58 protein-coding genes (2 of these 58 only partly in view) are annotated in these 57,671 nt (G+C 47.1%); 10 read left to right on the forward strand and 48 right to left on the reverse strand.

The window, feature by feature from the left end:
* From AXG56_RS06590 to AXG56_RS06625, 9 genes are all read right to left on the reverse strand, one after another.
* A protein-coding gene (locus tag AXG56_RS06590) for a UV damage repair protein UvrX (protein ID WP_062513707.1) crosses the window boundary here: on the reverse strand, window positions 1–316 show its beginning. Its footprint begins 959 nt before the window's first position; 316 of the gene's 1,275 nt are visible here — the first part of the coding sequence; the start codon lies at window positions 314–316; its stop codon lies off the left edge, out of view.
* A gap of 144 nt (window positions 317–460) precedes the next feature.
* The gene (locus AXG56_RS06595) at window positions 461–646 is read right to left on the reverse strand and encodes a hypothetical protein (protein ID WP_062513710.1); all 186 of its coding nucleotides are present in this window, start codon (window positions 644–646) and stop codon (window positions 461–463) included.
* The gene (locus AXG56_RS06600) at window positions 639–845 is read right to left on the reverse strand and encodes a hypothetical protein (protein ID WP_008639283.1); all 207 of its coding nucleotides are present in this window, start codon (window positions 843–845) and stop codon (window positions 639–641) included. Before AXG56_RS06600 ends, AXG56_RS06595 begins: the two co-directional genes overlap by 8 nt.
* A 58-nt stretch (window positions 846–903) precedes the next feature.
* Entirely contained in the window at window positions 904–1,056 is a 153-nt protein-coding gene (locus AXG56_RS19635; RefSeq protein ID WP_008639281.1) for a hypothetical protein, read from the reverse strand.
* A 27-nt stretch (window positions 1,057–1,083) separates the two neighbouring features.
* A complete protein-coding gene (locus AXG56_RS06605; RefSeq protein WP_026577239.1) occupies window positions 1,084–2,151 on the reverse strand; it encodes a hypothetical protein in 1,068 nt (355 codons plus the stop codon).
* 2 nt (window positions 2,152–2,153) lie between these two features.
* Window positions 2,154–3,623, reverse strand: coding sequence for a cell wall metabolism sensor histidine kinase WalK (locus AXG56_RS06610; protein ID WP_008639278.1), 1,470 nt, complete (start codon window positions 3,621–3,623; stop codon window positions 2,154–2,156).
* Window positions 3,620–4,324 carry a response regulator transcription factor gene (locus tag AXG56_RS06615; protein WP_008639276.1) on the reverse strand — a complete coding sequence of 235 codons (705 nt, stop codon included), beginning with the start codon at window positions 4,322–4,324 and terminating at the stop codon, window positions 3,620–3,622. The genes AXG56_RS06610 and AXG56_RS06615 overlap by 4 nt, the downstream gene beginning before the upstream one ends.
* A 162-nt stretch (window positions 4,325–4,486) precedes the next feature.
* Window positions 4,487–5,281 (reverse strand): SDR family oxidoreductase, encoded by a 795-nt coding sequence (locus tag AXG56_RS06620; protein ID WP_062513713.1) that lies wholly within the window; start codon window positions 5,279–5,281, stop codon window positions 4,487–4,489.
* A 4-nt stretch (window positions 5,282–5,285) separates the two neighbouring features.
* On the reverse strand, window positions 5,286–6,251 hold the full coding sequence (locus AXG56_RS06625) for an MBL fold metallo-hydrolase (protein WP_062513716.1): 966 nt from the start codon (window positions 6,249–6,251) through the stop codon (window positions 5,286–5,288).
* Between the two features lie 215 nt (window positions 6,252–6,466).
* Between AXG56_RS06625 and AXG56_RS06630 the strand changes: the two genes are divergently transcribed.
* Window positions 6,467–7,996, forward strand: a complete 1,530-nt coding sequence (locus tag AXG56_RS06630; protein ID WP_008639270.1) for an AbgT family transporter — start codon at window positions 6,467–6,469, stop codon at window positions 7,994–7,996.
* Window positions 7,997–8,054: 58 nt separating this feature from the next.
* Here AXG56_RS06630 and AXG56_RS06635 read toward each other — a convergent pair whose 3' ends face one another.
* On the reverse strand, window positions 8,055–9,677 hold the full coding sequence (locus tag AXG56_RS06635) for a M20/M25/M40 family metallo-hydrolase (RefSeq protein WP_008639268.1): 1,623 nt from the start codon (window positions 9,675–9,677) through the stop codon (window positions 8,055–8,057).
* A gap of 79 nt (window positions 9,678–9,756) precedes the next feature.
* Between AXG56_RS06635 and AXG56_RS06640 the strand changes: the two genes are divergently transcribed.
* From AXG56_RS06640 to AXG56_RS06655, 4 genes are all read left to right on the forward strand, one after another.
* Entirely contained in the window at window positions 9,757–10,503 is a 747-nt protein-coding gene (locus AXG56_RS06640) for a glycerophosphodiester phosphodiesterase (protein ID WP_008639260.1), read from the forward strand.
* A gap of 156 nt (window positions 10,504–10,659) precedes the next feature.
* Window positions 10,660–11,676 (forward strand): NADPH dehydrogenase NamA, encoded by a 1,017-nt coding sequence (gene namA, locus AXG56_RS06645; protein ID WP_026577237.1) that lies wholly within the window; start codon window positions 10,660–10,662, stop codon window positions 11,674–11,676.
* A 121-nt stretch (window positions 11,677–11,797) separates the two neighbouring features.
* Window positions 11,798–12,724 carry a ribonuclease Z gene (gene rnz, locus AXG56_RS06650; protein ID WP_026577236.1) on the forward strand — a complete coding sequence of 309 codons (927 nt, stop codon included), beginning with the start codon at window positions 11,798–11,800 and terminating at the stop codon, window positions 12,722–12,724.
* A 12-nt stretch (window positions 12,725–12,736) separates the two neighbouring features.
* Window positions 12,737–14,098: an aldehyde dehydrogenase gene (locus AXG56_RS06655; RefSeq protein WP_008639253.1), complete on the forward strand. Its 1,362-nt coding sequence runs from the start codon at window positions 12,737–12,739 to the stop codon at window positions 14,096–14,098.
* 97 nt (window positions 14,099–14,195) lie between these two features.
* Here AXG56_RS06655 and AXG56_RS06660 read toward each other — a convergent pair whose 3' ends face one another.
* The 10 genes from AXG56_RS06660 to AXG56_RS06700 form a co-directional block, all read right to left on the reverse strand.
* The gene (locus tag AXG56_RS06660; RefSeq protein WP_062513720.1) at window positions 14,196–16,430 is read right to left on the reverse strand and encodes an ABC transporter permease; all 2,235 of its coding nucleotides are present in this window, start codon (window positions 16,428–16,430) and stop codon (window positions 14,196–14,198) included.
* Window positions 16,427–17,128 (reverse strand): ABC transporter ATP-binding protein, encoded by a 702-nt coding sequence (locus AXG56_RS06665; protein WP_062513723.1) that lies wholly within the window; start codon window positions 17,126–17,128, stop codon window positions 16,427–16,429. Before AXG56_RS06665 ends, AXG56_RS06660 begins: the two co-directional genes overlap by 4 nt.
* 194 nt (window positions 17,129–17,322) lie before the next feature.
* Window positions 17,323–17,547, reverse strand: coding sequence for a DUF3892 domain-containing protein (locus AXG56_RS06670; protein ID WP_008639055.1), 225 nt, complete (start codon window positions 17,545–17,547; stop codon window positions 17,323–17,325).
* 74 nt (window positions 17,548–17,621) lie between these two features.
* A complete protein-coding gene (locus tag AXG56_RS06675; RefSeq protein WP_026577233.1) occupies window positions 17,622–17,774 on the reverse strand; it encodes a small acid-soluble spore protein P in 153 nt (50 codons plus the stop codon).
* 17 nt (window positions 17,775–17,791) lie between these two features.
* A complete protein-coding gene (locus AXG56_RS19865; RefSeq protein WP_008639053.1) occupies window positions 17,792–17,920 on the reverse strand; it encodes a YpzI family protein in 129 nt (42 codons plus the stop codon).
* A gap of 59 nt (window positions 17,921–17,979) precedes the next feature.
* On the reverse strand, window positions 17,980–19,227 hold the full coding sequence (locus AXG56_RS06680) for a DNA polymerase IV (RefSeq protein ID WP_008639052.1): 1,248 nt from the start codon (window positions 19,225–19,227) through the stop codon (window positions 17,980–17,982).
* A gap of 159 nt (window positions 19,228–19,386) precedes the next feature.
* Window positions 19,387–20,511 carry a M20/M25/M40 family metallo-hydrolase gene (locus tag AXG56_RS06685; protein WP_008639051.1) on the reverse strand — a complete coding sequence of 375 codons (1,125 nt, stop codon included), beginning with the start codon at window positions 20,509–20,511 and terminating at the stop codon, window positions 19,387–19,389.
* Between the two features lie 68 nt (window positions 20,512–20,579).
* Window positions 20,580–22,127, reverse strand: a complete 1,548-nt coding sequence (locus AXG56_RS06690) for an acyl-CoA carboxylase subunit beta (RefSeq protein WP_062514126.1) — start codon at window positions 22,125–22,127, stop codon at window positions 20,580–20,582.
* Window positions 22,128–22,130: 3 nt separating this feature from the next.
* Complete coding sequence (gene mce / locus AXG56_RS06695) at window positions 22,131–22,943, reverse strand: methylmalonyl-CoA epimerase (RefSeq protein WP_062513726.1); 813 nt, start codon at window positions 22,941–22,943, stop codon at window positions 22,131–22,133.
* A gap of 15 nt (window positions 22,944–22,958) precedes the next feature.
* A complete protein-coding gene (locus AXG56_RS06700) occupies window positions 22,959–24,608 on the reverse strand; it encodes a methylmalonyl-CoA mutase (RefSeq protein WP_062513728.1) in 1,650 nt (549 codons plus the stop codon).
* Between the two features lie 174 nt (window positions 24,609–24,782).
* Between AXG56_RS06700 and prli42 the strand changes: the two genes are divergently transcribed.
* Window positions 24,783–24,896 (forward strand): stressosome-associated protein Prli42, encoded by a 114-nt coding sequence (gene prli42, locus AXG56_RS19295; RefSeq protein WP_235601469.1) that lies wholly within the window; start codon window positions 24,783–24,785, stop codon window positions 24,894–24,896.
* 47 nt (window positions 24,897–24,943) lie between these two features.
* Here prli42 and AXG56_RS06705 read toward each other — a convergent pair whose 3' ends face one another.
* The 11 genes from AXG56_RS06705 to AXG56_RS06755 all read right to left on the reverse strand — a co-directional run bounded on the left by AXG56_RS06705 (window position 24,944) and on the right by AXG56_RS06755 (window position 37,190).
* Window positions 24,944–25,456 carry a L,D-transpeptidase gene (locus AXG56_RS06705; RefSeq protein WP_008639046.1) on the reverse strand — a complete coding sequence of 171 codons (513 nt, stop codon included), beginning with the start codon at window positions 25,454–25,456 and terminating at the stop codon, window positions 24,944–24,946.
* A gap of 46 nt (window positions 25,457–25,502) precedes the next feature.
* A complete protein-coding gene (locus AXG56_RS06710; protein WP_062513730.1) occupies window positions 25,503–26,453 on the reverse strand; it encodes an aromatic acid exporter family protein in 951 nt (316 codons plus the stop codon).
* A 95-nt stretch (window positions 26,454–26,548) separates the two neighbouring features.
* Entirely contained in the window at window positions 26,549–27,016 is a 468-nt protein-coding gene (locus tag AXG56_RS06715; RefSeq protein ID WP_193743892.1) for a BrxA/BrxB family bacilliredoxin, read from the reverse strand.
* Between the two features lie 109 nt (window positions 27,017–27,125).
* Window positions 27,126–28,430 carry a dihydrolipoamide acetyltransferase family protein gene (locus tag AXG56_RS06720; protein WP_062513732.1) on the reverse strand — a complete coding sequence of 435 codons (1,305 nt, stop codon included), beginning with the start codon at window positions 28,428–28,430 and terminating at the stop codon, window positions 27,126–27,128.
* Window positions 28,431–28,448: 18 nt separating this feature from the next.
* Window positions 28,449–29,432 (reverse strand): alpha-ketoacid dehydrogenase subunit beta, encoded by a 984-nt coding sequence (locus AXG56_RS06725; protein WP_026577229.1) that lies wholly within the window; start codon window positions 29,430–29,432, stop codon window positions 28,449–28,451.
* Between the two features lie 15 nt (window positions 29,433–29,447).
* The gene (locus AXG56_RS06730) at window positions 29,448–30,440 is read right to left on the reverse strand and encodes a thiamine pyrophosphate-dependent dehydrogenase E1 component subunit alpha (RefSeq protein ID WP_008639033.1); all 993 of its coding nucleotides are present in this window, start codon (window positions 30,438–30,440) and stop codon (window positions 29,448–29,450) included.
* A 21-nt stretch (window positions 30,441–30,461) separates the two neighbouring features.
* Complete coding sequence (gene lpdA / locus AXG56_RS06735) at window positions 30,462–31,883, reverse strand: dihydrolipoyl dehydrogenase (RefSeq protein WP_062513734.1); 1,422 nt, start codon at window positions 31,881–31,883, stop codon at window positions 30,462–30,464.
* 14 nt (window positions 31,884–31,897) lie between these two features.
* The gene (gene buk, locus AXG56_RS06740) at window positions 31,898–33,034 is read right to left on the reverse strand and encodes a butyrate kinase (RefSeq protein ID WP_062514128.1); all 1,137 of its coding nucleotides are present in this window, start codon (window positions 33,032–33,034) and stop codon (window positions 31,898–31,900) included.
* On the reverse strand, window positions 32,997–34,100 hold the full coding sequence (gene bcd / locus AXG56_RS06745; protein ID WP_008639024.1) for a branched-chain amino acid dehydrogenase: 1,104 nt from the start codon (window positions 34,098–34,100) through the stop codon (window positions 32,997–32,999). Before bcd ends, buk begins: the two co-directional genes overlap by 38 nt.
* Before the next feature lie 15 nt (window positions 34,101–34,115).
* Window positions 34,116–35,018 carry a phosphate butyryltransferase gene (gene yqiS / locus AXG56_RS06750; protein ID WP_035387976.1) on the reverse strand — a complete coding sequence of 301 codons (903 nt, stop codon included), beginning with the start codon at window positions 35,016–35,018 and terminating at the stop codon, window positions 34,116–34,118.
* Window positions 35,019–35,114: 96 nt separating this feature from the next.
* Window positions 35,115–37,190 carry a sigma-54-dependent Fis family transcriptional regulator gene (locus AXG56_RS06755; protein ID WP_008639020.1) on the reverse strand — a complete coding sequence of 692 codons (2,076 nt, stop codon included), beginning with the start codon at window positions 37,188–37,190 and terminating at the stop codon, window positions 35,115–35,117.
* Between the two features lie 134 nt (window positions 37,191–37,324).
* On the opposite strand from AXG56_RS06755, the gene AXG56_RS06760 reads away from it, so the two are divergent.
* The 3 genes from AXG56_RS06760 to AXG56_RS06770 are packed head-to-tail and all read left to right on the forward strand — an operon-like array spanning window position 37,325 to window position 40,240.
* A complete protein-coding gene (locus AXG56_RS06760) occupies window positions 37,325–37,561 on the forward strand; it encodes a DUF2627 family protein (RefSeq protein ID WP_008639018.1) in 237 nt (78 codons plus the stop codon).
* A 24-nt stretch (window positions 37,562–37,585) separates the two neighbouring features.
* Window positions 37,586–39,493 (forward strand): DUF294 nucleotidyltransferase-like domain-containing protein, encoded by a 1,908-nt coding sequence (locus AXG56_RS06765; protein WP_008639016.1) that lies wholly within the window; start codon window positions 37,586–37,588, stop codon window positions 39,491–39,493.
* On the forward strand, window positions 39,494–40,240 hold the full coding sequence (locus AXG56_RS06770) for a PolC-type DNA polymerase III (protein WP_062513736.1): 747 nt from the start codon (window positions 39,494–39,496) through the stop codon (window positions 40,238–40,240).
* A 51-nt stretch (window positions 40,241–40,291) separates the two neighbouring features.
* Here the strand turns inward: AXG56_RS06770 and AXG56_RS06775 are convergent, their stop codons facing one another.
* Complete coding sequence (locus AXG56_RS06775) at window positions 40,292–41,641, reverse strand: aspartate kinase (RefSeq protein ID WP_062513738.1); 1,350 nt, start codon at window positions 41,639–41,641, stop codon at window positions 40,292–40,294.
* A 208-nt stretch (window positions 41,642–41,849) separates the two neighbouring features.
* On the opposite strand from AXG56_RS06775, the gene AXG56_RS06780 reads away from it, so the two are divergent.
* Window positions 41,850–42,122 carry a hypothetical protein gene (locus AXG56_RS06780; protein ID WP_008639223.1) on the forward strand — a complete coding sequence of 91 codons (273 nt, stop codon included), beginning with the start codon at window positions 41,850–41,852 and terminating at the stop codon, window positions 42,120–42,122.
* A 36-nt stretch (window positions 42,123–42,158) separates the two neighbouring features.
* Here the strand turns inward: AXG56_RS06780 and spo0A are convergent, their stop codons facing one another.
* From spo0A to AXG56_RS06860, 16 genes are all read right to left on the reverse strand, one after another.
* The gene (gene spo0A, locus AXG56_RS06785) at window positions 42,159–42,938 is read right to left on the reverse strand and encodes a sporulation transcription factor Spo0A (RefSeq protein WP_008639226.1); all 780 of its coding nucleotides are present in this window, start codon (window positions 42,936–42,938) and stop codon (window positions 42,159–42,161) included.
* Window positions 42,939–43,180: 242 nt separating this feature from the next.
* Window positions 43,181–44,422, reverse strand: coding sequence for a SpoIVB peptidase (spoIVB, locus tag AXG56_RS06790; protein WP_008639228.1), 1,242 nt, complete (start codon window positions 44,420–44,422; stop codon window positions 43,181–43,183).
* Window positions 44,423–44,611: 189 nt separating this feature from the next.
* Window positions 44,612–46,339 carry a DNA repair protein RecN gene (gene recN / locus AXG56_RS06795; RefSeq protein WP_062513740.1) on the reverse strand — a complete coding sequence of 576 codons (1,728 nt, stop codon included), beginning with the start codon at window positions 46,337–46,339 and terminating at the stop codon, window positions 44,612–44,614.
* A 15-nt stretch (window positions 46,340–46,354) separates the two neighbouring features.
* Complete coding sequence (ahrC, locus tag AXG56_RS06800) at window positions 46,355–46,804, reverse strand: transcriptional regulator AhrC/ArgR (RefSeq protein ID WP_008639233.1); 450 nt, start codon at window positions 46,802–46,804, stop codon at window positions 46,355–46,357.
* A gap of 62 nt (window positions 46,805–46,866) precedes the next feature.
* A complete protein-coding gene (locus tag AXG56_RS06805) occupies window positions 46,867–47,691 on the reverse strand; it encodes a TlyA family RNA methyltransferase (protein WP_008639235.1) in 825 nt (274 codons plus the stop codon).
* A gap of 7 nt (window positions 47,692–47,698) precedes the next feature.
* Complete coding sequence (gene dxs / locus AXG56_RS06810) at window positions 47,699–49,591, reverse strand: 1-deoxy-D-xylulose-5-phosphate synthase (RefSeq protein ID WP_062513742.1); 1,893 nt, start codon at window positions 49,589–49,591, stop codon at window positions 47,699–47,701.
* An 18-nt stretch (window positions 49,592–49,609) separates the two neighbouring features.
* On the reverse strand, window positions 49,610–50,209 hold the full coding sequence (locus AXG56_RS06815) for a hypothetical protein (RefSeq protein ID WP_008639239.1): 600 nt from the start codon (window positions 50,207–50,209) through the stop codon (window positions 49,610–49,612).
* Window positions 50,210–50,916: 707 nt separating this feature from the next.
* The gene (locus AXG56_RS06820; RefSeq protein WP_026577223.1) at window positions 50,917–51,786 is read right to left on the reverse strand and encodes a polyprenyl synthetase family protein; all 870 of its coding nucleotides are present in this window, start codon (window positions 51,784–51,786) and stop codon (window positions 50,917–50,919) included.
* A 12-nt stretch (window positions 51,787–51,798) separates the two neighbouring features.
* Window positions 51,799–52,035, reverse strand: coding sequence for an exodeoxyribonuclease VII small subunit (locus tag AXG56_RS06825; RefSeq protein WP_008637088.1), 237 nt, complete (start codon window positions 52,033–52,035; stop codon window positions 51,799–51,801).
* On the reverse strand, window positions 52,032–53,378 hold the full coding sequence (gene xseA, locus AXG56_RS06830; RefSeq protein WP_062513743.1) for an exodeoxyribonuclease VII large subunit: 1,347 nt from the start codon (window positions 53,376–53,378) through the stop codon (window positions 52,032–52,034). The genes AXG56_RS06825 and xseA overlap by 4 nt, the downstream gene beginning before the upstream one ends.
* A 12-nt stretch (window positions 53,379–53,390) precedes the next feature.
* A complete protein-coding gene (gene folD, locus AXG56_RS06835) occupies window positions 53,391–54,248 on the reverse strand; it encodes a bifunctional methylenetetrahydrofolate dehydrogenase/methenyltetrahydrofolate cyclohydrolase FolD (RefSeq protein WP_008637076.1) in 858 nt (285 codons plus the stop codon).
* A gap of 23 nt (window positions 54,249–54,271) precedes the next feature.
* Window positions 54,272–54,649 (reverse strand): transcription antitermination factor NusB, encoded by a 378-nt coding sequence (nusB, locus tag AXG56_RS06840; RefSeq protein ID WP_008637074.1) that lies wholly within the window; start codon window positions 54,647–54,649, stop codon window positions 54,272–54,274.
* 159 nt (window positions 54,650–54,808) lie between these two features.
* On the reverse strand, window positions 54,809–55,210 hold the full coding sequence (locus AXG56_RS06845) for an Asp23/Gls24 family envelope stress response protein (protein WP_008637072.1): 402 nt from the start codon (window positions 55,208–55,210) through the stop codon (window positions 54,809–54,811).
* Between the two features lie 14 nt (window positions 55,211–55,224).
* Complete coding sequence (accC, locus tag AXG56_RS06850; RefSeq protein ID WP_008637070.1) at window positions 55,225–56,583, reverse strand: acetyl-CoA carboxylase biotin carboxylase subunit; 1,359 nt, start codon at window positions 56,581–56,583, stop codon at window positions 55,225–55,227.
* A gap of 16 nt (window positions 56,584–56,599) precedes the next feature.
* Entirely contained in the window at window positions 56,600–57,097 is a 498-nt protein-coding gene (gene accB, locus AXG56_RS06855; RefSeq protein ID WP_026577221.1) for an acetyl-CoA carboxylase biotin carboxyl carrier protein, read from the reverse strand.
* A 143-nt stretch (window positions 57,098–57,240) separates the two neighbouring features.
* A protein-coding gene (locus AXG56_RS06860) for a SpoIIIAH-like family protein (protein WP_235601470.1) crosses the window boundary here: on the reverse strand, window positions 57,241–57,671 show its 3' portion. The gene runs 115 nt beyond the window's last position; the window shows 431 of its 546 coding nt (coding positions 116–546); the start codon falls outside the window, past its right edge; the stop codon is at window positions 57,241–57,243.

A 57,671-nucleotide genomic window follows, 5' to 3' on the forward strand; every position in this document is an offset into this window, starting at 1 on the left:
TATGGAACAAATCCGTCACTTGCGTGGAAATCTCTAAATAGGTTTTCATTTGAGCGGAGACGATGACGATTTCCGGAACGGAGGGAATTTCGAACAGGCGGCTGCCTGTTCGGATGCCGTACTTCTCCTTCATAGCGGGCGTCGCCGCCAGAACGACACTTCCCCTGCGCTCCATATCTGCAACGACCGCGAGCGGACATATCAGCGGGTCGAGTCCCCGCGCGACAGCCGCGCAGCTGGCATAGAAACTCTTCATATCGACACAGAGGACCCCCCGGTCTGGATAACTACCGTAATCGATGTTCGGATTTTTCATACCTGCTCCTCCTTTTCCTCTACATACTATTATGCGAATATATGTTCGCATTCGCAAGTGGCAATTACTGTTAGAGGAAAACTGACAAAAAAGAAAAAGTCCCCTTTCCTGCAGAAGGATAAGGGGGAGCTTTATGAGAAACCATTACTTTTCCCGGCTTCTATGTACCTTTTCTGCCCGGTCCACGCTCAAAAACGCTGCGATTTGAGCAAGCACAAGGTAAAAGACAAAATACTCACTGGAAAGGACGGCAGATAAAACAGAAAGAAGACTGAAAAGGGACGCCGCACAAAATCCCGTTATCGTCTTCTTATCTATCCCTTCAGCCATAGTGACCGATCCACTTAAGCAAAAGCACCCCGACGCATGTGACGACCGCCCCCACTGAAAATACGAGCAGCATCACCCGCTTGCTCCTCGTTTCCCACCAGGCTAACCCGGCGGTGGCGGCGGTGAAGAGCATGCCGAAAAGAAACGAAGCAAATGGACTTGTCGGAATAATCCAATCGTACCAATGAACAACTCCCATCGATTCAACCTCCTGCCATCAATCGTACCGATACTGCTCCTTACAATCATATACCTGCTTAGAGAAGCGAAACCGTGAGGACCGCAGCAGATAAAGTACCTACAGCTGTAAGAATGATGATTTTACGGTGACCCTGCCTGTCCGAAGGTTTGAGCAGCTCTTTTATTGCTGCTGCCCATATCCAGATAGATGCGATAGCAATCATCCCCATATTTACTCTCCATCCTTTCCTCGACCGTCATTCCAACGCCTCGGCAATGGCAAATATTTCTTCCTTTGTCAGCTCCGGGTCTTCCACAAGGAGCGAATACCGAAGTCCACCTTCTTCCCAAAGGAGGTTTGTAATGACATCTTCCGTAAAGACGCCCTTCGTCCCTCGGACTTCCACTATTTCTTCCCCGCTGAAACCGGCAGAAAGGTTGTCTTCCGGAGCTTCAAAAGAAGTCAGTGTGAACTGCCCGTATCCATCTTTGCTATAGGATTGATTCACCTCGGTACGCTTTAGCTCTTTGCTGGAGAAACGATCAACAGCTGTTAATTCATAGGCCTCATCCTTGACCTTCAAAACAGGCTGACCGTAGATTTCCTCTGCCTCTTCAAGAGACGTCTCCTCCGTTAAACCGAGATCATCCATCTCTTTCACCTCGACACCCTGAGGAAGGTCCATCGTAAAGGTACGGTCGTCGAAGGAAGGGTCCACATCCAATTCCGTCACCGTATATTCCGTCTTAAGATCCTCACTATGGGCGACCATTTTGATAATGATCCAATGCTTATCGGAAATCCAATACTCCTCGTTCCCGCGGAATCCCCCGTCCTCTTTCGGCACGGCTTTGATATGGTACGTTCCAAATCCGTTCACTTCTTCCTCCCCAATGAGCTCGACGTCATGGGTTTTCCTTGTCTCTTGAAGCATTTGCTGCAGCTGCTCCCGTTGAGACTCCCCGGAAAGCATTTGTTCTGTCCCGGGACTGTCTATGGTGAATGCTTCTCCCTGCTCTTCCGAATAAAACATAGTTGTCTTCCCATCATTCAACGACTGGACAGCACCACCCTCCGTATCTGCGATGACCTTGATCCGATTATTAGCAACATCCGACCACTGTTCCATTGTAGAGCGGTCAATGGTATCGTCTCCTTTTTGGACATCCATCTCCATTTTCATATAATAGCGATCCAACTGATCTTCTTTTTCGACCGCATTTGCTACAATCTGATCCGGCGAGTACGCTCCGCCCGACTCAGCGGAGCAAGCCGATACGAGACACACACCTGCTGTAATGACTCCAATTAACCACTTCCTCACGTTTAACCCTCTCCTTCATGTACTTGATTGAACAACATAGCAATGATCATCCCGCGCCCGGGCACGGACCAAAGCTTCATCTCTCCTTCATGGCTTTCCGCAATCATATGGGCGATGCTTAATCCAAGCCCCGATTGTTTGCCGTCATCCGACGTCCGGGAAGCTTCTCCTTGATAAAATGGCTTGAGTACCGATTCCAGCTGCTGTTCCGCAATCGCCGGCCCTTCATTCTGTACAAGCAAGAGCGCTCGGCCCTTTCTTTCCTGGAACATCTCTTCTGCTGCCTCCGGGAAAACCCACCCGGGCAGCGGCTCCTTTTCGCCAAGGACGGCGGCAAAAATGGTTTTTCCCTCCGGCGTATAGCGCAGGGCATTGCTCATAAGATTATCGAGGTAACGAATCATTTCCCTGGCGCTCATCCGCACCGTTCCTTCGATTCTCTCTTCTTTTAGAAACAGGACTCCTCGGGCACGGGCCATCTCATCGTAGCCCTCAAACAACATATCAAAGAATTCTTCTGCATCCACTTCAGGCCGCTCCATCTCATAGCTGCTGGACTGAAACTTGGCGAATGTCGTCAAATCCTCAATCAGACCTTTCAAGTGATTGGATTTACCTGCGAGGATCTGCAGGTATTCTTTCCTTTCCTGTTCCGTCAACCCTTCTCCCTGCAGAGCCTCCGCATAGGTCTGTAAAGATGTCAGGGGCGTCTTAATATCGTGGGAGAAAGAAGCCATCATGAGCTGCTTTTCTTCCTGCTCCCGGACGGTTTCTCTGTTGGCCGCTTCCACCTGCTCCTGCATGCTTTCGAAATGAGTCATTAACTGGCCGAGCTCATCCTTCTTCTTATCCGGGAAACGCACCGTCGTCTGGTAATCTGCAAAGCGGTCCATACCAGAAATTAAACGCTTTAAGGGAAGGTTCCACTTGCGGTGCAGCATCCAAAGCACCCCGGAGTAAATGAGTAGAAATAAAACCCCGGATAATGCAAGAATACCGATGCGCCTGTTCTTCACACCTTCCACCCATTCCGAACGGTCGATCCGGATGTCATAGATCCCTTTTATCTCCCCGTCAACGAATACCGGCTTTTTTACGGAAAGGGACTGAAAAGATAAGTCATAGTGATAAAGACCCTGCAGCAGCGATTGACGGGGCTCGATCCGTAAATCATTGGATTCAGAATTATAGACCATCAACCCATCCGATCGAAACAGCTTAACGGCTACGTCGGAATCATTCGTCACCGCTTCCCATTCTCGATTAAATTCTTCGCGTGGTCTGCGCTCATACCAGTCCACGGACTGTAATGATGCTTCCAGTTCATGGATACGCTCTGTTAACTCAAACGTATCCGCCACCCTTTTCTCATGGTTCCATTCCTGCACCCAGAGAAAAAAGCCATACGCGCCGGCGAGCGGGAGGATCATGACGAGCAGATAGGTAATCATCAGCCATGTCCTTATTTTCATGAGAGGACTTCCCCGATAAAACGATAGCCGGTTCCCCAGACGGTCTCGATCCATATCGGTTCTTTGACATTTTCCCCGAGCTTATTTCGAAGACTCTTGATATGGACATTGATCGTGTTATTACCATTAAGCTCCACCTCTCCCCAGATGTGTTCGTACAGTTCCGCTTTGGTGAAGGTACGAAGCGGATGTTGAATGAACAACCGGAGCATCGCGAACTCCTTAGCCGTCAGCATAACTTCCTTCCCTGCCACTTTCACCGTCCTCTTCTCCACATCCACTGCAAGCTCACCGGAGTACAAACACTCCCGTGACAGTTCCTGTTCCGGGTTTCTGTAGCGGTCATACCTGCGCAAATGGGACTGGACTCTGGCTGTAAGTTCCATCAGACTGAAGGGTTTGGTAACATAATCATCCGCACCGAGGTCGAGGCCTTTGATTTTCGATTCTTCTTCCTGCCTGGCACTGATGATTACAATCGGCAGATCGCTTTTCAGACGGATGTTTCTGCAAAGGCTGTATCCGTCCATTTCCGGAAGCATCAAATCGACCAGTATCAAATCATACGCCTTATCGTGAAAATCCTCCCATCCCTCCTGTCCAGTCGAAGCCCATGTCACCTCCATCCCCTGCCGTGTGAAATGGTCCTTTACGATTCTCGCAATTTCTTTGTCATCTTCTACCAGTAAAATAGCAGCCATTCTGTTCCCCTTCCTGACACTTTCATTGTAGACACGAATCCGGTACACGCACCCGATTTAATAAATCCTTTATTTTATCCTTCTTCAGCTTCTGAAACGAACGAATGGAATAACAAGAAAAAAGCTCCCGCCCCTCCGCTGCAAACGGAAGAGAGGAAGCCATTATTTCTTCTCAAACTGCTTTTTCATCACTTTCTCGATCGTTCCCGGTGACAGTGCATAGAGTTTGCTTCCTGCATTCATCCAGGCAGGCATATTAATTTCCCGGCATTTGGTAAACAAGTGGTCGACGACGGTTCTAGCGACATGGTTGGGGTCAAGCATCATTTGTTCGACCGCCTTCTGGTAGGTACCCGCCGGATCCGCCTGTTCGAAGAAGTTGGTCTGGACAGGTCCAAGATTGACGGAAGTGACGAACACTCCCTTCTGTTCCACCTCCATGCGCAGCGCATTCGTAAAGCCAAGCACAGCATGCTTTGTCGCTGCGTAGACCGACGATTTCGGTGTCGCCATTTTCCCAGCCTGGGAAGCGATGTTGACGATATGCCCCTCCCCTTTTTGAAGGAAATGAGGCAGCAGCTGATGGGTAGAACGGAACAAGGAAGTCACATTTACCGCAACCATCCGTTCAATATCCTTCCACTTCGCCTGTTCCACCAGATCGAAAACGGCCATCCCTGCATTGTTTACCAGTGCATCGATCGATCCATGGTCATAGCAGATCTGGTCGATGACATCTTTCCACTCGGCATCCATCGATAAATCTGCCGTATACCACGGGCATTCGATAGAGAAAGATTCCTCAATCTTCTCAGCAATGATCCGAAGTTTGTCGGTTGACCGGGCGACAAGAATTGGTACGCCCCCCTGCATGGCCGTATGGATCGCTATGTATTGGCCGATGCCGCTGGAAGCTCCGGTTATCAGCACTTTCTTTCCTTTTACAAGTTCATTCACAAGATCATTCCTCCACTACATATCGTTTTCGTCCTTCTGTTACCTGTGTCTTGACGTCTCCATGATGCTCCAAATAATCGAGCTGGCCAATACTCTCCGACATCGTAAGCCCGAGCTGGGATTCCACATGTTTCGGAAACAGCCGTTCACACACTTCATATGCCGTAAGCGGAACTTCCCTTACCATTTCTTTCACCTTTCGTGCTCGTTTCTCCTGCTTTTCCAGCCTCTCTTTGATCAAAGGGACGTGACCGTCAAAGATCTTCCCATGCCCCGGGTAAATGGAAGTAATAGGAAGATCAAGCAGTCGCTCCAACGATTCCCTGTACTGCAGAAGTGGACGAGGACGTGGATCCCCGTCACAGAAACCCGGCTCAAGCAGAGGGTTGGAGGAAATGTGAGACAAAAGAAGATCGCCGCCGATGAACGCCCCGTCTGCTTCCCGTAAGAAAGAAAGATGACTCTGGGCATGCCCCGGTGTCTCTAATGCCTTCCAATTGTCATGACCAGGAAGCGTATCCCCCTCCTGCAGAGTGCCGGTTAACGTGCCGCGGGCGGACCATTTCAAGGATTTACGCAGCCCTTTAAGCATCGGTAAAAACCTCTCCGGAACGCCGGATTCTATATACATAGCTTTGAAAAACCTCTCATAACGCTGCAAGTAGTCTTCCTCACGCTCCAGCCAAGGCTTAAGTTTAGGGTGTGCTATAATGGAGTCGAGTTTCGGAAAGCGCTCGATGAGCCCCATATGGTCCGGGTGGTGATGGGTGAGGATGACCTGCTCGATATCCTCCGGTGCATATCCCAACTCTTTGAGCCGCTCTTTCAAAACCGTCCAGGCCTCTTCCGTTTTCACACCCGCATCTACGAGTGACAAGCGGTCTCCTTTCAATAAATATATGTGTACATCACCGACCGCATAAGGCGTAGGTAAAGTGATTTGTGAAATGGTATCTTTTAACGTACGCATATCAAACCCCTCCTAACTGAATCATCATTCATTTCTATTGTAGCATGTTTATGTATATTTTTCCCTTGTGTAACAATTCGTAATACTTCTTGAACTCAAAATGTTTTTTCTAGTGGCACTTTTTCCAAATGCCTTCAAATACAAATAATTATTTTATATACTTTAACGCGTTATCGTAAATAAATAATACCACAGTAAAAAGTAGGAGGAAAAAAATGGACCAAACAGAAAAGAAAGGGCTTACGATGCGGATGCTTGACGGAATCGAGCGGATCGGCAACAAACTCCCTCACCCTGTCACATTGTTCGCAATTTTTGCATTGTTAGTCATCATCGCTTCGTGGATCTTCTCTTCCATGAACGTGGAAGTGGAAGATCCGGCAACAGGAGAAACGCTTCAAGTCGTCAACCTGCTGTCAGGCGATGGGATTCAATATATATTTGACAGCATGGTGGAGAACTTTGTAGGTTTCGCTCCGCTCGGAACCGTCCTTGTCACGATGCTTGGAATCGGTATCGCGGAACGGTCCGGACTTATAAGTGCCATGCTTCGTGGTCTCGTCACATCGGTACCGCGGTCTTTGATGACGGCTGCTCTCGTTTTTGGAGGAATCATGTCGAGCATGGCAGCGGACGCCGGGTATGTCGTTTTGACACCGCTTGGAGCCGTATTGTTCGCAGGTCTTGGACGCCATCCCCTTGCAGGACTGGCAGCTGCGTTCGCCGGTGTATCTGCCGGGTTCAGCGCCAACCTGCTCTTGACATCCCTTGATCCACTGCTCGGTGACCTTACTATTCAGGCGGCAGCTACGATCGATCCTGAATACGCAGACACCATTCTTTATACGATGAACTACTACTTCATGATCGCTTCCGTATTCGTCCTGACAATAATCGGAACAATCGTAACGGACAAGATCGTCGAACCGAGGTTAGGAACGTATAAAGGAGACATAGGCGAGGACGAGGCTCAATATGTCACTCCTATCGAGAAAAAAGGAATGCTCGGTGCCCTCATCGCTTTCATCGTAACGATCGGACTTTTGTCCCTGCTCGTCTTACCATCATGGGGGCCGCTTCGTGATCCTGATGACTTTCTTGCCTCTCCGTTCTTCCAAAGCCTTGTACCTGTCATTTTGATCATGTTCATCGTACCTGGTTATGTTTATGGACGGATTACGAAAGAAATCAAGAACGACAAAGACGTTGCCAACCAGATGTCCGATACGATGGCTTCGATGGGGATGTATATCGTACTCGCTTTCACAGCCGGTCAGTTCGTCGCATATTTCAACCACACCAATCTTGGGAAAGTCATCGCCGTAAGCGGTGCAGAATTCCTGGATTCTATCGGATTCACAGGAATCGGTTTAATCATTGCCTTCATTTTCGTAGCAGGGTTCATCAACTTGTTTATCGGAAGTTCTTCTGCCAAATGGGCGATCATGGCTCCCGTCTTCGTTCCGTTAATGATGAACCTCGGATATTCCCCTGAGCTCACGACATTGGCATACCGAATTGCTGATTCAACGACAAACATCATCTCTCCGTTGATGCCGTATTTTGCAATCGTCATCGCTTTTGCACAGAAATACGATAAGAAGGTGGGAATCGGAACATTGATATCCACCATGCTTCCTTATTCGATTGCTTTCTCCATCATTTGGATCGTCATGCTGCTGATCTGGATGTTCATTCCAGGCGCGGAAATCGGCCCGGGTGCCGGCATCTATTATAATGGATAAACCACAGGAAGAAAGCGCCGGAGAATAATCTCCGGCGCTTTTTTATTACCTCTATCTACTATTCCTGCGTTCGAAAAAGTTCATGGATCGTATGAGTCAGAATCACCGGAAGTTTTTCAAAGCTGTAGCTCAATTCCAGCCGCTCCGTCCATTGGTGCGGATCCCTGCCGAGCGGACCAACATTAAGGATCGGCATCGTGATCATTTCCATCGCCTCTGCCGGCCATTCAAATCCATTGCCGTGAATCGGCATCTGTTTCGTAAGGTCCTGAAGCGAACTTGCCGTCGAAGCTGGTCCTATGAAACTTAAATCCGATAACCCCGTGAAATATTCGACCATCTCCAACTCTTCTCCATAATGCTCCCTGGCATAATCCATCGCTGTCTTCGCCGCATGTTGAATGTAAGGATCGTCATGAGACGATACAGACGGATAGAACGGCGGACTGTAGAAAAGGACGATCATCGGACTGATATCTTTACATATGGATGCAAGGCTCTGCACGAGTGTTGTGGAAAAGTCCCTGTCTCCCTGATCCCTTAAGTTCACTAACCGGTTCTGGCGACGGTCGACTTCCGCTTTTCCAAAACGTTTGACGGCTTCCTTATACAGCTGATCATAAGTCAGAATCGTAATATCAGGCTGGAAGGAAGAGGTTTGCGTTCCTTTTAAATAAAAGGAGGCTTGATGATGATAGTGATGGATAATTTTCGCCCGGGCCCGCTGGGCGGCCTGAAGCAGCTTCTCATTCAGCTCCTGAATCGTCTGCTTCATATAGAGCACGTTGTACATCGTAACGGCTGCCTGTGGTGTTTGCACGGAATATTCATGCTTTAAGTCCCGCTGCATCAAACTGATAGGAGGCGGCGTGCGCTCTCCACCGACATTCTCGATGAATGCTTCATTCAACTCCAGCTCCTGGGCGAGATAACTCATCATCAAGTTTGCGTTCAAACCGCCGAAGGGCTCACCGACGTGCGTTTCTTTCCCGTAGCATAGAAAGCCCGGGAGCGTCTTGCCGATCGATCCTGTATAAAGATAATAGGCAGGGTCCCCTGGGTACTTGCTGAACATAGGCTCGCCGTTCAAAGCGGCTTTAAAGTTCAAGTTCTCTTTTTCTTTTATCTCGGCAAGCGCCGGGAGAGCGGCAAGCATCCCTTCGGAGTTCACCTCTTCATCCGGCACAGCAACAAGCAGCAGATTACCGTCAAATTCACCCGCCATCGCTTTTTCCAACAGGGACAGGTGAACCGTAAGTCCCGCTTTCATATCCATGGCTCCCCGGCCGAAGAGCCAGTTTCCGGTCTTTAAATCCCGCGCTGCTTCCTTCGGCAGGTCGTCGATGTTCTTAAGGAACTCCTGCGTCAATTCTCTCGGATAAAAAGCCAGGTTCTGATACGATCCGTAATCCTCGATCCCAACGACATCGACGTGGGCGATCAACACGATCGTATCTGCGGCCTCGTCCTTTTTCACAAGTGCAGTCAACAGTTGACGTCCGTCATCCAAGGGATGCAGTTTCAGGTGATCGGGCTTGTTTTGATAATAATTCCGATCCTCTAAAATATAATATAAGTATTCAATGATGGCGATTTCTTCGTTGCTGTTGGTTATGCTCGGGTATTCTACCAGAGAGCATAGCAATTCGGTCAATTGTTCCCTTGTCTGCCACAGGGTCATGGTCAACACTCCTTATTGACTTTTACTAGTTTTTCCCACACAATCAAACACAAAGTCTATCTGGAAGAGGTGCATCTTTATGAAAACATTGATCTTTGCGCATAGAGGAGCAAGCAAATTAGCGCCGGAAAATACGATGCCCGCCTTCGAGATCGCTGCGGAGTCAGGCGCAGACGGAATCGAAACAGACGTGCAGCTGACCAAAGATCAAGTTCCCGTGTTAATACACGATGAAAACCTCCGCCGGACGACAAATGGGACAGGATTTGTTCAGGACTACACGTATGCCCAGCTGCGTCTGCTTGACGCCGGAAGCTGGTTTTCCCCTGAATATTCTGACACCTATATTGTATCATTAGAAGAGTTCCTGCGGTGGTTCCATGATAAACCTATGTTTTTGAATATAGAATTAAAGACAAATGTCATTCCTTATAAGAATATAGAACAGATCGTCTACGATACTCTGAAGCGGCATCAGGTGCTCGAAAGGACGGTCTTCTCCTCTTTCAACCCGGACTCCCTTGTGAGACTGAAAGAGATCAACCCTTCTGTTCCAACTGCCTTTCTCACCTCTACGAAAATGCGGGATTTGTGCCAGTATGCGAAATCCATAGGAGCCGATGCTCTTCACGTTAAGCACCGGCTATTGGACAAGAAGCTCGCTAAGAAATGCCGGAAGGAAGGATTGGACCTGCGGATCTATACGGTAAACAGGCCGGCGTTGATGAAAAAATGCTACCAGCTCGGTGTGAACGGTATCTTTACGGACGTCCCGCACCAGGCTTTGGAATACAGGGACCTGGCAAAAGAAAAAGTTCGAAAATAACCTCCCGTCTGAAGCGTCTTGGAGAAGACAGCCTCCTCCCTGCCTTCTTCACCGAGCCTAATTATTCGCACGATCGATCGTCCTTTGATATTTTATACTTATGGTGCCTCCCGTTCTATACGAGGGTACACCTCATCATCCATAGGAGGATCGTTCATGAAGCACAAACTATTTCACCCTTATACAGTAAAAGATGTTACATTGAAGAATCGAATCGTCATGTCACCTATGTGCATGTATTCAGCTCACGACCAGGACGGAAAGGTCCAACCTTTTCACTTGGCTCATTATGAGAGCCGTTCGGCAGGACAGGTAGGACTGGTCATCATTGAAGCAACTTCCGTCCTCCCGGAAGGGCGTATCTCCCATGAAGATCTCGGAATATGGGAAGACGAACAAATCGAAGGATTGAAGCAGATAAATGAAGGCATCCATCGTCACGGTGCAAAAGCAGGCATCCAACTGGCCCATGCCGGCAGGAAAGCCAATTTACGCGATGAGATTTTCGCACCGACGCAAGAAGCATTCAGCTCTTCCATGAAAGTACCTACGGAAATGTCGAAAGCGGATATCGACAGGACGATCGATGCCTTCAGAGAAGCCGCTTCCCGTTCCAAGCGCGCAGGATTCGATATTATCGAACTTCATGCGGCTCACGGATATTTGATCAACCAGTTCCTTTCTCCACTTACAAACAAAAGGACTGATGAATATGGTGGAAGCCGTGCCAACCGATACCGCTTCCTTAAAGAAATTATCAAGGGCGTTAAAGAGGTATGGGATGGACCATTGTTCACACGCATCTCCGGTGAAGAGTACCGGGAAGGTGGAAATCAGATGGAAGACTTCATCTATTTCTCCGAGGAAATGAAAAAACAGGGCGTGGACCTGATCGATGTCAGTTCAGGAGGAGTCGTTCCGGCAAGCATCGAACCGTACCCTGGATACCAGGTGAAATTCGCTGAACAAGTGAAAGAAGGTGCCTCTATCGATACAGGGGCTGTCGGGCTGATTACGACTGGAAACCAGGCCGAAGAAATTCTCCAGAACGACCGGGCGGATTTGATTTTTCTTGCGAGGCCTCTTCTGCGCAACCCATACTGGGCCAAGCAGGCTGCCGATGAGCTTGGATATCCCCTCGAAGGACCGATTCAGTACACAAGAGCATGGTGATCCGCTCTTTAAGGAATGAACCTGCCGCGCTTTCAGCCGGCAGGTTTTTTCTATATTAGAAGTGTGTTCCCCGCCCCCAGGTGGTATGATGGGGGTAGATGGTAGTAGGAGTGAATGTATGATGGAATTATTTTTTCTCGGAACGGGATCAGGAGTCCCCTCAAAAGAACGCAACGTCTCTTCTCTGGCACTCCGCATGCTGGAAGAGCGCGGTACGACATGGATCTTTGACTGCGGTGAAGGAACGCAGCATCAAATCTTGAACACGAACCTCCGCCCTCGGCGCATTGAGGTCATTTTTATCACCCACCTGCACGGAGATCACATCTACGGTCTTCCCGGTCTGCTGAGCAGCCGGTCTTTCCAGGGTGGCGAATCGCCTGTAACCGTTTACGGCCCGGCAGGATTGAAAGAGTATATCGACTGGAGTCTTCGGCTCAGCGGCACCCACCTCCGCTATCCGCTCCGCGTAGTGGAAATAAAGGAAGGGATGCTTTTCGAAGACGATCAGTTCATTGTAGAAGCGGTCAAATTACAACACGGCCTCGAAAGCTACGGGTATCTTTTGAAAGAGAAAGACAGATTAGGAGAACTGCAGCCGCACAGATTAAAGGAACTCGGCATACAGCCCGGGCCGATTTACCAGACGATCAAAGAGCAGGAAACGACCCGATTGGAAGACGGCCGGGTTATCCATCGTTCCGACGTGCTCGGCCCTGCGGAGAAGGGCAGAAAGCTGGCCATTCTCGGGGATACCAGATACCTCCCCTCCCTTGCAGATAAACTTCAGCTTGTAGATGTCCTCGTTCACGAGGCGACGTTTGCCGGTGATGAAGAACAGATGGCATATGACTATTATCATTCCACAGTCAAGCAGGCTGCGTCACTGGCAGATGCAGCGGGAGCCGGCGAACTTATTCTCAACCATGTATCCTCAAGGTATCAAGGGAAAGCCGTGGAACAGTTGGCGGAAGAGGCACGTTCTATCTTTCCGAACACGACGATCGCCCATGATTTCTATCGTCATACTATAAGCAGAAACCGTTAAGGGGGATAATTTATGCAAACCATCGTGCAGCAGCAGAAAGCATGGTTCAAAGAGGGACATACAAAAAGCTATTCCTTCCGTAAAGAACAGCTTTTAACAATGAAGAAGATGCTGTCAACCTTTGAGAAGCCGATTCTGGAAGCGTTAAAATTCGACCTGAGCAAATCCGAATACGAAGCTTACGCATCTGAAATCGCCTTCTTAAAAAGCGAAATAGATCATCATCTCAAACAGTTGAAATCATGGATGGAACCGCAGAAAGTAAAAGCGCCGTTAACTCACACCGGCTCCAAAAACTTTATTATGAAAGAACCATATGGTACGGTGCTCATCATCGCGCCTTGGAATTATCCGGTTCAATTAGCGCTTGCCCCTGTTATCGGAGCGGTCGCAGCCGGAAACACAGTAATCATAAAACCATCGGAATTGACGCCTACGGTTTCCTGGGTATTAAAAAAAATGATCGAACAATACTTCCCCCCTGCATTCATAGCCGTCGTCGAAGGGGACAAAGAGGTTACCCAGGAGCTTCTCGATCAGCCGCTGGATTACATCTTCTTTACCGGCAGCGTGCCTGTAGGAAGGATCATTATGGAGAAGGCAGCGAAACGTCTCATCCCAGTCACACTTGAATTAGGCGGGAAAAGCCCTGCCATCGTCCATAAGGATGCATCGATCGACCTGGCAGCGAAACGAATTGTCTGGGGTAAGTTCACCAATGCAGGGCAAACGTGCATTGCACCGGACTATCTGTACGTCCATCATGAAGTTAAGGCGGAGCTTATGAAATCTCTGCAGGCGTATATTCAAGAATTCTACAGCTCCAATCCTTTAAATAATGAAGAGTATACAAAGATTGTAAACAAGGCACACTTCGATCGTGTCGCTGCCTACCTGGATTCCGGAACCATCGTATCAGGTGGCGCCGTTAATGAAAGGAATCAAAAAATTGAGCCTACGATCCTTGACCAAGTCTCCTGGCAGGACCCTGTCATGCAGGAAGAGATATTCGGGCCGATTCTTCCTATCCTGACGTATGATTCCCTGGAAGAAGTCACAGGACAGATCACAGAAAAACCAAAGCCGCTTGCCTTATATTACTTCGGAGAGTCGGAAGAAGATCAGCAGGAGATCCTGTCTTCCATTTCATTCGGTGGCGGATGCATTAATGACACCCTTTATCACATTATCAACCCCCACCTCCCATTCGGAGGGGTTGGAGAAAGTGGAATCGGCAGTTATCATGGACAAGCAAGTTTTGATACGTTCTCTCATTCGAAGAGTATTACGAAACAAACTACGAAATTCGACCAAAGTTTCCGCTACCCCGGCTCTAGTTTGGGACTATCCATCATGAAACGGATATTCGGCTGATCATACAATACAAAAAAGTCAAGGGATACTTCCCTTGACTTTTTCTTGCTTCTTTTATTCCAGAAGCATTTCCTTATGTTACAAACAGGCCTCCTCCCTACTCTGCTTGTTTACTGAGTGCTTCCTGAAGCGATACTTTCCTTAATTTCCGTTTGGATAAAAACAGGGAGAACCAATAGGTAAAACCGATGGCCGCCAGCCCGATGGCCCCCATCCACACGTTCACATCCGTCGGGAGAAGGAATCCCGTTTCTTCCACCAATGAATTCATCGTCTGTTCCAGGGACCAGCCGGCAAGTGGAATGGAAACAAAATAGGCGAGAAAAACGACAGGCGTGTAAACACGCAGCAGCAACTTGGAAATTTCTTCATCACGATATCCCATGACTTTAAGCAAGGAAATGGAGGAGCTGTTTTCCTCGACGATTAAATGGATCAGCAATGTCAATATAAGTACACCGATAAAAAATGCGAAAGCTGCCATAACTAGTACAGAACTGCGAGTAGCTCCTGAAGTGGCTTCAAAGCTGTCCATCAGCCTTTGTTTGTCCTCAACCATATAGATATCATCGGCGGTTTCCGGTTTCCGGTCCTGCCATACCCCCGTATATCCGTTCTCAGGAAGACCGAGCTTTTCATTCATCTGTGTCCTCTCGAGAAACACGTTGTTTCCGATGTACATATCGGCAATACCGGTGACCTTTGCACGCAGTTCGCCGCCTTCTCCATGAAAGGTAACCGTATCCCCTTCCTTCACCTTCAGTACGGCAGCCAAAGGTGCGCTGAGAATTGCTCCCTTTTTCAAACGCTCGTTCATATTCTCTCCTCCGGCCTGAAGCCGCATGTGATCTGTTTCGGGATCTATGCCGAAACCGTTGATCGTTACGTCTGTTCCCTTGACGGATAGATTTGTCATTGTGAAAGGACTGGCCTCTTCTTCCGGATCCGCAGTCTTGATTCCTGAATAGTGGACAGCATAATTATAAGCCTGTATTTCTTCGTATGTTTGCTCTACCAGTCGATCCATGCTTTGAAAGGTGATGAGACCGATAAGCAGCAGGACCGACGAGAAAATAACCCCGGCGAACACGTACAACGCCCTCGCTTTACTGCGAATGATCAGCCGCAGCCTGAAACGCCGCAGGAAACTTCCATTCCTCGCAAAGGGCAGCTTTTCCAACCAGGATTTCTTCCCTCTGCTCATCTCCTTTGGACGAAGCAGCGTCAAAGGGTCACTTTGAAGCGCACGCCAAATGAGTGTCGCTGTAGATAATAAAAGGAGCACCACCGGTACAAGAAGGCCGATGATAAGAACAGAGAGATTCCAGGTAAAGGTTTCGAAAGCCGGCAAGTTGAAATAAACTGCGTACAAATCAGATAATGGCAGGGATAACAAGGAACCTGCAGCCACTCCTAAAAGGGTACCGGATAAACCAATGACCCAGGCATAGGTCAAGTAATGCTTCATCAACTCTCCCCTCCTGTACCCCATCGCCATCAGCGTACCTAACTCCCGCCGTTGCATATCGATCCTGCGCTTCATCAAAAGCAGCACCATGAATACGGAGAGAGCAAGGATGACCAGCGGGAGCGTCGTTACCATACGTTCCGCCCCTTCGATCTCTGTCTCGACGTACTGAATTCTTGCATTCTCATCAGCCGGAACGTACTGCAGGACGGAAATCTCCTGACGAATGGCTTCCATGAATCGATCCTGGTTTTCTACGGACATCCCGAGAACCTCTGTCCTTGCGTTTCCCGGAAAATGATTGATGGTTTCTTCGGTGGCAACACCGATACCAAATGCCTCTGCATGGCTCAGCACGTCCGTCTGCTCCTTGACCATGTAGATATAATCAGGCAAATATACAAAACCAGTGACTTCTAAAACGCCTGCCTCCGTTTCCAACTCATCTCCGATGGAAATCCCATTGGCCTCTGCAAAAACCGGTGCGATGGCAACTTCACCGGCATTATTCGGCATCTTTCCTTCTGAAAGGTAGGGCTTATTTATCTTTTCCGTAGGAGTAAGGAGGCGAAGCGTAGACGATTCGGATACCTGCAGATCTTTAAATTTCCGCTTTTCAAGCGTTGCTTCATATTTATCAGTCCAACTGGTAAGCAGGCGGGCCGACGGCTCTTCGCTCGTAACTATATGAAAAGACTCCTGCCTGTAATCCTCTATAAATGTTTCATTTCTTTTATCCAAGGCAGCGATTGCCATAGATAAACTGACGTAAAGCATGACCGCAAGCATAAGCAGGAGCATGACCCCGCCGTATTGAAACTTCCTCTCTTTCAGGGTACGAAGCACAGACTTCCGAAGAATCATGACCACTTCACCTTCTCCGGATCAACAGGTTGTTCGTTCTTATACGTCTCTACGATTGCTCCGCTTTTCATTCGGACGACTTTATGCGCCATTTCTCCGATTCCCTGATTATGGGTGATAATCAGCACCATCGTTCCGTATGTTTCTTGAACGAAGCGGAGCAGTGCCAGGACTTTCTTTCCGGTTTCTTCATCCAAGGCACCAGTTGGCTCATCACATAAAAGAACTTCCGGGTTTTTGATCAAGGCACGCGCAATGGCGACACGCTGCTGTTCTCCTCCACTCAGCTGATAAGGGAATTTATCCCTCTTATCATACATCCCGACCTTGCCAAGCATTTCTTCCATATCAAGCGGTCGGCTGCTCAGTTCTCTTCCGACTTCAATATTTTCTTTCACTGTTAAAGTCGGAATCAAGTTGTATTGCTGAAATATGAACCCCGCATGTTTTCTTCGATATTCTGTAAGTTCTTTATCTTTGCAGGTGCTAAGGTCCAATCCGTTCATGATAACCGTCCCTGAATCACAGCGGTCTATGCCTCCGATCACATTTAATAAAGTCGATTTCCCGGACCCTGAAGGCCCTAAAATGGCTACGATCTCGTTATCATCAATATCTAATGTCACATGCTTTAACGCTTCTATTTTCACTTCTCCGCTTTGATACGTTTTCTCTACGTTCTGGACTGAAATAGCCATCCGCGCACCCCTCTAATTAAAATATGAAATATAATATTCACAATGTTTCATTTCAAGTGTACCTCATGCAGGAGAGAAGTCAACATAATTATGTAATATATATACGTTTATATTTCATAATTATATCACATAAGTGCTGTTCTCTTTTCGTCAACAACCAAAAAACAGGAAGAGCATATGCTCTTCCTGTAACATTAAAAGGTTGGAAGGTTATCCAGATTGTTGGAGGTAATGCCATCCGGTTCACTGCGCAGATGATCTTCTCCATCCTTCCCTCTGATGAGGTTCACATGTTCCAGTTCCCCGTTGCGCGCCATTTCGTGTGCCTGTTTATAATCGACAACATCTCCAGACGACAACTGCATTTCTATAATGCTGCCTTGTCCGTTTTTTCTGACTGCCACAATTCGTTCCGGCATTTTAATCATCCTCCTCTATCCTATCTTGACCTTCCTTCCTGTAACTATCCTTGTCAAGTTATGCCAGAATCGACTCACATGTCATGGGATGACTTTTGTTTCTGGCGGGAATGATTGGCCGTCTTCACTTTATGAGAACCTTGTGCCGGTTCCCCGTAACCCTGATCCGGTCCTAAAGGTAAATTCGGCTGCTTCTGTTGTTTCGGACCCATTCGTTTACCACCCATAGAAAACACTCCTTCTTTTATCGGCGCTTCCGGGCTTCTTCCGGCCCTTCCATCATCGTTGCACCATTGTAACTCAACTTTTGATCGCGATCCGACTGAACCTTTCCAGAACGCTTCAATTTCTTCTCCTGACGATCTCTACCCATAAGAAAAAACCTCCCTTCCTGTTTAGTATGAAACAGAAAAGAAGGCTCATTCCTGGGAATCACTTTTTAAAATCATCAAGGAAATCCTTTTGAAAACTGGTCGTCACTGGACTCTCCTCTTTGTCCGTCAATCTCCGGAACGGGTTCTTCCCATATTTATCCGTAAGCTCATCGATCGCTTTGTAAAGCCTTTCTTTCCCCGCATACTGCTCATAATTGAAAAGGTCCAGCTGCTGGGTAACTTCGGACTTCTCTGCGAGATCACTTGCGGTCACTCCAAGCAGACGGACGGGCTGCTGATTCCAATGCTCATCGAAAAGCCGGATGGCGATTTGGAATAAGTCGTCTGTCGTCGCAATGAAATCGCGCAGTTGTCTGCTTCTTGTAACGGTCTTCCTGTCATGATAACGAATCATCAGCTGCACATTCCGGGCCAGTACATTTTTGCTCTTCATCCTTGCCTCTACTTTACCTGATAAGCGGCGGAGAACGGAACGGATCTCATGATCATCCACCGTGTCTGCCGGCAGCGTGGTTGAAGTTCCAATACTTTTGAACTCATGAACAGCATCAGGGTCAACGGGGCGGTCATCTAATCCGTTGGCACGATTTTTAAGCCGCTCTCCATTAATACCGAGGACCCTCTTCAGCTCTAAAGCAGAATGGGAAGCAAGATGTCCAATGTTCTCTATCCCAAGCCGTCTGAGCTTCTCTGCTGTTTTCTGACCTACACCGTACATTTCTTCAATTGGAAGCGGCCAAAGCTGTTCATCAAGCTTTCGTTTCCTTAAAATAGTAATTCCCATCGGTTTTTTCATATCCGATGCCATCTTGGCAAGGAATTTGTTCGGCGCAATTCCTATACTGCAGGGGAGATCCAGCTCATTCGCTATGCGCTGCTGGATTTTTTCTGCAATTTCAGGAGGGGAGCCTTGATCCTCACAGTCCGTTATATCCATATACCCTTCATCGATGGAAACGGGCTGGACAGTCGGCGTCACATCGGAAAGGATTTTGAACATTTCTTTTGATGCAGCCCGATACCTTTCGAAATTGGGGCGCATGACGATTAAATCCGGACATAAACGTTTGGCCTCACCGACAAGCATGGTCGTTTTCACCCCGTATTTACGGGCTTCGTAGCTGCTCGTTACGACAATCCCCTTCCGTTCTTCAGGGTTTCCTGCAATCGCTAGTGGTTTCCCTTTCAAAGCCGGATCATAGGCAGCTTCGACGGATGCATAAAAGCTGTTCATATCCACATGAAAAATGACCCGGCCGTTCTTTGGGTACCATTTCGATGACATACAACTTCCCTTCTTCCTCCATTAGAACATCTGTTCTTCCATTATATCAAAAACGAGCCGGTTAATCATGAAAAGGACCTCGGAATAATATTCCCACGCAATGTCCGGGGGAAGATAAAAAAGAACCTTCCCTTTAAAAACGGGAAGGTTCTTGTAAACTTATTTTGCTACTTCTTCTACGATTGCTGTTACATATTCGGCGATTTTCTCCAACTCACCGACCGGCATGCGTTCGTTCGTAGTATGGATCTCCTCGTAGCCGACGCTTAAATTGACGGTAGGAATGCCGTGCCCCGCGATGACGTTCGCATCACTTCCTCCACCACTCGTCAACAGTTCACTCTCACGGCCGATCCGCTTGGCTGCAGCCCTTGCGACTTCGACCACTTCGTCCCCGGCTGCCTGCTTATAGCCCGGGTACATCACTTGGACATCAAGTTCAACATCTCCATCCATTTCTTCTGCCGTTTCCAAGAACGCCTGTTTCATTTTCTCTACCTGCTCTTCCATCTTAGCAGGGTTCAGGGAACGGGCTTCAGCCAAAATTTCGACATGGTCACAAACGATATTCGTTTTCTGTCCACCTTCGAAACGTCCGATATTGGCAGTCGTTTCATCATCGATACGGCCAAGCGGCATTTTAGCAATAGCGCGGGACGCAAGCGTAATCGCCGAGACACCTTTTTCAGGCGCTACACCAGCATGGGCTGTTTTCCCTTTAACGACGGCATTGATCTTTGCCTGGGTAGGCGCTGCAATAATAATGTTTCCCACCTGCCCGTCACTGTCGATAGCGTAGCCGAACTTCGCTTTAAGAAGCGTGCTGTCCAATGCTTTGGCTCCGACAAGACCGCTTTCCTCTCCGACAGTGATGACAAACTGGATATCTCCGTGTTCTACTTTGTTTTCCTCAATAGATCGAATAGCTTCCAGTATAGCGGCCAAGCCCGCTTTGTCGTCCGCCCCCAATATCGTCGTTCCATCTGTAATGATATACCCGTCCTCTACGGAAGGATTGACGCCGTTCCCGGGGACGACCGTATCCATGTGAGACGTAAAGTAGATCGTATCGACCCCTTCCTTCGTGCCTTTCCAATTACAAATAAGGTTGTTGGCGGCATGTCCGGTTTCTTCCGCGGCATTGTCTTCAAGCACTTCAAGCCCAAGCGCTTCGAATTTATCTTTTAACACACGGGATATTTCCGCTTCCTGACCAGTTTCCGAATCAATTTGAACCAGTTCCAGGAATTCTTCCAATAAACGTTCTTTGTTGATTGCTACCATCTATAGGTCCTCCTTCATATGTAACACGTTCCACTTAGTACGTTAGCGGAACTGGAGAGTCGTGTCAATCAGAGCGGGATGTTTCCGTGCTTTTTATACGGTCTGTCCTCCTGCTTATTCCGTAGCATATCCAACGAACGAATAAGCACCTTCCGTGTTTCTCTTGGATCAATGACGTCATCAATCATGCCGAGACCTGCAGCGACATATGGATTAGCGAACCGCTCCCGATATTCGTCAATCTTCCTACTCCTTGTCTCTTCCGGTGCATCACTGTCCTTGATCTCTTTTGCGAATATAATGTTCGCTGCCCCTTCCGGCCCCATGACGGCTATCTCCGCATTGGGCCAGGCAAAAACAAGATCTGCACCTATCGATTTACTGTTCAGTGCGACGTATGCCCCCCCATATGCTTTCCTTGTAATAACCGTAAGCTTCGGAACGGTAGCTTCAGAATAGGCATATAAGATTTTTGCTCCGTGGCGGATAATGCCCCCGTGCTCCTGCTTGATCCCCGGGAAAAAACCGGTGACATCTTCAAATGTTATGATAGGAACATTAAAGGAATCGCATGTTCGAATAAAACGGGCCGCCTTATCACTGGAGTCGATATCGAGCCCCCCTGCCATGTACTTTGGCTGATTACAGACGAGCCCTACGGACTTCCCTTTTATGCGGGCGAAACCGACGACAATATTCTTTGCGAAGTCTTTATGGATTTCAAAGAAAGATTGATCGTCAACCACTTCATCAATAATGATCCGTACATCATAAGGGCGAACAGGATCGAATGGAATTTTATCAGTCAGATCGGGTCGATAGTCATCCTCTTCGCTTCCCTCCAGTACTTCCGGCAGTTCTTTGTTGTTTTGAGGAAGATAGCAAAGCAGATCGCGGACGGCGTCCAATGCACCCGCTTCATCTGCTGCCTTCAAATGAGCGTTCCCACTCAAGGAATTATGAACGCCCGCCCCACCGAGGTCCTCGGCAGAAATCTTCTCTCCCGTTACGGTTTCTATGACTTTTGGACCTGTAATGAACATCTGCGACGTCTTTTCGACCATAATGACGAAATCCGTGATAGCAGGAGAGTAAACGGCACCGCCTGCACACGGCCCCATAATGACGGAAATCTGAGGAATGACTCCGGAATAAATAGAATTCCGATAAAATACCTGACCATATCCGTCCAAAGAAGAAACGCCCTCCTGAATTCTCGCTCCGCCGGAATCATTAAGTCCGATAAACGGCGTTCCATTTTTGACCGCGAGATCCATAACTGCCGCAATCTTCTTGGCATGCATTTCGCCAAGGGCACCTCCGTATACAGTGAAATCCTGAGCGAACAAATAGACATCGCGGTTGTTTATCTTCCCGAATCCGGTGACAACTCCTTCCCCGGGAGCCGTTTTCCCATCCATACCGAATGCGTCATGCCTGTGCTCCATAAATGGATTCAGCTCGACAAACGTCCCTTCATCCAAGAGGTATTCCACCCGCTCACGCGCCGTCCACTTTCCTTTTTCATGCTGCTTTTCAATGCGGTCGTCTCCGCCGCCAAGCTCAACCTGGCGCCTTTTATCATACAGTTCATTTATTTTATCAAAAATATCCATCACTCACTCATCCTCCTTGCTTTCTACCATTTCATACAGCACACCGTTTGCCGCTTTCGGATGAAGGAACGCCACTCTCGTATCGTGGGCTCCCACAGCCGGTTCCTCATGGATTAGACGTACCCCCTGCTCCTTGTATTTCTTCAAACGGGCATCCAAGTGATCGACTTCCACTGCGATGTGATGGATTCCTTCCCCTTTCTTCGTTAAGAAAGACTGGATCGGAGACTTATCGTTTAAAGGTTCCAGTAATTCTATCTTCGTTTCACCGATTTTCAAAAAAGCTACGCGCACTCCTTCCGAATCCACGGTCTCCACCGCTTCCAAAGACAGACCGAGCGTATGCTGATAAAAAGGAAGAACGGCATCAATGCTCATAACGGCAATTCCGATGTGCGCGATGCGTTTCGGCTCTTCGAACATATCCCTTTGGACGAGCTGCTTGATATAAACGGCTATCGCATCTGTCGGGGAACCGCTCGTAAATATCTTGTTCACGCCATGCGACTCAAGGAATGGAATATCTTCTGCAGGTATGACTCCCCCGCCTATGACCGGAATGTCAGAAGCCCCCTGTGCAGCCAACGCTTCCACCACTTTAGGAAACAAAGACTTATGGGCACCGGAGAGAGAAGACAACCCGACGACATCGACATCTTCCTGTATGGCCGCTCTTGCGATTTGAACTGCCGACTGACGAAGTCCTGTATAGATGACTTCCATCCCATGATCGCGGAGCGCCTGAGCGATGATCAATGCCCCTCGATCATGGCCGTCAAGACCCGGCTTTGCTACTAGTACACGTATTGGTTTCATCTCTATCCTTCCTTTCTACATTCCCGTATATTCTCCATACTCTTCTCGAAGTACGTTAGCAATTTCACCTACGGTCGCATACGCCTTCACTGCTTTGACTATATGCGGCAGGACGTTTTCCGATCCTTTGGCGGCAGTGTGGAGTGCGTCCAGGCACGCGGCCACTTCTTCCGAGTCTCTTTCTTCCCTTACCTGCCTTGTCTTTTTCACTTGTGCTTTTTCTAGTGCTTCGTCTACTCTCAATAAGTCAGCATGGATCTCTTCTTCTATCCGAAACTCATTCATGCCGACAACAATGTCTTCTTTCGACTCGATCCGCTTCTGTGCTTCATAGGCTGCCTGATGGATTTCCCGCTGCATATAACCTTCTTCCACCGCTTGGACAGCACCGCCAATTTCACGGATTCGATCCAGATATACATTCGCTTCTTTTTCTATCTGGTCCGTGAGTGCTTCCACATAGTACGAACCGGCCAGAGGATCAATCGTATCTGCTACTCCACTTTCATTTGCAATGATCTGCTGGGTACGAAGAGCAATCCGGGCTGATTCCTCTGTAGGAAGTGCGAGCGCTTCATCACGTGAATTCGTATGGAGGCTCTGTGTACCTCCCATGACGGCAGCGAGCGCCTGTAATGTCACCCGTACAATGTTATTATCCGGCTGCTGCGCTGTTAATGTACTGCCTCCTGTCTGTGTATGAAAACGCAGCTTCCAGCTCTTCGGATCCTTCGCACCAAAGTGTTCCTTCATGATGTTCGCCCACATCCTCCTGGCAGCCCTGAATTTTGCTGCTTCTTCAAAGAACTGATTGTGCGCGTTAAAGAAGAAGGCGAGGCGGGGGGCGAACTGATCGACTTTCAAACCGGCTTCGATAGCTGCATCGACGTAAGCCATCCCGTTGGCTATGGTAAAGGCAACTTCCTGAACGGCCGTCGATCCCGCTTCCCTGATATGGTAGCCTGAGATACTTATGGTATTGAACTTAGGCAGATGCTCCTGACAATAAGCAAAAATATCTGTAATCAACCGCATGGACGGCTTAGGCGGATAGATATACGTTCCGCGTGCAATATATTCCTTCAGGATATCGTTTTGAATCGTGCCTGTCAGAAGTTCCGGAGATACGCCCTGCTTTTCACCGACGGCAATATACATGGCAAGAAGAATACTCGCAGGGGCATTGATCGTCATGGACGTACTTACGCGGTCCAAAGGAATGTGATCAAACAGCTGTTCCATGTCCTTAAGGGAATCAATCGCTACACCGACTTTCCCCACTTCGCCCTCTGCCATAGGATCATCGGAGTCATAGCCGATTTGAGTCGGTAAGTCGAAGGCAACAGACAGCCCCGTCTGCCCCTGCTCGAGAAGGTACCGAAATCTTCGGTTAGTTTCTTCTGCAGATCCGAAACCGGCGTACTGGCGCATCGTCCAATATCTACTGCGGTACATGGTCGGCTGTATTCCCCTCGTGTAGGGATATTGGCCAGGATACCCATTCTTTGCTATGTAATGATCGTCAGGATTCTCCGGCGCATAAAGTCTGTCAATCGGTATTTCTGAACTCGTATAGAACGCTTCTTTGCGCTCCGGAAACCGTTTTATTGTCTTTTCCACTGCTTCTTCCCATTTATTTTTATTATCACTTGATGAATGCTTCACAGGAAAAACCTCCTTATACAGTCCATTCTCCTTCTAGCATACCAGAAATAAAGCGCTTACCTGTCTAAAAATTACTATTATTCACAAGATAATTGTAAATGGTCAAACAACCTTGTCCAATTTCTCTTTTTTATGTAAAATATGAGTCAGGATGGACGAGAAGGGGGTTACACCTTGGCTGGAAATAAGAAATCGAAACGCGAACGCCGCATGAAAGTTATCATTTATCTGATGATCCTTTCCATGGTTTTATCAACCCTGTTGGCAGGCGCAAGCTTTTTCCTATAATTTAAAAAAGACCGAAGCGACTGTTTATGCCGCTTCGGTCTTTTCTTTTATGGCTGTATCATTTCTTTCCATTTATTCTTTTCCCATTGATCATGCACGGCCTTCATATCCGCGTCTGTGTCGACAATAACAACGTCCATCTCCACTGGTACCAGTTCGTAAAGCCGCTCGACATCCTCGTTTAACAGCCGAACACACCCCGCTGACACGGATTTCCCAATCGAATCAGGACGATTCGTCCCATGGATGCCGTACATTCGACCATCGGTGCCTCTGGCATCAAAACCGATCCACCTTGTACCGAGGGGATTCTCTGGATCTCCTCCGGGAATATCGAGTTTCCGATAATAAGGATCTTCTGCTTTTACTTTGATGGAAAAGATGCCTTCCGGAGTTAGATCTTTTGTCTTCCCAACCGCTGCATCTGCACGGAACACCGGCTTGGAATTCTTGAATAAGACAAGCTCGTGGGTTGCTTTATTGACTATAATAACGGAATCTTCCATAACCGGTGGAAAGAGAGGGCCTGTCAACAATAGGACTAATGCGAGTATCTTCATGATCTGTCAACCTCTTTTAGTCCAAGTTTCCCCCGAGGAAGACGGGCTATACATCACTCTTCTTGAAGGAGCGTTTAATGATCAAATATTCCTCAATTTCATTCAACAAATGGTAGAGGCTTGCTCTGATTTCAAATTCTTCTCTCGTTTCCGGAAGCTTGTCTTCCCGGAACTCTTCTTTCATTTCTTTCAATTTTCTTAAGTAAATGAGGGCCGTATTTCCAGGATGTATCCCTTTTGCCAACTCCTCAAAAAAGTCAGCGATTTGGTGGCCGTGTTTATCCGAGCCCGATATCCGGCTTACCAGGGGAAGCATACGTTCCAAGAGCTCAAACTGTTTTGTCCGCATGTGGAAATAATGGTAGTGATGATTATGGGACCGAAGCAGATGGTTTTCCACTTCTCTGTAAGACAGCGATTTGGCCTTCTCCAAAAGAGCAGCCGTCTCTGTTAATTCTCTCCCTGTCCAGTCATAGTCCCCTTTTCTAAGGAATTGAGCAATCTCTCCCATGATGATCGAGAAATTCTCTTCAATCTCATCCCGGTATTTCTTCAGTTCGCTGTCCAGATTCGGCATATACAAGTTAAGAATTAATGCCGTCCCGATACCGACAGCAATCAGGCAGATTTCGTTCCATATGATATCAACCCCGATATTACCGGATCCGTATAAATGAAGGATAATGACAGAACTTGTTACGATTCCAGGTGATACTTTCAACCAGACCGTGACCGGAATAAATGCAAAAAGCATAAGTCCGATCGCAATGGGGTTATATCCAAGCAATTCAAAGAATACGAAAGAGAACACCATAGCGAGCAAGCAGGCGGCAAAACGGTGCCATGCGCTAAGGAAAGATCTTTTTCTTGTGACTTGGATGCAGAGAATGGTCAATATACCTGCCGAAGCAAAATTCTCCAGTTGCAACAATTGGGCAATCCAAATGGCGATCGGTGTGCCCAATGCCGTCTTGATGGTTCTGTAGCCGATTTTCACGTATTTCTCCACCTCAATTTTCTTAGTCCCTTCCTTCCCGCACAGGGAAGCAAAAGAGGACCTTTGTCTATTAACAAAGATCCTCGTTAGGATGCTTAAACTTCCTCGCAGTATTCTTCGAAGCTCCGCTGAAGCTTACCGATTACTTCCATCGGTTCGAAGCCTTCGATGTCATGACGTTCCACCATCGTCTGGATCTTTCCGTCTTTCAAAAGAGCAAAGGACGGGGAGGAAGGTGGAAAACCTTCGAAGTATTCTCTCGCTCGTTCCGTTGCCTCTTTATCCTGACCGGCGAAAACGGTGACCAGCTGATCCGGGCGCTTATCATAATGGATCGCATGAGCAGCTGCCGGTCTCGCGATTCCCCCTGCACAGCCACAAACGGAGTTGATCATGACGAGCGTCGTTCCTTTCTTTGTAAGCGCAGCGTCTACATCCTCAGGCGTCGTTAATTGTGTATAGCCTGCTCCTGTAATTTCTTCCCGAGCTTTTGTAACAACATCGTTCATGAAAATATTAAAATCCATGTGACATGGCCCCTTTTCTATAAATACTATGAACATTTTACCAACATATCCGGCTGCTTTCAATTGAATTGCGACTGGAAATTCAAGTCTGCTTCCGAAAAAAGAGAAAAACTGCCCTCCATAGAAAAAGGGGGCAGCTGGTTCATTAATAAACGGACGTCGTCTCTTCTGACATCTTCTCCAGTATTTCTTTAACCCGTGCAAGGAAATTACCCGCCACAAGTCCGTCAAGCACCCGGTGATCAAGGGATAGACAAAGGTTGACCATGTCTCTTGCCCCAAACATCCCGTCCTGATAGACAGGCTTCTTCACAATCGATTCCACCTGGAGGATGGCTGCCTGCGGATGATTGATAACCCCCATGGATTGGACGGAGCCGAAAGAACCGGTGTTATTGACCGTGAAGGTACCACCCTCCATATCCGATGTCGTCAGCTTACCAGCTCTCGCCTTGTTGGCAAGATCGGTGATGTCCTTGGCAATTCCTTTGATGCTTTTTTCATCTGCGTTCCGGATAACCGGCACGAACAATTGGTCTTCCTTGGCGACAGCGATATTTAAATGGATCGCTTTTCGCTGTATGATCTTATCTCCGGCCCACGTACTGTTCAGTTGAGGATACTCCTTCAACGCTTGGGCGACTGCCTTAACGAAGAAAGCGAAATAAGTAAGGCTGAATCCTTCCTGCTGTTTAAACGCCGTTTTCTTCGCATTACGAAGCTCTACAAGGTTTGTTACATCGACCTCCACCATCATCCAGGCATGAGGGATTTCCGTCTTGGACTTCACCATATTTGCTGCAATAGCTTTACGAACTCCTGTGACAGGTATTTCGATATCGCCGTCAGCAGCAGTTACAGAAGAAGAGACCGCAGTCCTCTGCTTAGATGCGGCAGTCTCCGTTCGGGAGGAAGGAGCTGCTTCCTCTTTATCGTTACTCCGGTCATTCGAAGCAGACGGAATATTTCCAGAACGGATAATTGTTTCTAAATCTTTTCTTGTGATTCTTCCGCCACGGCCCGATCCTTCCACCTGATTCAAGTCGATGTCATGTTCTTGGGCAAGAGTCATGACGGCAGGTGAATACCTTTTCTTCGTCTTATCTTTCTGCGGTACCTGCTTTTTTTCTACCTGCTGTTGTACGTCATCCTGGGAAGCCTGCTTTTCTACTGCAGGTTCTTCCGTTTTTTCCTCGGAAGAACCTGCCCCTTCGACTTCTACATAACACATCAATTCTCCGACGGAGATGGTATCTCCTTCTGAAGCAACCAGTTCTTTAATGGTGCCGGAGAACGATGACGGTACTTCTGCATTCACTTTGTCCGTCATGACTTCTGCAATCGGATCGTACTTGTTCACTTTGTCCCCGGGCTGGACGAGCCATGTGCTGATCGTGCCCTCGGTAACACTCTCACCGAGCTGGGGCATATTGATTTTTTCTAAACCCACAAGAAACTCCTCCTTCGATTAAAATTCTGCTAGCTCCCGCATCGCTTTTTCAACTTTATCCGGATTCATCATGAAGTACTTTTCCATTGTTGGTGCATAAGGCATGGATGGAATATCCGGGCCGGCCAGACGTTTAATCGGTGCATCCAGATCGAACAGACAGTGCTCACTAATAATGGCAGAAACCTCGGATATGATGCCGCCTTCTTTATTGTCCTCTGTTACGAGCAGGACTTTGCCGGTTTTGGAGGCTGCCTCTATAATAGCTTCCTGATCGAGTGGATAGACCGTACGAAGATCCAGAATATGCGCATCAATTCCTTCTTCCGCAAGCTTTTCCGCTGCCTGAAGAGCGAAATGAACGCACAAGCCGTAGGTAATTACCGTAATATCCGATCCTTCCCGTTTCACATCCGCTTTCCCAATCGGAAGCGTATAATCTTCCTCTGGAACTTCGCCTTTAATAAGACGATACGCCCGTTTATGTTCGAAGAAAAGCACAGGATCGTTGTCACGTATCGATGCTTTTAACAGCCCTTTGACATCATATGGAGTCGACGGCATGACAATCTTCAGTCCCGGCTGGTTGGCAAATAGTGCTTCTACGGACTGGGAATGATACAACGCGCCGTGCACTCCACCGCCGTAAGGAGCGCGGATTGTTATTGGTGCTGTCCAATCATTATTGGAGCGATAACGTACTTTAGCCGCCTCGGATACAATTTGGTTGACGGCCGGCATGATGAAATCTGCAAACTGCATTTCAGCTACAGGGCGCATGCCGTACATAGCCGCTCCGATTCCGACTCCCGCAATAGCAGATTCTGCAAGCGGTGTATCCAATACCCTGTCCTCACCGAACTCTTCATAAAGTCCGTCTGTCGCCCGGAAAACACCGCCACGTTTCCCGACATCTTCTCCAAGTACGAACACTTTCTCATCCCGCTGCATTTCTTCTTTCAACGCCTGGGTAACGGCCTGTATATATGATATTACTGGCATAATAGCTCCCCCTCCTTACTCTTCATACACATATTTCATAGCGGATTCCGCTTCGGCATAAGCTGCATTCTCCGCATAGTCCGTTGCATCGTTTACGATTTTTTCAATTTCGTCATTCATTTCTTTCTCTTTCTCATCAGAAAGAATACCGTGTTCCCGCAGATACTCCGCAAATGTGACAATCGAATCCTTCTTCTTCGCCTCATCCACCTCTTCCCGCTCTCTGTACGTACGATCATCATCGTCGCTGGAGTGTGGTGTCAAACGATAGGATACGGTCTCGATTAATGTCGGTCCTTCTCCGCCTCGGCCTCTGTCGGCAGCTGCCTTAACTGCTTCATATACAGCCAACGGATCGTTCCCGTCCACTGTGTACCCCGGCATCCCGTATCCGATGGCACGATCAGAGACCTTTTCACAGGCCAACTGTTTGGACACTGGAACAGAAATAGCATATTTATTGTTTTCAACCATGAAAATAACCGGCAGCTTATGGACACCTGCAAAGTTCGCTCCTTCGTGGAAATCCCCCTGATTGGAAGAGCCCTCTCCAAAGGTAACGAAAGATACGAAGTCCTTTTTTTCCATTTTTCCGGCAAGCGCGATTCCCACTGCATGCGGAACCTGTGTCGTAACAGGAGAGGATCCTGTTACGATTCTGTTCTTCTTCTGTCCGAAGTGGCCCGGCATCTGACGGCCACCCGAGTTCGGGTCTTCCGCTTTGGCGAACCCGGACAACATCAGGTCACGTGCCGTCATGCCGAAAGCAAGTACCACGCCCATGTCCCGGTAGTATGGCAGTACATAATCTTTGTCCCGGTCAAGGGCGTACGATGCCCCTACCTGCGCCGCTTCCTGACCTTGACAGGAGATAACAAACGGTATTTTACCTGCACGGTTCAACAGCCACATGCGTTCATCTATTCTTCTTGCTAGTAACATCGTTCGGAACATGTCCAATACTTGCTCATCACTTAATCCTAGAGATTTATGGCGGTTCTCAGCCATGTGGATCCCTCCTTTGTTCTTTTACCCGTGAATTTGATTACCGTCCACAGCCATTGCGGCTTCTCCGATCGCTTCTGAAAGGGTCGGATGTGGATGAATGCTGCCTGCAATTTCCCACGGCGTTGCATCCAACACCTTAGCCAGCCCTGCTTCCGAAATCATATCGGTCACATGGGGTCCGATCATATGCACTCCGAGCAGATCATCGGTTGCTTTATCGGCAATGATCTTAACGAATCCGTCCGACTCGCCGAATACGAGAGCTTTTCCAACCGCTTGAAACGGGAAGGTTCCTACTTTCACCTCATACCCTTGTTCCTTCGCCTGTGATTCTGTCAGGCCGACGCTTGCTGCTTCCGGGCTGGAGTAAATGCACGTAGGTACCTGTTCCGGATCCACCGGGTGTGGATCGCCGTCAGCCATGTGCTCCACTGCTGTAATGCCTTCATGGGAAGCTACGTGGGCAAGCTGCATGCCGCCGATCACATCGCCGATTGCATACATATGACTTTCCTTCGTCTGGTAGAAGGCATTCGTCTGAATGACACCATTTTCCACGACAATGTCGGTGTTTTCCAATCCGATGTTCTCCACATTCGCAGCTCTTCCTACCGAAACGAGCATACGATCGGATTTGTATGTCCTGGTTTCCCCATCGACTTCTGCGTCGATCGAGATTCCATCTTCTTTCCTGGTCGAATCCGGAAGAACCTTCGCTCCTGTAACGATAGATACCCCCTTCTTCTTCATCTGCTTCATCATTTCCCTGGAAATAGACTCATCTTCTGTCGGGAGAATGTGCGGAAGGTATTCAAGCACCGTCACCTTAACGCCGAAATCAGCCAGCATCGAAGCCCATTCAATACCGATTACTCCTCCGCCGACAATGATGATTGATGAAGGAAGGGTGTCCATTTGAAGCGCTTCGTCCGATGTCATGATGTATTCGCCATCTATCTCGAGACCTGGGAGCGTCTTCGGCTTCGACCCTGTAGCAATGAGGACATTCTTCGGGATCAGCATCTCATTCTCTTCCCCGTTGTTCATCTCTACAGAAATCGTTCCTGCTGTCGGTGAAAAAATGGAAGGCCCGAGAATTCTTCCGAACCCTTCATAAACGTCAATCTTTCCTTTTTTCATCAACCCTTGTACGCCTTTATGTAACGTATCAATAATGGACTGCTTCCTCTCCTGGACTTTCAAGAAGTCCAATTCCGGCTTACTTGTTGTAATACCGAACTGACCTGCTTCCTTCGTCTGTCTGAAAACTTCTGCACTACGAAGCAGCGCTTTGGATGGAATACACCCGCGATGCAGGCACGTCCCCCCTAATTCACGTTTTTCGACGACAGCTGTCTTTAATCCGAGTTTGGATGCGCGGATGGCAGCCACGTAACCGCCTGTGCCGCCTCCCAAAATAACCAAGTCATATTCTTGCGCCATCGGAATTCTCCTTCCTATTCCATAAAATTAGGATACTGCTTAGGTGCTTCTTCCTTATTTAATATGCGGAGTGTGCCCTCATTTAAAGCCTCCAGCTCATTCTCACCAGCATACACGAGGACATCGGCAATCCACTGGACCCTGCGGGAGATCGCTTCAACGAAGTCTTTCCCATAAGCAAGCCCTCCGGTTAATGCGATCGCATCGACCTTACCTTCAAGGACTGTACTCATGCTGCCGATTTCTTTGGCAATCTGATAGGCCATCGCATCAAAGATCAAGGCAGCTTTTTTATCCCCGTTCTCTACCAAGCGTTCGACCTCTCGCGCATCATTTGTGTCAAGATATGCCATCAGTCCCCCTTGACCGACAAGTTTCTTCATGATTTCATCCCGATAATATTGTCCCGAGAAACATAAAGAGACCAAGTCACCTGCTGGAACGGTTCCCGCTCTTTCCGGGGAAAACGGCCCGTCTCCGTGTAAACCGTTGTTGACATCAATAACACGGCCGCCGGAATGTGCACCGACCGTGATTCCCCCTCCCATATGGGCAACGATCAAGCGGCTTTCCTTATAAGAGCGCTTCAGGTCGGCAGCCGCTCTCCTTGCGACCGCCTTCTGATTAAGTGCGTGAAATATACTTTTACGTGGGATTTCCGGTACTCCTGACACCTTTGCCAGATCATGAAGTTCATCAACGACGACAGGATCAACGATATAGGCACCAATATTCAGCCCTTTCGCGATTTCGTGGGCGATGATCCCACCGAGGTTCGACGCATGTTCTCCATTATATCCATCTCTCAAGTCCTGAAGCATGGCATCGTTCACTTCATAAGTACCACCTTCAATCGGCCGAAGCAGGCCGCCGCGTCCACAGACGGCACTCAATTTACTGATATTTATGCCCTCTCCATCCAGCACATCGAGAATGATACGCTTTCGGAACTCATATTGATCAATAACACGTTTAAATTCACTCAGCTCATCTGCGCTGTGACGGATTGTCTTCTCCAGAACGGACTCTGTTCCATCGAAGACTCCGATTTTTGTCGATGTAGACCCAGGGTTAATCACAAGAATCCGATGTGTACTCACTGATAAATCTCCTTTATCTGTTCTGTCTTCTGCTAAGAATGTGATGTCCATTTTGAAGGAACTGGCTGCGGGAACGACGCATACGTTCAATTCTCTCTTCCGCCATTCGATCTGCAGCTACATAACTCGGAATGTGGTCACGCTTGGATATTTCGAAAACGCGCGCGACATTATCGTAGATTGTTTCCACACGCTTCATAGCACGATCTTTGTTATACCCGTAAAGTTCATCGGCAACGTTGATGACACCTCCGGCATTGATGACATAATCAGGTGTATAAACAACGCCTTTCTCATGAAGAATATCTCCATGACGCGTCTCTTTCAGCTGATTATTTGCTGCGCCTGCAATTACTTTGGCCTTTAATTGAGGAATCGTATTGTCGTTGATGGTCGCACCAAGCGCACATGGTGCATAGATATCACATTCAACCCCGTAAATTTCATCCGGCTCGACCGCTTTCGCACCGAATTCTTCTACCGCTCGTTGAACTGCCTCTTTATTAATGTCTGTCACTATTAAGTTCGCACCTTCTTCATGCAGGTGACGGCAAAGATTGAAGGCAACGTTTCCTACTCCTTGCACAGCTACGGTCTTTCCTTCTAAGGAATCCGTCCCGAACCCTTCCTTAGCCGCCGCTTTCATCCCTCGATACACGCCGTATGCTGTTACTGGAGACGGGTTTCCGGAAGAACCGAATGCAGGAGAAATACCTGTAACATAGTCGGTCTCTTCATGAATCAAGTCCATATCCTGTACCGTTGTCCCTACGTCCTCTGCCGTGATGTAACGACCATTCAGTCCTTGTATGTAGCGCCCGAATGCGCGGAACATTTCCTCGTTCTTCTCTTTCTTAGGATCGCCGATGATGACCGTCTTTCCGCCGCCAAGGTTCAAACCGGCAGCCGCGTTTTTGTAGGTCATTCCTTTCGCGAGTCGAAGCGCATCTTCCACCGCTTCATCTTCTGATGCATATGTCCACATCCTGGTACCGCCGAGAGCCGGACCCAATGTTGTATCATGAATAGCAATGATTGCTTTTAATCCTGATTGCTCATCGTGACAAAATAACAGTTGCTCATAATCGTATTCTTTCATATAGTTGAAAATTTCCATGGTGATTCCTCCTTATTAATAGCTGGCCCGAAGTGCGAGTGCCAGGGAATATATCTTGCTTTGTGCATCATCCGCTCGGGAGGTTAGTACAATCGGTGCTTTAGCACCGCTGATGACACCTGCCACCTTCGCGCCTGCAAAGTACATGAATGATTTATATAAGGCATTAGCCACTTCAATGGTAGGGACAACCAGAATATCGGCTTTACCCGCTACTTCTGAATGTATCCCTTTCTGTCTGGCTGCTTTCTCATCGACAGCATTATCAAAAGCTAACGGACCATCAACCAGGCAGTCCTTAATTTGACCGCGCCGGTTCATTTGTGAAAGAACAGCCGCATCCCGTGTTGCAGGCATCGCCGGATTTACTACTTCAACAGCAGCAAGCGGTGCTACTTTCGGCATCTCCCAACCAGCACGTCTCGCTGTTTCGACTGCGTTCTGAATAATTTGAACCTTCTCTTCCAGTGAAGGAGCAATATTCATCGCCGCATCCGTAAGGAATATAAGTTTATCCCTTCCGGGTATTTCAAAAAGAGCCACATGGGACAGAACAGACCCTTTTCTCAGCCCGTATTCTTTATTCAGGACTGCTTTAAGCAAGGTTTTCGTGTCGATATTCCCTTTCATAAGCACATGGGCTTCTCCATCATGGACTGCCTTTACTGCAGCGCCTGCACTTTCTATAGATGGAACATCCAGAACACGCACGCCCCTTTCGGACAAATCAATGCCTGCATCTTTGGCAGCCTGATTGATTGCCTCCGTTTCTCCAGTCAGAATAAAATCGGCTATTTCTTGGTCCAACGCTCGTTTTACTGCTGTAAGAACGGCAGCATCCGCCGCTTGAGCTACTGCAACTGTTTTTTTGTTCGTCCTGTCTATTTGATCCACTAATGCATCTAAAGTAGTTATCATACTTTCCCTCCCTCTTCATTACTTGCAAGAACGGTGCCAACTCGCAGCCGCGTAAAAAGCCGAGAAATGCACAAAGCGGGAATGCAAAGTTTTTCACTATGAAAATTCTTGCATGCTTTTTTTGTCCAAATCATACTTCTCTAATTTATAATATAAGTTCCGGATCGAGATTCCAAGCGCTTTGGCTGTTTTCGTTTTATTAAAGCCGTGGGAACGGTACGCTTTTGCCAGTAACTTCTTCTCATAATCATCCACAGCTTCTTGTAATGTAACTTCCGGCCAAGAGGTGTTTTCGGAAGGAATGTACTCCGTACGTGCAGCTTTCGTCAACGGAGGAAGATGTTCTGCAAGAATCGTATCCTCCATATTCTCCATATAGATCATCGCTCTCCCGAGTACGTTCTCAAGCTCACGAACGTTTCCCGGCCATCCATACTCTTTCAGCAACCCGTAAGCTTCCTCATCCATATGCTGTACATGCCTCCCGTAATCTTCATTCAGCTTACTAATCAGATGACGGGCTAAAGATATAACATCTTCCTTTCTTTCCCTGAGGGGAGGTATATAGATCGGAAGACGGTTCAAGCGATAGTACAAATCTTCACGAAAGGTTTTGTTCATAATCGCTTTTTCGAGATTGACGTTCGTGGCCGCAATGACGCGGACGTCTACATGTACAGGTTTCGTTCCTCCGACACGGACAATTTCGTTTTCCTGCAGGACGCGGAGAAGTTTTGCCTGCATGGAAAGGGTAAGCTCCCCAATCTCATCGAGAAAGATACTTCCATGATTCGCCTCTTCAAAAAGCCCTTTTTTTCCTCCTCGTTTCGCACCGGAGAATGCTCCATCCTCATAACCGAATAACTCACTCTCCAAAAGCGATTCGGCGATCGCCGCACAATTGACACGGATGAACTTATTATGCCGCCGCTTGCTTTCATTATGAATGGCGTGCGCGAAAAGCTCCTTTCCTGTGCCTGATTCGCCGCGGAGCAGAACCGTTGCGGGGGTTCTGGCGCCTACTTTTGCCTGCTCCAACGCCAGCGTCATCTCCTGTGACCTTCCCACTATATCATCAAAGGTATACTTAGCTTCCAGACTGCGGATGATCTGGCGGGCCCTCTTCAATTCAGACGTTAACGACTGAATCTCCGACACGTCATGAAGAACACCTACGCTCCCTTTCAGTCGGCCGTCAACGATTACCGGAGCTACGTTGACGAGGACATCTTTATTCGCCGGCCCTACCTTCATCCGCACGCCCCTCACCGGGCGGCGCGTGCGGAGTACTTTCATGTGCATACTTTCCCCTTCTGCTATATCCACCGTTGCCGGTTTGCCCACGATTTCCTCTTCAGAAAGTCCGGTAATCCTTGTATAGGCGGGGTTAATCATTAAACCGCTTCCATTTTCGTCTACTACGGAAATCGCTTCATCCGAAGAATGAATGATCGCTTCAAGCATGGTCTGTATTTCCTTTAAATTCGTAACCTCTTCTGCGAGATCCACTACTTCCGTAATATCTTGAAAAACAGCGAAAGCACCTATAACTTTCTGATCTTGCCCAATCATAGGAATCCTTGTCGTAATGACTTTCTTTCCGTTCTCCAATTCGAGCTGCTGATTCAGTTCTTTCTTCCTGGAAGCGAGAATACGGGGAAGTCTGGAAGCCGGAATGACATCTGTTACCGGAAAACCAACGATCTCTCTTTTGTCTTTATCAAGAATACGTGCAGCACTTTGATTCACAAAGGAGACGCGGCTGTTTTCACCAATGACGATCATCCCGTCGTGAATGCTGTTCAAGATAAGGTGTTGGTTTTGCGTCTGTTGTTTCAACTCTTGAACAAGTGCCTCTTTTTCTTCTAGAAGTTCCGATGTTACGTACGCTACCGAACCAGGTATAACAACTGTGGAAGGCATCCTTTTTGCACGGATTTCCCCAAAGACGGCATCACTGCCTGTCGCCTCAATGACGATATCGATGTCTTTATGTATCCAGTTCTCCCAATGACGGTCTGACGGAATCTGCATCTGCTCTGCCAGCATTAAGCCTTCCGCATCAGGATCGATATCGGTAATAGCAACGACCTGCATGCGCTCAATTTCATTCAATAATTTAAGAAGAGCCGCGCCACCCTTCCCTGCACCAACAATCAACACACGTTTCATTTCACCACACCCTGCAATATTTTGCGTACTTTCATCCTATAACATTCTGCATGTTTTAGCAAGAAGACCAACAGTTCCCTCCCACGGCTCCATTTGATATACTTAACTTGGATTGAAACAAAGGAGCTGTGCTCATGCGCTTACTTGCCTTATTAGTGTTAGTCACACCGGGAATACTCGCTGTCTATGGAATTAAATTAATCCGGGATGCTCTCTTCGGAGAATTCCACGAGATATATTTTCACATCGCTGTCCAAGGTCTTACCGGTTTGCTTTTTTTCCTCGGCGGCCTTCTTTGGATCGGCGGTTTCATCTTATACAGAGACAGAAAAAGAGGACTGACAAAAGGTCGTTTCAAACAGGATCACTAAACAGATACAAAGGAGTTTTGCTCTGTGACAGAGTTCGAATTGTTTCGAAAGCAATATCCTTTTGACTTGCTTTCGGACGAGGAATTTGAAGAGATTTTCGGCAAAGCCGTAGTCAAAGAATACAGCACCAATGAATTTATCATTCATGAAGATCAGGATGAAGACAGAATTGACATCCACTTCCTCGTATCCGGTCTTGCAAAAAACATCATGCACCGGTCCAATGGTCGCCAGCTCTCTGTAAGGTTCTACTACCCGGGAGACCTGGTAGGAGTGATGATTCTTCTTACGAGCGGAGAAATGCGCTTTTCTGTCCAGGCGCTGGAACCGGTCAAAACGGTCTGCTTCGAGAGGGAATCGTTTTTACAAACGATGTCGAACAACACTCATTTCTCCAAGGTCGTCATGGATGGAATCAGCCATTTAATGAAGAGCCTCTATGACGAGGTGAAGTATAAAAGTTCCACCACGGATGAGCAGGACGATCGTGAGCTTTACAAAAAGCGTGCAGATGCCTATATGGAACTTCCAACGTTTATACACCCGGAATCCTCCATTGAAAAAGCAGCCCGCATGCTGCAGCAGCAGAAGATAGAAGCGCTTATTGTAAGCGACGACCAAAGCTCGATGCTTGGGATGATCGGATACGGCCAGATTTTAAAGGCCTATTTTGAAAATGAGCACAAAAATCCCGTTCGGACTTACATGACGGAGGAGTCCTATGAGATTAACGAACAGGAATTCATCTATGATGCGCTGAGTTATTTGAAACACCATCCAACGGAAATCATACCGGTTCTCCACAAAGATAAGGTGGTTGGAATCCTCAGACAGTCTTCCTTCTTCACCATCAAGAACTCCGTTTATTTCGATTTAACATACAAAATATCAAACGCAGCCAGCATTGATGAAATCCGTCCACTTTCTCCCATTTACAATGCAAGATTCCAGCAGTTTGTGTCCAGTCTGATTAAAGACAACATGTTTGCGTACGATATTGCTGAATTAATGACCAACTACAACGACAGGCTGCACAAACAGGTCGTACAAATCGCGGAAGATGAAATGGTAAAAGAGGGGTACGGAGCACCTCCAATCAATTACTGCTTCCTGGTCATGGGAAGTGAGGGACGTAAAGAGCAAGCTTTCTCCACGGATCAGGACAATGCCATGATTCTCGCTGACTACAGCAGTTCCAAGCATAAAAAGACGATAGAAGAATACTTCCGAATCTTTGCCGGTAAAATTAACGACATGCTGAATGAGTGCGGCTATCCTTATTGTACAGGCGGAATTATGGCAAGAGAAGATAAGTGGCGTCAGCAGACAAGCCAGTGGCACGCAAGTATCGACCGCTGGATTGCCAAAATGGATGCGGAAGAGATCCGCGATTTTACTATCTTCATGGATTTCCGTCCGATCATTGGAGATTATTCACTAGCCTATGATTTAAAAAAATATGTGACCAAGCGCGTTCAAAAATCATTGAACCTCCATCAACTGCTGATGAAGGATACATTGAGATTCCGCGTCCCTGTCCAGCCCTTCGGACGGATTACCGGAATCGGTAAAAAACGGACATTAAATTTAAAGAAATCTGCAATTATGCAGATTGTGAATGCCGTCAGGATATACAGCATGAAGTACGGCATCGAAGAAATCAATACCGTAAACAGGCTGGAGGCATTGGCTGAGCAGGAGCGCTTCCATCCACGCGATGTGGAAAATGCAAAGACAGCCCTGCACAGGCTGATGTTGTTCCGGCTAAAAGCAAATCTAGATCAACTTGACGACGATGAACCATTGTCCAATGATTTGAAGCTCGGCTCTCTGAAAAAAGAAGAGCGCCGCTCTTTAAAGGAAGCGCTGATCATCGCCAAACGACTGCAGCAAGTTTTAGAGTTGAGCTATAACCGAAATCGGGTGGTATAGTTGTTACCTGTTGACTTACAAATTATTAAATATATCTTTTTTGAGAAACCGATGTATCATTTTAAAATCAAACCATTTTTGAAATGGAACATTTATCAATCGCTGGAGGAAACATTGTCTCTATATGAAAAAGACACTCGTTTCCACCAAAAAAAATTGGAAGAATTGGATTTTACAATTTTCGATCTAGAAACAACCGGCTTCTTTCCGGAAATTGGTCATGAGATCATTTCTATAGGGGCCATCCGTTTAAACGGTCTTCATGCCTGCAGGAGTCGGAAGTTTCATCAAATCATCCGTCCTATCCGTCCTGTTAACAATCAAACATTACGCCTTACAGGACTCACTAAGCAACAGCTCATGGATGCAAGTCCTTTCATCGAAGGTTTTACAAATTTCCTGGAATTCAGTGAAGGGTCCGTCTTGGTCGCCCATCCGGCAAAGTTTGATATGCGTTTTCTGAGAGCTATGTTAAAACGATGGAAGCTGCCGGACTATGAACCCCATGTATTGGATTCACAGATAATGGCACAATGGCTTCTGCCACACGTCAAACACCAGCTTGATCCATTATTAAAATATGTAGGGATAGACAAACGGGAACGCCATCACGCGTTGAATGATGCCATCATGACCGCAGAGTTGTTCCAATTCCTCCTCTCTAAGGCGCTGAATCATAAGATCGAGACACTGGATGACCTTTATACCGTGTGCCGAAATCAACAAAAGGCGAAACAGCAATCGTAGCTGTTTCGCCTTTTTTTCTGCCCCCGTCCTTACACAGAACGCCCATGCCTCTTATTCAAAAAAGGTATGATAAAGGGATTGAAGAGCATCCGAAAGCCCGGAGGATTTCACACCGAACATCATGGCTACTTCGGATGATCCTTGATTAATCATTTCTATATTCACACCAGCCTCCCTGAAAGCAGATGCTGCTTGACTGGCAATGCCGACTGTTTGGTTCATCCCTTCCCCTACAATCATAATCATAGCCATCTCTCGTTCAATCAGTACCGTGTCAACTTTCAACTCTTCTTTGATCCGATTTACCACCACTTCTTCCTTCTCTGGTGGAAGGTGATGTTCTCTGATGACAACAGACATGTCATCGATTCCCGAAGGAGCGTGCTCAAAGGAAACCTCTTCATCTTCCAGTATTTGAAGTAGTTTTCGACCGAATCCGATCTCACGGTTCATCAAATATTTACTGACATATAAATTCAGAAAGCCGTCATCACTTGCAATTCCTACGACATGGCTTTCCCGCTCAGGCAGCTCTGCTACGATCATCGTCCCTGGAGCAGAAGGATTATTTGTGTTTTTTATGCATACCGGTATTTTCGCTTTAAAGGCCGGTATGAGAGCTTCATCATGGAAGACGGAAAAGCCTGCATAAGACAGCTCTCTCATTTCCCTGTAGGTTAAGGATGTCAACGGCTTTGGTTTGTCCACATACATTGGATTAACACAAAATACCGAATCAACATCAGTAAAGTTCTCATAAAGCTCGGCTTTTAACCCGGCAGCAACAATGGAACCGGTTATATCCGAACCTCCTCTGGAGAAAGTTACGATCTCTCCTTCCGGTGTAAACCCAAAGAATCCGGGTATGACTAAAATTTCGTTCCGACTTCTTAATTCATACAATCGATCGAAACTTTCCTCTAAAACGATGGCTCCTCCAGGCTCATCCCTGACGAGAATACCTGCGTCTTTGGGATTTACATAGGAAGCAGACAGACCTGACTTCTCCAAATAAGCACTGATGATACGTGCGGATCCGTCTTCACCACAAGCTTTCAGGGAATCAAGCCCATGGCTGTGCCCCTCTTGTATCATCTGAACGGCGTTGTCGATTTGTTCTTTTACAGACTCCATCACGCTTATCGAAAGGTCGAGCTCTTCTGTCATAGACCGGAAACGATCCAGAATTGTTTTATATACATCTTCTTTCATAACTCCTGCCTGTAAAGCCATTCCCAGCTCGATTAATAAATCGGTTACCTTTGTATCCTCTTTATATCGCTTGCCAGGCGCCGACACAACGACAACACGCCGAGTATCATCCAATTCAATAATCCCTTTTACTTTTTTGATTTGCCCCGCATCTGCTACAGAGCTGCCACCAAATTTAATAACTTTCATATGTACAACACCCCATTAGTGAACCAAAGTAATTAATAATTAAGAATTGTACCACAAAATAAGAGGAGAATAGAATAGATATTTATGAAAAAAAAGATTATATAAAATATTTTCGACTTTATGTTGGGAATTTTTACATTATTTATGTATATCTGTTACATCTTTGTCTTATTTGCTTTATTATGGATATGAAAGGAGGAGTAGTCAGATGGTGTTACGCAGAGATGGATTCGGAGGAACAAGGTATTATCCGGAGAACAGCGAAATTCATATCCTTTGTACATACATGGAAACGGGCCATCGCTATATCATCATTCACTACTTGGATCTTCCTTTCAGCTACAGACAGTTGAACCGGGATGGATTATTGTTCTTGGAGGAACATATTTATACGTGCCTGCTGCCTGAATTGGATCGGATTGATGAAGGGTTTTACGATGATATGTCCATGGCAGAAGAAATTGTCAGGATGATGAAATAAAAAACACGAGGGGAAATACCCCCTCGTGTTTCGCGTTCAACTTGCTTTATGCTCCAGGCGGAGCCTGTCCGCTACCATTGCGATGAACTCTGAGTTCGTCGGTTTTGCTTTCGTATTGGAGATGGTGTAACCGAACAAGGAAGAGATCGCGTCAATGTTTCCACGATTCCAGGCTACTTCAATCGCATGGCGGATCGCCCTTTCCACTCTGGAAGCCGTCGTGTTGTATTTCGTTGCAATATCAGGATAAAGGACTTTCGTAATGGAGCCGAGCAGTTCCAAATCGCGATACACCATCGTGATGGCCTCCCGCAGATATTGATACCCTTTAATATGCGCAGGAACACCGACTTCGTGAATGATATGCGTAATGCTCGTATCCAAGTCTGGTTTCTTGGACTTCGTAGACGTGTAGGTGTTTCCAAGTGCACGATTTATCGGATCTCCGGCATGCTTGATCTGGCGGACCTGCTCTCCCAGGTGATCCAGGTCGAACGGTTTCATCATGAAGTAGGCAGCACCTAATTCCACCGCTTTTTTCGTCACTTCTTCCTGTCCGAACGCTGTTAACATGATCACTTCCGGCTGCTTGTCCAGCTCTCTCAATTTATTCAAAACCGCTAATCCGTCCAAGTGAGGCATGATGATGTCGAGAATGAGCACATCGGGATTCTTTTCTTCGACCATTTGGAGACAATCTTTACCATTAAATGACGTCCCAATGACATCGATATCGTGCGTGTCCTCAAAATAATCCTCAAGAAGCTTCACCAGCTCGCGATTATCATCAGCCAAACAAACTTGAATTTTTTCCATTAATTTTCCTCCTTACAAAATTGTCCTCTTTTCTCTGTAATTCATAAGTTCGACAGACAGGAAATCTAACCCTTTTTTATTATAACAAAAAAATTTTAATATTCGAGATTATCTCTTAAATGCTTTAAAATACTTTAAAAATCGCACTGTTTCGACATTGATATCCTCCATTTGTCGAATCATGTCGATGACGTTGCAGATATTTCTACCAAAAAAAAGAAGAACCCCGTTCAGGGTTCTTCTTAGCTTGCTTTTTGACCTTTTTCTTCATAAATATCGATTCCCGCTTCTTGCAGCATCCATTCGATGTGCACACCGTAACCACTAGTAGGATCGTTGACAAAAACATGCGTGACGGCACCGATAATTTTGCCATTCTGAATGATTGGACTTCCACTCATTCCTTGAACAATTCCTCCGGTTTTCTTCAACAGTTCTTTATCTGTAATCTTGACGATCATGCCTTTTGTAACGGCTGATTTCTTCGGCGTGTTGCTCACGATTTCCACATCGAAAGTCTGCATTCTTTCTCCATCCAGCACCGTCATGATTTGTGCGGGTCCTTCTTTAACCTCTTCCGCAAATCCGACTGGTAAGCCTTCAGGGTAAGCGCTGTTCTCCATATCGCCCTCTAGTTCGCCGAATATACCAAACGGCGTATTCTTGGTAATATTTCCGAGCTTATCGTCTTTCAATGAGAACTTAGCCCGCTTTTCTCCCGGGATTCCCCGACTTCCCTTTTCAATGGAAGTTACTTGGGATTTTACTATGGTACCTTCATGAATCTCGATCGGTTTTTTTGTATCCATATCCGAGATCACGTGCCCGAGCGCTCCATATTTCTTACTTTGTGGATGGTAAAATGTCATCGTTCCGATTCCTGCAGCGGAATCTCTAATATACAGGCCGATCTGATACTCGTTTTCCTGCGCGTTGAACGCCGGTGTTAACGAAGTTTGAATCGTTTCTTCTCCACGTTTAATCGTAAGGTCGACAGCATTTTCTTTCTCTCCTGACTCCTTGACGATGGAGGACAGCTGCTCCATGCTGTGAAGGTCCTTGCCATTACCTTTAAGGAGAATATCCCCCACATGGATATTTGCTTCTTCACCAGGAGAGGCTTTTTCCGCTCCTTCACCACTAACTAAATGGTGGCCGACTACGAGGACGCCTTTCGTATGCAGTTCGACGCCTACCGACTGTCCCCCCGGTACGAGCCGGATGTCTTTCATCCCTTGTACGCTCGTCTTCTTAAGAGGAATTCCTGCAAACTCATGGAACACCTCGTCATCATCAGTAGATGAAAATGCCGTAAGTGCCTTGGAATCGTCATTCCAAACAGGTGTAGATACAGAATTGGCAGTCGTCACTTTCATTTCTGTTGGGATGGACAAATATTGTTGAACAGGTGTCAATAATGGTAACGTGAGCATGAACAGCAGGAGAACAGAACCACATATATATTTCATTATCCTTACATTCACGGGTTCACTCTCCTTCTAACTCCAGTACCAACTAAATGGCTTACTTATAATGTGGTCTTCCGCCCCTTTTTTTAAACGAGCATAATCACAGTAAATATAGTACCCATTCCCTGCCCATGTAAGATATCCCTTGAATAAAACAAAATAGGCGCAGAAAAAGCATCTGCGCCTATTTTTACCTGATCCCTGTTATTTATTACGTTTATGTTTATCTGCCATAACGAGTAGTTCTTTTGCATGCTCGACTGTCGTTTCCGTCAATTCTGCGCCGGTAATCATTCGTGAAATTTCATCCGCCTGCTCTTCGTGTGTTAATTCCGAAGCAGCTGTGTGGGTTCGATCATTATCCACGCGCTTCTCAATCCTAATGTGCGTATCGGCCATTGCAGCTACTTGTGGCAGGTGGGAGATGCAGAGCACTTGGGATCCTTCGGAGATGCCGTATATCTTCTCAGCAATCGCCTGAGCTACTCTGCCGCTTACACCTGTGTCGACTTCATCGAATATGACGCTCGTTACTCCCTGGTGTCTGGAAAATATCCGCTTTAGTGCAAGCATTATACGTGACATTTCTCCACCGGAAGCTACTTTATGTAATTCTTTAAGCGGTTCTCCTGGATTTGTGGTAATGAGGAATTTCACAATATCCGTACCGTTTGGCATCAGCTGAACCGGCTTACCTTCAAACATTGGATCCTGTTCTTTTCCTTCCTTCATACGGATATCAACCGCAAAAGATGCTTTTTCTAAATATAAATCGCGCAGCTCTTCATGAATGTATTCCCCTAGACGCGAAGCTGCTTCCATTCGTATGTCGTGGATTGCTTTCGCTTCTAATACGGCATCCTGACCAAGTTCATATATGTCTGATTCCATCTTACTTAAATGAGAGTCTTTGTTCTTAATCTCATCAATTTCTTCCTCAATCTTAGATGCGTATTGAAGCATATCATCCACTGTACCACCATATTTTTTCTTCAAACGGTTGAGCTCATTCAACCTTGACTCCATCTGATTCAATCGTTCAGGATCAAATTCCAGTTCAGCCATTTGACTGCTCAACTGGAAGGTCATTTCTTCGATTAAATAATAAGAATTAGCCAATTCCTCTGATATTTTTGCGATGTTTTCATCGACATCCGCCGTGCTTTCCAAGGAAGTCATCGCATGACTAAGCCAATCGAGACCCCGCTGTTCACCATAAAGGGAATAATAGGCATCATGAATGCCTTGATAAATTTTCTCATAATTAAGCAGTTTCTTACGTTCCTCAGCCAGCTCTTCATCCTCTTTAGGTTCCATCTCCGCTTCCTGAAGTTCGCGAAGCTGAAATTCAAGAAGGTCAAGCCGCTGCGCCATCTCCTGCTCATTCTGACTCAAATCCTTATACCGTTTCCTCAATGTCCTGTACTTATCAAAGACCTGCTGATACTCTTCAAGCGTCGGACGAATGCCTTCCCCGGCAAATACATCGAGAAGCTCTATGTGTCGATCAGGGTCCATCAATGACTGTGTTTCATGTTGGCTGTGTATATCAATGAGGGCCTGACCAAACTCCTTCATAATGCCAAGTGTAACAAGCTTTCCGTTTACGCGACATATGCTCTTTCCCTGATTTGTAATCGTTCTGTTCAAGACAACCATTCCATCATCCTGAATGTCCACTCCAAACGCTTCCCCTGTACGGTAAATCGGGTGGTCGCGCTCCACGATAAATAAACCCTCTATTTCCGCCTTTTTCGTTCCATGCCGGACGAACTCTACAGAGCCTCTTCCGCCTGACAGCAGTTGAATAGCATCGATGATAATCGACTTACCGGCACCGGTCTCTCCAGTTAAAACGGTCAAACCTTCTTTAAATGTAATGGAAATCTGATCGATAATTGCAAAATCACGAATGGATAATTCCGTTAACATGAAAATACACCTCAGTTATAGCATATTTAGCAGCTGTTCGCTTATCGCCTCTGTCTGCTTCTCACTTCGACAAATAATCAAACACGTATCATCCCCGCATATCGTGCCCATGATCTCGTCCCAATCTAAATTATCCACCAATGCGCCAATGGCATTCGCATTCCCGGGCAGAGTCTTCAAAATGATGAAGTGACCCGCGCGGTCAATACTGACGAAAGCATCCATCATCAGTCTTTTCAGCTTTTCCAACGGGTTGAACCGCTGATCGGCAGGCAGGCTGTATTTATAACGACCATCCATCATAGGAACTTTGACAAGGTGCAGTTCTTTTATATCACGGGATACCGTTGCTTGTGTGACGTTGTACCCCATTCCCTTTAAACGATCCACCAGTTCATCCTGCGTTTCAATATCGTCGTTTGTAATCAATTCCCTGATTTTGATATGACGTTGTCCTTTATTCATGACCATCCTCCATTTCAAGTCCTTCCATAAGAAAAGGGCCGAAGCTCAGCCCTTTTTATACATTATGCGTTTTTGCCGTGCGCATCATGCGCTTCCTTGACAACTGCCTGAACATCGACATTATTGTTAATAACCGCTTGCCCCTGCTCCGTCAGACGAAGATGAACAAGAAATTCAATGTTTCCGTCTCCCCCGGTGATCGGAGAATACGTGAGTCCATAAACAGAATATCCGTACTTTGTAGCAAAATCAAGGATTGTTTCAACGACTTGACCATGAATGGCGGGATCTCTGACGATGCCCTTTTTCCCCACTTGTTCTCTCCCTGCTTCAAACTGGGGTTTGATAAGAGCTACGACATCGCCGCCCTTTTCTAAAATATCCGCCAGTACCGGCAGGATGATTCGAAGGGATATGAATGATACATCAATGGAAGCAAATTGAGGGGTGCCGTAGGACAAATCCTCGGACGTCATGTAACGGAAGTTGGTTCGTTCCATAACAACGACCTGGTCGTTGTTACGCAGCTTCCAATCCAACTGATTGTAACCGACGTCGACGGCATAACTCATTTTCACACCGTTCTGTAGACCGCAATCGGTAAATCCTCCGGTGGAAGAGCCGATATCGATCATAACTTTGTCTCTAACTGACAAATCAAACACTTTCAAGGCTTTTTCCAGCTTCAGTCCTCCACGACTTACGTAAGGAATGGCTTTTCCCTTAACCGTCAGTTCCAGGTCTTCCTCCACCTTTTGGCCAGGCTTATCTAAACGGTTCTGCTCGTGAAAGACGAGACCGGCCATGATGGTGCGCTTGGCTTTCTCCCTCGTCTCCACGTAGCCTTTTTCAACTAACAAAACATCTAATCGTACTTTTCTGCCCATATCTTAGTTATGCCCTTTGCTGTTTAGTTGGGACCAATTCTTTTAGATTCTTGACGAGCGCATCCTCCGTCAATCCAATCTCTTCCCATAATTGACTTACACTTCCGTGTTCAATAAAACGGTCCGGAATTCCCATACGCTTCACAAATTGTCCGTTATACCCATTCTCTTCGGCAAATTCCAGGATGCTTGCTCCGAAACCGCCCTGAAGAACAGCTTCTTCGACTGTAATAATAGGTAGACCTTCCTTCATAATGTCATGGAGCATCGCATCATCAAGCGGTTTGATGAATCGGGCGTTGACAACCCGGACAGAGCGTCCTTCCTTCTCCATACGCCTGCTTGCTTCCAGGGCCATATCGATCGTAGTTCCGAAGGTGAGTATAACAGCATCTTTACCTTCTTTAAGAACGTCCCAACTGCCGATCGGTATCGTCTTCTGAACACGATCCACTTCCACACCTTTTGCATTTCCACGTGGATAGCGGATGGCAAACGGACCATCATCATAAGACGCGGCCGTATGAACGAGGTGCTGCGCCTCATTTTCGTCTTTAGGCATAGTAATGATCATATTCGGAATGGAACGTAGAAACGCGACATCGAATACTCCCTGGTGTGTTTCTCCATCCGCACCGACAAGCCCGGCACGATCGATTCCAAGGATGACATTCAGTTTCATACGGGCGATGTCATGGATCACCTGGTCGTAACTGCGTTGAAGGAATGTCGAGTAAATAGCCAAAAACGGCTTCATCCCCTGAGTTGCCAGCCCCGCAGACAGCGTGGTCGCATGTTGTTCTGCGATACCTACATCATAGAGCCTGTCCGGAAACTCCTCGCCGAATTTTTCAAGCTTGGAACCGAGAATCATTGCTGGTGTGACTGCAACAATACGATCATCTTTTCTTGCTTCCACCCGCAGAGCTTCACTGATGACCGAGCTCCATGCTGGAGGGGCATCTACAGGCTTGATTTTCTCCCCGGACTCGATCTTGTAAGGGCCCACGCCATGCCATTTGTCTTTCACATCATTCTCAGCCGGATGATAGCCTTTACCTTTTTGGGTCATGACATGGACGATGACAGGACCATCTGTTTTCTTCGCATATTTGAGATTTTCGATAAGGTCGTCGAAATCATGCCCGTCCACAGGACCAAAATAAGTAAATCCCAGTTCCTCAAAAAACATGCCGGGAACGACGAAATATTTCATGCTGTCTTTCAATCGTTCAGCGACTTGGGCAATCTTACCGCCGACGGCTGGGATCTTCTTCATGATCCACTCTAAGTCGTCTTTTGCACGGTTATATTTCCCGGCACTTCTCATTCGAGCAAGTGCCCCGTGCAGCGCACCGACGTTTTTGGCGATGGACATTTCGTTATCATTTAAGATGACGGTTACATTCTTCTTCTCATCCCCTATATGGTTCAGCGCTTCCAAGGCCATTCCCCCTGTAAGGGCGCCGTCTCCAATAATCGGAAGGATCGAATGGTTTTCTTTTTTAAGGTCCCTTGCGATCGCCATTCCCATGGCTGCGGAAAGAGACGTGGAGCTGTGTCCCGTTTCCCAGACATCGTGTTCGCTCTCATCCCGCTTAGGGAATCCGCACAGACCTTTATATTGGCGAAGCGAGCCGAATTGGTCTGCTCTCCCTGTCAGGATTTTATGGATATAGGACTGGTGTCCGACGTCCCACAGCAGGCGGTCTTCCGGACTGTTGTACACTTTATGCAAAGCAAGCGTCAGTTCGACTACGCCGAGGTTAGCCCCCAGGTGCCCTCCTGTCGCTGCCAGATTTTCAATAAGGAATTGTCTTGTTTCCTGCGCTAGTACTTCTAGCTGCTTTGTATTCATTTCCTTTAGAAAGGAAGGATTTTTGATTTTACACAGATCCATAAATGGACCCCCTTGTATTTATCTTGATTTTTTTGCGGATGCCGCCGTTCCTGTTACTATTTTTACTTTCAGACGCTTTTCTAACCATGCAATTACTTTTGCGGCTGTAAAGATAATCTTCGTGGAAGAGTGAATAGCAAAGGATTTCCCTAATGCCTTCCCTCCGACCGTAAGCGCAGCGACAATACTTGTCAGTGTGACAGAGATGACGATCTGCACAGTCGAACCTTCATTGTAGCCGAAGGAGTTGGCGAGTTGGATGACGACAACAGCAGATGCTGTTCCGCTGACTATACCAGATATATCCCCTATTACGTCGTTACAGAAACTAGCGAATCGATCCGCGTTTCTCACGATGACAATAGCTTCTTTCGCACCTGGGACCTTTTCAGAGGCCATGGCATGAAACGGGGTTTCATCTGCAGCAGTGGCTGCTATGCCCAGCATATCGAAAACGACACCAATCAATACGATGATCAATACAATGACGAGGCCGAAGATCCATATGACACCACTTAACACGGAAGAAGATATAACTGAAAAAATAGCCGCTAACACGAATGTGATAACGGCAATACTCAAACTAAATTGTACGGCTCTTTTAAATTTATTGTCCATTCTATACCTCTATATATTAGAATTACATTTCATATGTAGGAAAGGAATGGTCATGAAACAGGTAAAAATTGCGGCTTAGGTCTAGTAGGTTTTCCCAACTGAGTACCGAGTGTCACCACTCTGGCGGTTCCCCATTAAACTCAGCTCAGCTCCGTCTCCGAAAACTGGACTAGATTGCCACTCAGTCCGCACTATAATTCCTGTTCCATGTCCATAAACGAACAGCCTAGGGGATTTCCCCGACAGCCTTTAGCCGTTCCTTAGCCTCTTTTGCAGTCATGATTTCATATAGTTTACGCATCAGCACCTCAGTGGCCATCTGAAGATGAACTGACATTCATGCTATAATCCCCTCAAACACCACTCAAGGCAGGCTACGCTGCGCACATAGAGACTACTCCATATGCTGCAGGTTCATACCCCATTTCATAACGGCATCTGGCTCAGATGCCATCACAAGAATGGGCCTCCGCGGAAGCAGGGTCAACGCCCACATGCCTTTGTGGATCGCCCTGCGACCTTAACTCCCAGCATCGACCCAAGGCTGGGCGCCTCAAGCCAACACAAGGAACTTCATCGATGTGCCCTTCGGCGGATTTTTAGGCCCGCCTTCAGGAACGGAGGGCCGACTAGGATACTGCACCATTCCTTTATATAAATCAAATATACCATAGAATGATCAGCCGCTCAATTGAAAACATCCGGGATCAATGGTCACGATCACTTAAGTACTCGATCAGTTGGGATAGAAACGTCCCTTCCACTCCGGCGTCTTTAAGTGCCTGTTTTGCTATACCGACATATTGCTCCTTCTGCTCCACGGCACCTTCGAGGCCAAGAAGTTGAGGGTAGGTGCTTTTATGATTGCCTTCATCGCTTCCTGTCGGCTTTCCAATGACGGCTGCGTCTCCTGTTACGTCCAGGATATCGTCCTGAATTTGGAAAATAAGACCGAGTGCATCCGCCATTTTCTCCATGGCTGCACTTGCTTCGGAGGAAGCTCCTCCTAAATAAGCACCTGCCATGACAGAAAAACGGAGAAGCTGTCCCGTCTTATTTCTATGGATACTTTCAAGCTCATCCAGCGTAATTTGTTTATTTTCACTGAGCATGTCCTGCATTTGTCCCTCGACCATGCCGGTGGCTCCACTTGCTTTTGCCAGTTCTTTAATCAGATACACACGCTCTCGATCGGAAAGCGCAGGATCTTCTGCAACGATCCGGGAGCTCATCGTAAGAAGTGCATCCCCTGCAAGAATCGCTGTCGCCTCGTCAAATTGTTTGTGATTGGTAGGCTGACCTCGACGCACATCATCATCATCCATTGCCGGAAGGTCATCGTGGATTAAGGAGTAGGTATGGATCATTTCCAGGCTCGACGATACTCCCAATGTTTTTGTTTCTTCTACTCCAAACGCCTCGGCTGTCGCCATAAGCAGAATCGGCCGCAGTCGCTTCCCTCCTGCTCTTAACGAATACAGCATGGCATCCTGCAGCCTCCCGGGAGTCGAGTATTCGCGCAGGTACATATCCAAATAGTCATTGATTGTCTCACGTTTATCGCTGAGGTAATCCATTAATGCCACGGTTTATTCTTCCTCCTGGACGGAGAATGGTACAAATTCGCCATGCTCATTCATTATTTTCTGCATCTGCTCTTCCACATTGCCCAATTTCTCGCTGCATAATTTAGAAAGCTTCATACCATCCTGATAATATTGGATAGCTTTCTCCAGAGGGACCTCCCCCGTCTCCAATTTCTCTACAATGCCTTCTAACTGGTCCATCGCTTCTTCGAAACTGAGTTCATCTTTCTTCTCGGTCATTTTTCATCCTCCTTCACAGCGGTTACGTGACAATTAATGCTTCCATCCTGCACCTTAAGCGAGATTGCTTCCCCTTCTTTGACTTCAGAAGTCTTTTTTATGACCCCGCCCTGGTCGTTGAACGGGATCGCATATCCGCGTTTCATGATTTCCAGCGGGTTGAGGAGCGTCAACTTGTCTATGTGATTGTGGAAACGATCTTTTTTCGTTTTAATGATCTGATCCATTCTGGTGTTCAGCTGTTTTTCTGTCCGTTGGAGAGCTCGGGACCCGTCTCTGATTTTCATTTCCGGTCCCTGTTGACGGAGTCTCCTCGTCAAGGAAGTCCACCGCTCCAGCGTCTGTGTCCTGTTCTGTTCAAGCCTGCGCGTCAATCGTTCGAGCATCCTGTCAAGATCCTGCTCCTTCTGTCTGAGCAGTTGTTCCGGATACTTAAAGGCATAGGATTTCTTGATGCGTTGAAGCCTTTGTAGAGACTCATCTTTCTTGACGATCATGGATCGATTCAAGCGGCGCTGCCGTCCTTGAACGGTCTCTCTCAGTTCTACAATCGACGGAACAGCTAATTCCGCTGCGCCTGTCGGAGTCGCAGCCCGGACGTCTGCCACGAAATCCGCAATGGTGGTATCCGTTTCGTGACCGACGGCAGAAATAACAGGGATCCGGGAATCAGCAATTTCTCTCGCGACCTGCTCTTCATTAAATCCCCACAAATCTTCAATCGAACCCCCGCCCCTGCCGACAATCAACACGTCGCAGTCGAGGTGTTCGTTTGCATAACGGACTGCCTGAGCGACAGAGTCTGCCGCTCTCTCGCCCTGAACAAGAACAGGAAGAATAGAGACAGGAACAATTGGGTAACGCCTCTTTATTGTCGTCAAGATGTCTCTTACAGCTGCTCCGGTTGGAGAAGTAATGACACCGATATGTTTCGGATATGTAGGCAGAGGCTTTTTTCTCTCTACATCGAATAAGCCCTCTTTTTCCAATTTCTCCTTCAATTGTTCAAATGCAAAATACAAAGCTCCGATTCCGTCCGGCTGCATTTCCTTGATATACAATTGATACTGCCCCATCGGTTCATAGACGTTAATTTCACCTTTAACAAGTACGTTCATCCCATTTTCCGGAACGAACTTTAACGACCGGTTGCTGCCGGCGAACATGACTGCCTGAATACGCGCCTGTTCATCTTTCAAGGAAAGATACATGTGGCCGCGGCTGTGATGCTTAAAGTTAGAGATTTCCCCCCGCAGCCACACGGTTTTCAGATGAGGATCTCCCGACAGCTTCCGCTTAATGTACTTCGTAAGTGCCGTAACCGTTAAATATTGATCGCTCACAGTAAAATCCCCTTATTGATCGTAGTGATGGATGCGCTTGGCCGCTTTAATTGTATTATGGAGAAGCATAGTGATCGTCATAGGGCCGACTCCTTTTGGTACAGGAGTAATGTGGGAGGCTACTTCAAGAGCGGATTCGAAATCAACATCTCCTGTCAATTTCCCGTCCACCCGGTTCACACCGACATCAATAACGACAGCACCTTGTTTAATATCATCCCCGGACACAAGAGAAGCTTTCCCAGCTGCTACGATGAGTATATCTGCTTGTTTCGTATGATAACGTAAATCTTTTGTCCGTGAATGGCAGTGGGTCACGGTCGCGTTTTTATTAAGAAGGAGCTGTCCCACCGGCTTGCCGACGAGGTTACTTCTCCCGACGATAACGACGTGCTTCCCTTCCAAATCAATGTTTGCTCGTTCAAGCATGACAACAATTCCATAAGGGGTGCATGGGAAAAAGGTGTCTTGACCAGTCATCATTTTCCCAACATTTGAAGGATGGAATCCATCGACATCTTTTTCAGGAGCAATAGCTTCGATGATCTTCTGATCTGAAATATGGTCAGGAACCGGCAGTTGAACGAGGATCCCATGAACCGTTTCATCGTGATTCAGACGATCGATCAGGGACAGGAGTTCCTCCTCTGTCGTTTCTTCTGGAAGCTCAATCAAATCAGAATCCAGACCGACTTTCTCTGAAGCGCGCTGCTTCCCTTTGACATAGGACATGGATGCAGGGTCTTCCCCGATTATGACAACAACCAATTTAGGATGAATCCGGCTTTCGTTTAAAGTACGTACTTCTTCTTTCATTTCCTGACGTAATTCTTCCGCTAACTGATTACCGTAAATAATTTCTGCTGACATTTTCCCATTCCCCCTTGTTTGTGTTAAACCATTTTCGATAGAACGCCGTTGACAAACTTACCTGAATCTTCTTCACCGAAGATTTTAGCAAGCTCAATGGCTTCGTTGATAGCGACCTGAGTCGGCACATCTTCCTTGTAGCGCATTTCGTAGGCTGCCATTCTGAGTACCGTCTTTTCCACTTTTGGAAGACGCGGCAGTGTCCAGTTATCCAAATGCTCAGAGATCCATCCGTCCAGCTCGTCCCTGTTCTTCATAACACCGTGCACCAGGTCATGAAGGAAGGGGTCTACTTCCTGATCTTCGATTACGTGCCGGATCGCCTCATCGGTATCGATTTCACTCGTAATCGTTTGGAAAAGCGCCTGAAAGGCTTTTTCGCGTGCTGTGCGTCGTTTCATTTTCATTCTCCTTTAAGTAATATCCGTTTGCATAATAACATTTTAGCGGAATAAAAGCTATCAGAACAGGAATGTTCGATGATGACAGAACATTTCGATTTTTCCTCTGCAAAAAAAGAAAAATCAGAAAAGGAGGACCCCTTTCTGATTTTTAACTCATTAAATTTCTTCCATATCTGTATCTTCTTCTTTTGTCTCCATCTGGACGCCTACAATATGAACATTGATTTCGCTGATATCCAATGCCGTCATATTCTTCAACGCCTGACGGGTGTTATCCTGAATCTTTTGAGCGGTATCAGGTATAGATATTCCATAGTCCATGACGACATAGGTGTCGATTAAGATACCTTCTTCCGTCAATTCGACTTTCACACCTTTTCCGTGATTCTTCTTGCCGAGGCGCTCTGCTACTCCGGAGGCAAAGTTCCCGCGCATAGAAGCGACACCAGCGACTTCTGAAACAGCAATTCCGGCAATGACTTCGATCACTTCCGGTGCAATCTCGACGTTACCGAGAGTCGAGCCGTCTGTGACATTTAACAATTGCTTTTCACTCACTACGATCACTCCCCTTAAGATTCATCCTTCATTATAGTATATTTCTCCAGGAACTTTGTATTAAAGTCTCCGCCTACAAAAACTTCGTGTTCCATCAAGCGCTGATGGAAAGGAATAGTTGTATGAACGCCTTCAATGACGAACTCATCGAGGGCACGCTTCATGCGACGAACCGCTTCATCACGATCTTTTCCGTATGCGATCAGCTTAGCGACCATGGAATCATAATAAGGAGGAATGCTGTAACCCGGGTAGGCAGCTGAATCGACACGCACACCAAGACCGCCTGGCGGAAGGTACATCTCGATCTTACCTGCAGAAGGCATAAAATTCTTCGCTGGGTTTTCGGCATTAATACGGCATTCAATTGCCCATCCGTCAAAAGTAATATCTTCTTGTTTAAAGCTTAGTTTTTCATTATTAGCAATCAAGAGCATTTCTTTAATCAAGTCGACGCCCGTCACCATTTCTGTAACCGGGTGTTCTACTTGAATCCTTGTGTTCATTTCCATGAAATAGAAAGAGTCCGCTGCCTGATCAAAGATAAATTCTACCGTGCCCGCTCCAGAGTAGTCGACAGCCAATGCGGCTTTAACAGCTGCATCTCCCATCTTTGCACGCATTTCTTCAGAAATTGCCGGAGAAGGCGTTTCTTCTACAAGCTTCTGAAGACGGCGCTGGATGGAACAATCACGCTCTCCTAAATGGACGGCGTTTCCATGATTGTCCGCCAACACCTGGATTTCCACGTGACGGAAATCTTCAATGAATTTCTCAATATACACACCAGGATTACCGAAAGCCGTTTCCGCTTCCTGCTGCGTCATACGGATTCCTGTTTTCAGTTCTTCTTCATCACGGGCTACCCGGATACCTTTACCACCGCCGCCGGCAGTCGCTTTGATGATAACCGGATACCCGATTTCTTCTGCGACCTTCAGGCCGGCTTCCACATTTTCAATGATTCCTGCAGATCCGGGAACAACCGGTACACCTGCTTCTTTCATTGTTTCTCTCGCTACATCTTTCGTACCCATCTTCTGGATAGCATAGGCGGACGGTCCGACGAAGGTGATATTGCACTCTTCGCACATTTCCGCGAATTCGGCGTTTTCCGCAAGGAAGCCGTACCCCGGATGAATGGCATCCGTACCTGTCGATGTCGCGACACTCAAAATATTTGTATAACTCAAGTAGCTGTCTTTACTGAGTTTAGGACCAACACAGTAGGCTTCATCCGCCAACTGCACGTGCAGAGCTTCTTTATCGGCCTCCGAGTAAACGGCAACCGTCTCTATACCCATTTCTTTGCAGGCACGGATGATCCGAACTGCGATTTCTCCTCGGTTTGCAATCAGAACTTTTTTAATCAAACGTCTCATCCCCCGATTACTTAGACTTTACACGGAATAGCGGTTGTCCGTATTCTACGAGTTCACCGTCTTTGACGAGAATTTCGACAATCTCTCCAGAGACTTCCGCTTCGATTTCGTTAAACAGTTTCATCGCTTCGACGATACATACTACGGAATCTTCTTTCACTTCATCCCCGACCTTCACATAAGCTCCCTGATCCGGTGACGGTGATTGATAGAACGTCCCCACCATTGGTGAAGTCACTTCTGCATCATAGTCCGCTTTTGGAGCCGCCGCCTCTTGTTGGGCAGCCTCAGGTTTGCTTTCCTGCTGTGGTGCAGCCTGAACAGCTTCCGGCTGTGCTTCTGGAACTGCTTGGACCGGCTGTGAAGTTTGAACCGGTGCAGAAACGACTTGTCCCTGCTGTTTCTTCATTGTTACTTTCGTTCCGTTCGTTTCATACTCGAACTCATCGATATTAGATTGATCAATTAGTTTAATGATTTCACGGATTTCTTGTACCTTTAACATATGTGGCACCCCTTTATGTAGTTAACTTTTTATAACTGGTACTAATAACTCCTCTTAACATTCTATTATAAAGTACCACATCCCTGCAACTTGCCTTCTGTTATACGTGAAAAAACCCGCTCCTAAAGGAACGGGTTTCGCTCTTATTTACTGGATGGCTGGAATTGAACCTGGACTTTCTTCTCTCCAAATTCATCGGATACCATCTTATTGATCTGATTGGCTTCTGTCTTGGTTAATTCATCCGCCTGAACCGTCACATGGACGACTTCATCTTCGGCCCGGACGAGAACATCATCATATTCCGCGCTGGCAAGAATGGTATTTTCAATGATGGATTCCTTAGACTGGTTCGACTTGATGGTTTCCATTTTCTCCAAGGCATCATTCTTCTCCTGAGTGGTGAAATCACTGGAAGCAACAATCTCGGACAGCTGTTCTTGCAGCTGATCGCGTTCGTTCTGCATATCCAGACGAATAGCAGAAAACAATTCATCTGTAGACATCTGGGAAATAGAGGCACCGTCACCACTCGTCTCTACGTCTTCTGCATTCTCCCCTGTCATCTCTGCCC

The sequence above is a fragment of the Halobacillus sp. KGW1 genome (genome assembly GCF_001592845.1).
Lineage (GTDB): Bacteria > Bacillota > Bacilli > Bacillales > Halobacillaceae > Halobacillus.

What these genes read in the sequence shown, in the direction of transcription:
- AXG56_RS06595 (WP_062513710.1), bottom strand. Translation starts at nt 646, where the DNA reads ATGGCTGAAGGGATAGATAAGAAGACGATAACGGGATTTTGTGCGGCG.
- AXG56_RS06600 (WP_008639283.1), bottom strand. Translation starts at nt 845, where the DNA reads ATGGGAGTTGTTCATTGGTACGATTGGATTATTCCGACAAGTCCATTT.
- AXG56_RS19635 (WP_008639281.1), bottom strand. Translation starts at nt 1,056, where the DNA reads ATGGGGATGATTGCTATCGCATCTATCTGGATATGGGCAGCAGCAATA.
- AXG56_RS06610 (WP_008639278.1), bottom strand. Translation starts at nt 3,623, where the DNA reads ATGAAAATAAGGACATGGCTGATGATTACCTATCTGCTCGTCATGATC.
- AXG56_RS06615 (WP_008639276.1), bottom strand. Translation starts at nt 4,324, where the DNA reads ATGGCTGCTATTTTACTGGTAGAAGATGACAAAGAAATTGCGAGAATC.
- AXG56_RS06625 (WP_062513716.1), bottom strand. Translation starts at nt 6,251, where the DNA reads ATGCGTACGTTAAAAGATACCATTTCACAAATCACTTTACCTACGCCT.
- AXG56_RS06630 (WP_008639270.1), top strand. Translation starts at nt 6,467, where the DNA reads ATGGACCAAACAGAAAAGAAAGGGCTTACGATGCGGATGCTTGACGGA.
- AXG56_RS06635 (WP_008639268.1), bottom strand. Translation starts at nt 9,677, where the DNA reads ATGACCCTGTGGCAGACAAGGGAACAATTGACCGAATTGCTATGCTCT.
- AXG56_RS06640 (WP_008639260.1), top strand. Translation starts at nt 9,757, where the DNA reads ATGAAAACATTGATCTTTGCGCATAGAGGAGCAAGCAAATTAGCGCCG.
- namA (WP_026577237.1), top strand. Translation starts at nt 10,660, where the DNA reads ATGAAGCACAAACTATTTCACCCTTATACAGTAAAAGATGTTACATTG.
- rnz (WP_026577236.1), top strand. Translation starts at nt 11,798, where the DNA reads ATGGAATTATTTTTTCTCGGAACGGGATCAGGAGTCCCCTCAAAAGAA.
- AXG56_RS06655 (WP_008639253.1), top strand. Translation starts at nt 12,737, where the DNA reads ATGCAAACCATCGTGCAGCAGCAGAAAGCATGGTTCAAAGAGGGACAT.
- AXG56_RS06660 (WP_062513720.1), bottom strand. Translation starts at nt 16,430, where the DNA reads ATGATTCTTCGGAAGTCTGTGCTTCGTACCCTGAAAGAGAGGAAGTTT.
- AXG56_RS06665 (WP_062513723.1), bottom strand. Translation starts at nt 17,128, where the DNA reads ATGGCTATTTCAGTCCAGAACGTAGAGAAAACGTATCAAAGCGGAGAA.
- AXG56_RS06670 (WP_008639055.1), bottom strand. Translation starts at nt 17,547, where the DNA reads ATGCCGGAACGAATTGTGGCAGTCAGAAAAAACGGACAAGGCAGCATT.
- AXG56_RS06675 (WP_026577233.1), bottom strand. Translation starts at nt 17,774, where the DNA reads ATGGGTGGTAAACGAATGGGTCCGAAACAACAGAAGCAGCCGAATTTA.
- AXG56_RS19865 (WP_008639053.1), bottom strand. Translation starts at nt 17,920, where the DNA reads ATGGGTAGAGATCGTCAGGAGAAGAAATTGAAGCGTTCTGGAAAGGTT.
- AXG56_RS06680 (WP_008639052.1), bottom strand. Translation starts at nt 19,227, where the DNA reads ATGTCATCGAAATGGTACCCAAAGAACGGCCGGGTCATTTTTCATGTG.
- AXG56_RS06685 (WP_008639051.1), bottom strand. Translation starts at nt 20,511, where the DNA reads ATGGTAGCAATCAACAAAGAACGTTTATTGGAAGAATTCCTGGAACTG.
- AXG56_RS06690 (WP_062514126.1), bottom strand. Translation starts at nt 22,127, where the DNA reads ATGGATATTTTTGATAAAATAAATGAACTGTATGATAAAAGGCGCCAG.
- mce (WP_062513726.1), bottom strand. Translation starts at nt 22,943, where the DNA reads ATGAAACCAATACGTGTACTAGTAGCAAAGCCGGGTCTTGACGGCCAT.
- AXG56_RS06705 (WP_008639046.1), bottom strand. Translation starts at nt 25,456, where the DNA reads ATGAAGATACTCGCATTAGTCCTATTGTTGACAGGCCCTCTCTTTCCA.
- AXG56_RS06715 (WP_193743892.1), bottom strand. Translation starts at nt 27,016, where the DNA reads ATGTTCATAGTATTTATAGAAAAGGGGCCATGTCACATGGATTTTAAT.
- AXG56_RS06725 (WP_026577229.1), bottom strand. Translation starts at nt 29,432, where the DNA reads ATGCCAGTAATATCATATATACAGGCCGTTACCCAGGCGTTGAAAGAA.
- AXG56_RS06730 (WP_008639033.1), bottom strand. Translation starts at nt 30,440, where the DNA reads ATGGCTGAGAACCGCCATAAATCTCTAGGATTAAGTGATGAGCAAGTA.
- lpdA (WP_062513734.1), bottom strand. Translation starts at nt 31,883, where the DNA reads ATGGCGCAAGAATATGACTTGGTTATTTTGGGAGGCGGCACAGGCGGT.
- buk (WP_062514128.1), bottom strand. Translation starts at nt 33,034, where the DNA reads ATGGACATCACATTCTTAGCAGAAGACAGAACAGATAAAGGAGATTTA.
- bcd (WP_008639024.1), bottom strand. Translation starts at nt 34,100, where the DNA reads ATGGAAATTTTCAACTATATGAAAGAATACGATTATGAGCAACTGTTA.
- yqiS (WP_035387976.1), bottom strand. Translation starts at nt 35,018, where the DNA reads ATGATAACTACTTTAGATGCATTAGTGGATCAAATAGACAGGACGAAC.
- AXG56_RS06755 (WP_008639020.1), bottom strand. Translation starts at nt 37,190, where the DNA reads ATGAAACGTGTGTTGATTGTTGGTGCAGGGAAGGGTGGCGCGGCTCTT.
- AXG56_RS06760 (WP_008639018.1), top strand. Translation starts at nt 37,325, where the DNA reads ATGCGCTTACTTGCCTTATTAGTGTTAGTCACACCGGGAATACTCGCT.
- AXG56_RS06775 (WP_062513738.1), bottom strand. Translation starts at nt 41,641, where the DNA reads ATGAAAGTTATTAAATTTGGTGGCAGCTCTGTAGCAGATGCGGGGCAA.
- AXG56_RS06780 (WP_008639223.1), top strand. Translation starts at nt 41,850, where the DNA reads ATGGTGTTACGCAGAGATGGATTCGGAGGAACAAGGTATTATCCGGAG.
- spo0A (WP_008639226.1), bottom strand. Translation starts at nt 42,938, where the DNA reads ATGGAAAAAATTCAAGTTTGTTTGGCTGATGATAATCGCGAGCTGGTG.
- recN (WP_062513740.1), bottom strand. Translation starts at nt 46,339, where the DNA reads ATGTTAACGGAATTATCCATTCGTGATTTTGCAATTATCGATCAGATT.
- ahrC (WP_008639233.1), bottom strand. Translation starts at nt 46,804, where the DNA reads ATGAATAAAGGACAACGTCATATCAAAATCAGGGAATTGATTACAAAC.
- AXG56_RS06805 (WP_008639235.1), bottom strand. Translation starts at nt 47,691, where the DNA reads ATGGGCAGAAAAGTACGATTAGATGTTTTGTTAGTTGAAAAAGGCTAC.
- dxs (WP_062513742.1), bottom strand. Translation starts at nt 49,591, where the DNA reads ATGGATCTGTGTAAAATCAAAAATCCTTCCTTTCTAAAGGAAATGAAT.
- AXG56_RS06815 (WP_008639239.1), bottom strand. Translation starts at nt 50,209, where the DNA reads ATGGACAATAAATTTAAAAGAGCCGTACAATTTAGTTTGAGTATTGCC.
- AXG56_RS06820 (WP_026577223.1), bottom strand. Translation starts at nt 51,786, where the DNA reads ATGGATTACCTCAGCGATAAACGTGAGACAATCAATGACTATTTGGAT.
- AXG56_RS06825 (WP_008637088.1), bottom strand. Translation starts at nt 52,035, where the DNA reads ATGACCGAGAAGAAAGATGAACTCAGTTTCGAAGAAGCGATGGACCAG.
- folD (WP_008637076.1), bottom strand. Translation starts at nt 54,248, where the DNA reads ATGTCAGCAGAAATTATTTACGGTAATCAGTTAGCGGAAGAATTACGT.
- nusB (WP_008637074.1), bottom strand. Translation starts at nt 54,649, where the DNA reads ATGAAACGACGCACAGCACGCGAAAAAGCCTTTCAGGCGCTTTTCCAA.
- accB (WP_026577221.1), bottom strand. Translation starts at nt 57,097, where the DNA reads ATGTTAAAGGTACAAGAAATCCGTGAAATCATTAAACTAATTGATCAA.